The 50,893-nt window shown below is 41.8% G+C and carries 58 protein-coding genes; 36 read left to right on the forward strand and 22 right to left on the reverse strand.

Going from position 1 to position 50,893, the window contains the following annotated elements; translation table 11 throughout:
* Together KNQ11_RS15950 and KNQ11_RS15955 are read left to right on the forward strand one after the other, a co-directional pair.
* Nucleotides 1-429, forward strand: a 429-nt coding sequence (locus KNQ11_RS15950) for a hypothetical protein (RefSeq protein WP_214772589.1), incomplete at its 5' end; no start/stop codon positions are given.
* The gene (locus tag KNQ11_RS15955; protein ID WP_050678822.1) at nucleotides 430-1,269 is read left to right on the forward strand and encodes a hypothetical protein; all 840 of its coding nucleotides are present in this window, start codon (nucleotides 430-432) and stop codon (nucleotides 1,267-1,269) included.
* 221 nt (nucleotides 1,270-1,490) lie between these two features.
* Here the strand turns inward: KNQ11_RS15955 and KNQ11_RS15960 are convergent, their stop codons facing one another.
* A complete protein-coding gene (locus KNQ11_RS15960) occupies nucleotides 1,491-1,637 on the reverse strand; it encodes a hypothetical protein (protein ID WP_156323200.1) in 147 nt (48 codons plus the stop codon).
* A 137-nt stretch (nucleotides 1,638-1,774) separates the two neighbouring features.
* Here KNQ11_RS15960 and KNQ11_RS15965 point away from each other — a divergent pair, with 137 nt between their 5' ends.
* The 7 genes from KNQ11_RS15965 to KNQ11_RS15995 all read left to right on the forward strand — a co-directional run bounded on the left by KNQ11_RS15965 (nucleotide 1,775) and on the right by KNQ11_RS15995 (nucleotide 7,393).
* Nucleotides 1,775-2,026, forward strand: coding sequence for a hypothetical protein (locus KNQ11_RS15965; RefSeq protein WP_050678823.1), 252 nt, complete (start codon nucleotides 1,775-1,777; stop codon nucleotides 2,024-2,026).
* Entirely contained in the window at nucleotides 2,019-3,179 is a 1,161-nt protein-coding gene (mobP2, locus tag KNQ11_RS15970) for a MobP2 family relaxase (protein ID WP_214772591.1), read from the forward strand. The genes KNQ11_RS15965 and mobP2 overlap by 8 nt, the downstream gene beginning before the upstream one ends.
* 11 nt (nucleotides 3,180-3,190) lie before the next feature.
* Nucleotides 3,191-3,646 carry a hypothetical protein gene (locus KNQ11_RS15975; protein ID WP_050678825.1) on the forward strand — a complete coding sequence of 152 codons (456 nt, stop codon included), beginning with the start codon at nucleotides 3,191-3,193 and terminating at the stop codon, nucleotides 3,644-3,646.
* Nucleotides 3,643-3,921, forward strand: a complete 279-nt coding sequence (locus KNQ11_RS15980; protein ID WP_050678826.1) for a hypothetical protein — start codon at nucleotides 3,643-3,645, stop codon at nucleotides 3,919-3,921. Before KNQ11_RS15975 ends, KNQ11_RS15980 begins: the two co-directional genes overlap by 4 nt.
* Before the next feature lie 5 nt (nucleotides 3,922-3,926).
* Complete coding sequence (locus KNQ11_RS15985) at nucleotides 3,927-5,390, forward strand: ArdC-like ssDNA-binding domain-containing protein (RefSeq protein ID WP_214772594.1); 1,464 nt, start codon at nucleotides 3,927-3,929, stop codon at nucleotides 5,388-5,390.
* Nucleotides 5,391-5,523: 133 nt separating this feature from the next.
* Complete coding sequence (locus KNQ11_RS15990; protein WP_050678828.1) at nucleotides 5,524-6,522, forward strand: nucleotidyltransferase family protein; 999 nt, start codon at nucleotides 5,524-5,526, stop codon at nucleotides 6,520-6,522.
* Nucleotides 6,515-7,393, forward strand: a complete 879-nt coding sequence (locus tag KNQ11_RS15995; protein WP_050678829.1) for an S-4TM family putative pore-forming effector — start codon at nucleotides 6,515-6,517, stop codon at nucleotides 7,391-7,393. Before KNQ11_RS15990 ends, KNQ11_RS15995 begins: the two co-directional genes overlap by 8 nt.
* Before the next feature lie 61 nt (nucleotides 7,394-7,454).
* Here the strand turns inward: KNQ11_RS15995 and KNQ11_RS16000 are convergent, their stop codons facing one another.
* The 6 genes from KNQ11_RS16000 to KNQ11_RS16025 all read right to left on the reverse strand — a co-directional run bounded on the left by KNQ11_RS16000 (nucleotide 7,455) and on the right by KNQ11_RS16025 (nucleotide 10,922).
* Complete coding sequence (locus KNQ11_RS16000) at nucleotides 7,455-7,994, reverse strand: superinfection exclusion B family protein (RefSeq protein WP_158583710.1); 540 nt, start codon at nucleotides 7,992-7,994, stop codon at nucleotides 7,455-7,457.
* A 30-nt stretch (nucleotides 7,995-8,024) separates the two neighbouring features.
* On the reverse strand, nucleotides 8,025-8,249 hold the full coding sequence (locus KNQ11_RS16005; protein WP_050678831.1) for a DUF3006 domain-containing protein: 225 nt from the start codon (nucleotides 8,247-8,249) through the stop codon (nucleotides 8,025-8,027).
* Nucleotides 8,246-9,091: a ComEC/Rec2 family competence protein gene (locus KNQ11_RS16010; protein ID WP_050678832.1), complete on the reverse strand. Its 846-nt coding sequence runs from the start codon at nucleotides 9,089-9,091 to the stop codon at nucleotides 8,246-8,248. The genes KNQ11_RS16005 and KNQ11_RS16010 overlap by 4 nt, the downstream gene beginning before the upstream one ends.
* Before the next feature lie 137 nt (nucleotides 9,092-9,228).
* Nucleotides 9,229-9,423 (reverse strand): hypothetical protein, encoded by a 195-nt coding sequence (locus KNQ11_RS16015; protein ID WP_050678833.1) that lies wholly within the window; start codon nucleotides 9,421-9,423, stop codon nucleotides 9,229-9,231.
* A 210-nt stretch (nucleotides 9,424-9,633) separates the two neighbouring features.
* The gene (locus KNQ11_RS16020) at nucleotides 9,634-9,837 is read right to left on the reverse strand and encodes a hypothetical protein (protein ID WP_214772596.1); all 204 of its coding nucleotides are present in this window, start codon (nucleotides 9,835-9,837) and stop codon (nucleotides 9,634-9,636) included.
* A 542-nt stretch (nucleotides 9,838-10,379) separates the two neighbouring features.
* The gene (locus KNQ11_RS16025; protein WP_156323201.1) at nucleotides 10,380-10,922 is read right to left on the reverse strand and encodes a hypothetical protein; all 543 of its coding nucleotides are present in this window, start codon (nucleotides 10,920-10,922) and stop codon (nucleotides 10,380-10,382) included.
* On the opposite strand from KNQ11_RS16025, the gene KNQ11_RS16030 reads away from it, so the two are divergent.
* From KNQ11_RS16030 to KNQ11_RS16040, 3 genes are read left to right on the forward strand one after another with little or no spacing between them, the layout of a single operon-like run.
* Complete coding sequence (locus KNQ11_RS16030) at nucleotides 10,917-11,411, forward strand: zinc metalloprotease (protein ID WP_050678836.1); 495 nt, start codon at nucleotides 10,917-10,919, stop codon at nucleotides 11,409-11,411. The two genes, KNQ11_RS16025 and KNQ11_RS16030, sit on opposite strands and share 6 nt — an antisense overlap.
* Before the next feature lie 12 nt (nucleotides 11,412-11,423).
* Nucleotides 11,424-12,044 (forward strand): hypothetical protein, encoded by a 621-nt coding sequence (locus KNQ11_RS16035; RefSeq protein ID WP_050678837.1) that lies wholly within the window; start codon nucleotides 11,424-11,426, stop codon nucleotides 12,042-12,044.
* Nucleotides 12,045-12,092: 48 nt separating this feature from the next.
* A complete protein-coding gene (locus KNQ11_RS16040; protein ID WP_050678838.1) occupies nucleotides 12,093-12,530 on the forward strand; it encodes a hypothetical protein in 438 nt (145 codons plus the stop codon).
* 619 nt (nucleotides 12,531-13,149) lie between these two features.
* Here the strand turns inward: KNQ11_RS16040 and KNQ11_RS16045 are convergent.
* A complete protein-coding gene (locus KNQ11_RS16045; protein WP_483299366.1) occupies nucleotides 13,150-13,602 on the reverse strand; it encodes a JAB domain-containing protein in 453 nt (150 codons plus the stop codon).
* A gap of 422 nt (nucleotides 13,603-14,024) precedes the next feature.
* Nucleotides 14,025-16,031 (reverse strand): heavy metal translocating P-type ATPase, encoded by a 2,007-nt coding sequence (locus tag KNQ11_RS16050; protein WP_050678840.1) that lies wholly within the window; start codon nucleotides 16,029-16,031, stop codon nucleotides 14,025-14,027.
* A gap of 432 nt (nucleotides 16,032-16,463) precedes the next feature.
* Here KNQ11_RS16050 and KNQ11_RS16055 point away from each other — a divergent pair, with 432 nt between their 5' ends.
* Nucleotides 16,464-16,967 (forward strand): PCYCGC motif-containing (lipo)protein, encoded by a 504-nt coding sequence (locus tag KNQ11_RS16055; RefSeq protein WP_050678841.1) that lies wholly within the window; start codon nucleotides 16,464-16,466, stop codon nucleotides 16,965-16,967.
* Between the two features lie 37 nt (nucleotides 16,968-17,004).
* Here KNQ11_RS16055 and KNQ11_RS16060 read toward each other — a convergent pair whose 3' ends face one another.
* The 3 genes from KNQ11_RS16060 to KNQ11_RS16070 form a co-directional block, all read right to left on the reverse strand.
* The gene (locus tag KNQ11_RS16060) at nucleotides 17,005-17,685 is read right to left on the reverse strand and encodes a response regulator transcription factor (protein ID WP_050678842.1); all 681 of its coding nucleotides are present in this window, start codon (nucleotides 17,683-17,685) and stop codon (nucleotides 17,005-17,007) included.
* A gap of 322 nt (nucleotides 17,686-18,007) precedes the next feature.
* The gene (locus tag KNQ11_RS16065; protein WP_071908772.1) at nucleotides 18,008-18,334 is read right to left on the reverse strand and encodes a four-helix bundle copper-binding protein; all 327 of its coding nucleotides are present in this window, start codon (nucleotides 18,332-18,334) and stop codon (nucleotides 18,008-18,010) included.
* 91 nt (nucleotides 18,335-18,425) lie between these two features.
* Nucleotides 18,426-19,784, reverse strand: a complete 1,359-nt coding sequence (locus KNQ11_RS16070) for a multicopper oxidase family protein (RefSeq protein WP_214772604.1) — start codon at nucleotides 19,782-19,784, stop codon at nucleotides 18,426-18,428.
* A 343-nt stretch (nucleotides 19,785-20,127) separates the two neighbouring features.
* Between KNQ11_RS16070 and KNQ11_RS16075 the strand changes: the two genes are divergently transcribed.
* Nucleotides 20,128-20,700 (forward strand): YdhK family protein, encoded by a 573-nt coding sequence (locus KNQ11_RS16075; protein ID WP_029343434.1) that lies wholly within the window; start codon nucleotides 20,128-20,130, stop codon nucleotides 20,698-20,700.
* A gap of 60 nt (nucleotides 20,701-20,760) precedes the next feature.
* On the opposite strand, the gene KNQ11_RS16080 is transcribed toward KNQ11_RS16075, so the two are convergent.
* Genes KNQ11_RS16080 through KNQ11_RS16095 form a run of 4 tightly spaced genes read right to left on the reverse strand, consistent with a single transcriptional unit; the run spans nucleotide 20,761 to nucleotide 24,340 of the window.
* Nucleotides 20,761-21,432, reverse strand: a complete 672-nt coding sequence (locus tag KNQ11_RS16080) for a response regulator transcription factor (RefSeq protein WP_029343435.1) — start codon at nucleotides 21,430-21,432, stop codon at nucleotides 20,761-20,763.
* The gene (locus tag KNQ11_RS16085) at nucleotides 21,429-22,745 is read right to left on the reverse strand and encodes a sensor histidine kinase (protein WP_050678843.1); all 1,317 of its coding nucleotides are present in this window, start codon (nucleotides 22,743-22,745) and stop codon (nucleotides 21,429-21,431) included. Before KNQ11_RS16085 ends, KNQ11_RS16080 begins: the two co-directional genes overlap by 4 nt.
* Nucleotides 22,746-22,797: 52 nt before the next feature.
* A complete protein-coding gene (locus tag KNQ11_RS16090; RefSeq protein ID WP_050678844.1) occupies nucleotides 22,798-23,604 on the reverse strand; it encodes a hypothetical protein in 807 nt (268 codons plus the stop codon).
* A gap of 37 nt (nucleotides 23,605-23,641) precedes the next feature.
* Complete coding sequence (locus KNQ11_RS16095; protein WP_034786404.1) at nucleotides 23,642-24,340, reverse strand: cytochrome c biogenesis CcdA family protein; 699 nt, start codon at nucleotides 24,338-24,340, stop codon at nucleotides 23,642-23,644.
* A 230-nt stretch (nucleotides 24,341-24,570) separates the two neighbouring features.
* Here KNQ11_RS16095 and KNQ11_RS16100 point away from each other — a divergent pair, with 230 nt between their 5' ends.
* The 4 genes from KNQ11_RS16100 (at nucleotide 24,571) to KNQ11_RS16115 (ending at nucleotide 28,740) form a co-directional block, all read left to right on the forward strand.
* Entirely contained in the window at nucleotides 24,571-25,290 is a 720-nt protein-coding gene (locus KNQ11_RS16100; protein ID WP_029343438.1) for a peptidoglycan DD-metalloendopeptidase family protein, read from the forward strand.
* Between the two features lie 183 nt (nucleotides 25,291-25,473).
* Nucleotides 25,474-26,049 carry a recombinase family protein gene (locus KNQ11_RS16105; RefSeq protein WP_017474137.1) on the forward strand — a complete coding sequence of 192 codons (576 nt, stop codon included), beginning with the start codon at nucleotides 25,474-25,476 and terminating at the stop codon, nucleotides 26,047-26,049.
* A gap of 200 nt (nucleotides 26,050-26,249) precedes the next feature.
* Nucleotides 26,250-26,618, forward strand: coding sequence for an ArsR/SmtB family transcription factor (locus tag KNQ11_RS16110; protein WP_017474136.1), 369 nt, complete (start codon nucleotides 26,250-26,252; stop codon nucleotides 26,616-26,618).
* Nucleotides 26,611-28,740, forward strand: coding sequence for a heavy metal translocating P-type ATPase (locus KNQ11_RS16115; protein WP_214725541.1), 2,130 nt, complete (start codon nucleotides 26,611-26,613; stop codon nucleotides 28,738-28,740). The genes KNQ11_RS16110 and KNQ11_RS16115 overlap by 8 nt, the downstream gene beginning before the upstream one ends.
* A 200-nt stretch (nucleotides 28,741-28,940) precedes the next feature.
* Here KNQ11_RS16115 and KNQ11_RS16120 read toward each other — a convergent pair whose 3' ends face one another.
* The gene (locus KNQ11_RS16120) at nucleotides 28,941-29,924 is read right to left on the reverse strand and encodes a heavy metal translocating P-type ATPase (protein WP_082202610.1); all 984 of its coding nucleotides are present in this window, start codon (nucleotides 29,922-29,924) and stop codon (nucleotides 28,941-28,943) included.
* Between the two features lie 14 nt (nucleotides 29,925-29,938).
* Between KNQ11_RS16120 and KNQ11_RS16125 the strand changes: the two genes are divergently transcribed.
* From KNQ11_RS16125 to KNQ11_RS16140, 4 genes are all read left to right on the forward strand, one after another.
* On the forward strand, nucleotides 29,939-31,081 hold the full coding sequence (locus tag KNQ11_RS16125; protein WP_214772606.1) for a copper resistance D family protein: 1,143 nt from the start codon (nucleotides 29,939-29,941) through the stop codon (nucleotides 31,079-31,081).
* A 197-nt stretch (nucleotides 31,082-31,278) separates the two neighbouring features.
* Nucleotides 31,279-31,503 carry a type II toxin-antitoxin system RelB family antitoxin gene (relB, locus tag KNQ11_RS16130; protein ID WP_026829710.1) on the forward strand — a complete coding sequence of 75 codons (225 nt, stop codon included), beginning with the start codon at nucleotides 31,279-31,281 and terminating at the stop codon, nucleotides 31,501-31,503.
* On the forward strand, nucleotides 31,500-31,769 hold the full coding sequence (locus KNQ11_RS16135; protein WP_047395636.1) for a type II toxin-antitoxin system RelE family toxin: 270 nt from the start codon (nucleotides 31,500-31,502) through the stop codon (nucleotides 31,767-31,769). The genes relB and KNQ11_RS16135 overlap by 4 nt, the downstream gene beginning before the upstream one ends.
* A gap of 217 nt (nucleotides 31,770-31,986) precedes the next feature.
* The gene (locus tag KNQ11_RS16140) at nucleotides 31,987-32,544 is read left to right on the forward strand and encodes a recombinase family protein (RefSeq protein WP_214772608.1); all 558 of its coding nucleotides are present in this window, start codon (nucleotides 31,987-31,989) and stop codon (nucleotides 32,542-32,544) included.
* Between the two features lie 17 nt (nucleotides 32,545-32,561).
* Here the strand turns inward: KNQ11_RS16140 and KNQ11_RS16145 are convergent, their stop codons facing one another.
* The 4 genes from KNQ11_RS16145 to KNQ11_RS16160 all read right to left on the reverse strand — a co-directional run bounded on the left by KNQ11_RS16145 (nucleotide 32,562) and on the right by KNQ11_RS16160 (nucleotide 36,674).
* Nucleotides 32,562-33,386 carry an abortive infection family protein gene (locus tag KNQ11_RS16145; protein WP_214772610.1) on the reverse strand — a complete coding sequence of 275 codons (825 nt, stop codon included), beginning with the start codon at nucleotides 33,384-33,386 and terminating at the stop codon, nucleotides 32,562-32,564.
* 17 nt (nucleotides 33,387-33,403) lie between these two features.
* Nucleotides 33,404-34,738, reverse strand: a complete 1,335-nt coding sequence (locus tag KNQ11_RS16150; protein ID WP_214772612.1) for a primase C-terminal domain-containing protein — start codon at nucleotides 34,736-34,738, stop codon at nucleotides 33,404-33,406.
* Between the two features lie 706 nt (nucleotides 34,739-35,444).
* Complete coding sequence (locus tag KNQ11_RS16155) at nucleotides 35,445-35,816, reverse strand: DUF5388 domain-containing protein (protein ID WP_119924047.1); 372 nt, start codon at nucleotides 35,814-35,816, stop codon at nucleotides 35,445-35,447.
* A 3-nt stretch (nucleotides 35,817-35,819) separates the two neighbouring features.
* Nucleotides 35,820-36,674 carry a ParA family protein gene (locus KNQ11_RS16160; protein ID WP_119924048.1) on the reverse strand — a complete coding sequence of 285 codons (855 nt, stop codon included), beginning with the start codon at nucleotides 36,672-36,674 and terminating at the stop codon, nucleotides 35,820-35,822.
* A gap of 167 nt (nucleotides 36,675-36,841) precedes the next feature.
* Between KNQ11_RS16160 and KNQ11_RS16165 the strand changes: the two genes are divergently transcribed.
* The gene (locus KNQ11_RS16165) at nucleotides 36,842-37,420 is read left to right on the forward strand and encodes a hypothetical protein (RefSeq protein WP_214772614.1); all 579 of its coding nucleotides are present in this window, start codon (nucleotides 36,842-36,844) and stop codon (nucleotides 37,418-37,420) included.
* Between the two features lie 160 nt (nucleotides 37,421-37,580).
* Here KNQ11_RS16165 and KNQ11_RS16170 read toward each other — a convergent pair whose 3' ends face one another.
* Nucleotides 37,581-38,888: an HAD family hydrolase gene (locus KNQ11_RS16170; protein WP_214772615.1), complete on the reverse strand. Its 1,308-nt coding sequence runs from the start codon at nucleotides 38,886-38,888 to the stop codon at nucleotides 37,581-37,583.
* A gap of 290 nt (nucleotides 38,889-39,178) precedes the next feature.
* Between KNQ11_RS16170 and KNQ11_RS16175 the strand changes: the two genes are divergently transcribed.
* The 13 genes from KNQ11_RS16175 to KNQ11_RS16235 all read left to right on the forward strand — a co-directional run.
* The gene (locus KNQ11_RS16175; RefSeq protein WP_214772617.1) at nucleotides 39,179-39,667 is read left to right on the forward strand and encodes a helix-turn-helix domain-containing protein; all 489 of its coding nucleotides are present in this window, start codon (nucleotides 39,179-39,181) and stop codon (nucleotides 39,665-39,667) included.
* Between the two features lie 349 nt (nucleotides 39,668-40,016).
* On the forward strand, nucleotides 40,017-40,205 hold the full coding sequence (locus KNQ11_RS16180; protein ID WP_214749308.1) for a hypothetical protein: 189 nt from the start codon (nucleotides 40,017-40,019) through the stop codon (nucleotides 40,203-40,205).
* Nucleotides 40,206-40,219: 14 nt separating this feature from the next.
* Nucleotides 40,220-40,444: a hypothetical protein gene (locus KNQ11_RS16185; RefSeq protein ID WP_050678812.1), complete on the forward strand. Its 225-nt coding sequence runs from the start codon at nucleotides 40,220-40,222 to the stop codon at nucleotides 40,442-40,444.
* A gap of 93 nt (nucleotides 40,445-40,537) precedes the next feature.
* Nucleotides 40,538-41,626, forward strand: coding sequence for a hypothetical protein (locus KNQ11_RS16190; RefSeq protein ID WP_214772624.1), 1,089 nt, complete (start codon nucleotides 40,538-40,540; stop codon nucleotides 41,624-41,626).
* Between the two features lie 22 nt (nucleotides 41,627-41,648).
* Nucleotides 41,649-44,018 (forward strand): VirD4-like conjugal transfer protein, CD1115 family, encoded by a 2,370-nt coding sequence (locus KNQ11_RS16195; RefSeq protein WP_214772626.1) that lies wholly within the window; start codon nucleotides 41,649-41,651, stop codon nucleotides 44,016-44,018.
* A gap of 12 nt (nucleotides 44,019-44,030) precedes the next feature.
* Nucleotides 44,031-44,282: a hypothetical protein gene (locus tag KNQ11_RS16200; protein ID WP_029343409.1), complete on the forward strand. Its 252-nt coding sequence runs from the start codon at nucleotides 44,031-44,033 to the stop codon at nucleotides 44,280-44,282.
* Nucleotides 44,283-44,301: 19 nt separating this feature from the next.
* Nucleotides 44,302-44,718, forward strand: a complete 417-nt coding sequence (locus KNQ11_RS16205; protein ID WP_050678815.1) for a hypothetical protein — start codon at nucleotides 44,302-44,304, stop codon at nucleotides 44,716-44,718.
* A gap of 26 nt (nucleotides 44,719-44,744) precedes the next feature.
* On the forward strand, nucleotides 44,745-46,649 hold the full coding sequence (locus KNQ11_RS16210; RefSeq protein WP_050678816.1) for a pLS20_p028 family conjugation system transmembrane protein: 1,905 nt from the start codon (nucleotides 44,745-44,747) through the stop codon (nucleotides 46,647-46,649).
* 4 nt (nucleotides 46,650-46,653) lie between these two features.
* Nucleotides 46,654-46,965 carry a DUF5592 family protein gene (locus KNQ11_RS16215; RefSeq protein WP_050678817.1) on the forward strand — a complete coding sequence of 104 codons (312 nt, stop codon included), beginning with the start codon at nucleotides 46,654-46,656 and terminating at the stop codon, nucleotides 46,963-46,965.
* A 4-nt stretch (nucleotides 46,966-46,969) separates the two neighbouring features.
* Nucleotides 46,970-47,605, forward strand: coding sequence for a hypothetical protein (locus KNQ11_RS16220; RefSeq protein ID WP_050678818.1), 636 nt, complete (start codon nucleotides 46,970-46,972; stop codon nucleotides 47,603-47,605).
* A gap of 7 nt (nucleotides 47,606-47,612) precedes the next feature.
* Nucleotides 47,613-49,556 (forward strand): VirB4 family type IV secretion system protein, encoded by a 1,944-nt coding sequence (locus KNQ11_RS16225; protein WP_214772628.1) that lies wholly within the window; start codon nucleotides 47,613-47,615, stop codon nucleotides 49,554-49,556.
* A complete protein-coding gene (locus tag KNQ11_RS16230) occupies nucleotides 49,556-50,662 on the forward strand; it encodes a lysozyme family protein (protein ID WP_050678820.1) in 1,107 nt (368 codons plus the stop codon). The genes KNQ11_RS16225 and KNQ11_RS16230 overlap by 1 nt, the downstream gene beginning before the upstream one ends.
* 13 nt (nucleotides 50,663-50,675) lie before the next feature.
* Nucleotides 50,676-50,893 (forward strand): hypothetical protein (locus tag KNQ11_RS16235; RefSeq protein ID WP_214772630.1); only part of this gene is annotated, 218 nt, incomplete at its 3' end.

Here is a 50,893-nt window from a genome sequence, read left to right on the forward strand (position 1 = left end):
AAAAGTGTGTTACCAAAAACGACGGTGTCAGATCCGTCCATCTCAACTAATGAACAAGAGCAAGAACAAAATTCAATCATTTCGAAGAGCGCGGAACGCTTTATCACGTTCGCCTTCACATGGGAGGATGGGACCTATCCAACACGCAAACGACAAGCCGATCAGTATATGTCGGAGTCCATTAAACGGACGCTGTTTGCGAGTAGCAGAAGCGATAACAAGTTCACCGCCTCCGTCTCGGACATCGAAGTCTTTCCAAATCGGGACGATCCGGAGCATTGTCTCGTCCGCTTCCAACGGACGTTGACGATCGATGCCAATGGTTATGAAGAGACGTCTGAAGAATTAGTTGAACTGACCTTTACGCATCAAAATAAACGGTACGTCGTCGATCAGATGAAGAGCCTTCAAACGTCAGGAGGTGTCTAAATGCATCCAGGAAAACGAAAGACGCTGACCCGTGACTGGTCACGACTGTACCTCGGAACAGGTCTGTTCTTCTTGATTGGTTTTCTGTTTTTCGGTTTCTCTTCCCTCTTCTTTGCTGAGGAACAACCGATCAATGCGACACCCATCGGCGAAGAACAACGGTTGACGAATGGACAGACCGTCACGCTTCTCGATTGGTCCCATGATGTGCAGCGGAAACAAATGCGCGTCCGTCTCCAGTTCGATCAACCTCAAGATTACGCGTCAAAGCTTGTGGCACGAATCGCCTATAAGGAACGACCAACGGATGAGCAACGCGTTCGTGTCGTCTATCAGCAGGACGAGCACTACGTCTTCGAAATCGAAGATGTACCGCGTGACTTTGACCAACTAGCACTACGCTTGTATGTCATGAAGCCTGAACAGTCACTCGATAAGTTGCGTGCTACGAAGCGAGAAGATTCTCTCGTCGAATCACTCTATATGGATCAGCGACGCGTCCTAAAGATGTCACTTTCTATTCAACAAGCAGATGACTATGCACAACTTTTTCTCGCTGACGAGCACCTGCAAAGTCAAAAACGGATCAAGAGAATGAAGCGCGAACAGGCGGAACAAGCTTCTCTCATCCAACAGATTGAACAGGATATCGAGACGAAACAAGCCACCTTACCCGACCTGACACTCGATGAACAAGTCGAACGTGAGGATGAAATCTTCAATCTGAAGCGGGACAAAGAAGACGCACTGTTACGACAAACGGAATTGAAAAAACAACTCACGCAAGAAGAAAAAAGACAGAATCAGCTACTTGTTAAAGCACGTGAACTGAAATGGTAAGGTGGCAAACACCGTGCCAAAATGTCGTTTTTAGTGGCACGCGGTGTGATCTTTTGGCGATTTTGATGATATCAGGGAAACACTAGGCTCCGCCTAGGCTAGCACGCTCCGTGATAGCAGTTTCCCCTTATGCTCTTTTTTACGGTTTTGAACTATTTTTGGTTTTTCTCCTCTAAAAAAATCGACGTACATTTAGTCATTCTATCGACCTTCATCAACGCTTAGATCGATTCTGTTACGTCACTTTTTTCGACTCTTTTCATCTCATGATGCTGTATCTTCGACCAGATATTTTTCCAAAGTTCGACAATCAAGGAGACGCTCACGGCTTCTCCAAGTGCGTAACCGTGTTCGATGATGGATTGCATATGTTTCCTCCGTTCTTTTTCTAAGTAGGATCACCTTTCTCACTTCTAATGACAGGAGGAACGAAGCAATTGTTCGAAAGTCATTTATCTTTTTTAGAACATTGAGACTCACTTTCGTAATGGAAGGAGGAAAGCAGATGGATCTCTTGATTCGTGATATAGATCCTATCCTCGTCAAACAACTCGACGAATTGGCAGAGAAACAGATGTGTTCCCGACAAGAATTATTGAAAGGATTGTTGACGACCTGGTGCGCGGACGGTATCCAGTCGACACAGATCGCACGCCTCGAACGACAGCTCGAAGCGAATACACTACATCTCAAGCGGAGTGCAACCGAACTCGAACTCTTGACTACACTCTTCCGTGAGGTGATGCAGGATGAGTAACATTCCTGGCGTCATCATCAAGTCGAAGTTCAAGTTGCCACAAGCAACACAACGTGCGCGTCGTTATACGACCTACCTCAGCTACATCGATCGTCCGGAGACGAAAGCGCGGTCGCATCAATTTGAAAACTATCACGACTATATGGAAGATGAACTGAAATCAAGCGGCCTGTTCACGGCAACGCAAAACCGATTGAATGCGAAGGAACGAGAGCAGTTACGCAATATCTTCCGACGGGCACAAGAGAACGGCAGCATCCTCTGGCAAGACGTCATCTCGTTCGATGAAGCCTGGTTACAGGAAGTCGGCGTCAAAGAAAATCGTTACATCGATGAACAACGATTGATGCAGGCGACACGGAACGCGACCGCTTTGATGATCGAAAAGGAACAGATGTTGCACGCGGAATGGACCGCTGCCATCCATTACAACACGGACAACATCCATGTCCATGTCGCGACGGTCGAGACGATGCATCCACGCGAACGCGGCAAACGCAAACCGAAAACGATCGAGAAAATGAAGGCACAAATCGTCCATACGCTTGCCGACCGGACACGGGAACAGGAGAAGTTGAATGCCTTCATCCGTGATGAAGTCCTCGCGCACAAACGAAATCATGCAACACTATCCGTTTCAAATCGCATGCTACATCCGGAACTCGTACGCCAGTATAAAGCGATTCAGAAACGACTACCGGATGATAAACGGCAGTGGTACTACAACATGAACGGCATTCAAGAACTGCGTCCTTCACTCAATCAATTGACTGACACATATCTTGCGACGCACTTCGAGAAAGAACACGCCGCGTTCAAGCAACGACTCGATACGGAGGTCGCATTCTACGAGCGAAGTTACGGATCGGCATCTCAAGCATCGACTTACCGGAAGACGAAAGAACAGGATCTCTACACGCGGATGGGAAACGCCATCCTGTCAGAGATGCGTGAATCGTCTAAGTCACCTCAGGAGCTTGCGAAGATGAAGACATCCTCACCTAGACAAAACATCCAAGCAGCGTTTCGACGTGAACGGATCATGCAAGAGACGCTCTATCGAATCGGACGACACATGAATGATGAATGGGACCACATCAAGAATCAGCGTGCGTTTGAACAACTTGAACAGGAAGTCCAACACGAAAGGTAAGGTGACGGGCAGTGGAGGAAACAAAACAAGTCCGAATCAAGATGAGTGCCGTGACCGCTGAATTTTTAGAGGAATACCGGGAGAGAGAACGGTTGTCTGGGATTGGTCCGGCAATCGATCACATCATCCGCGACTATCAGGAGATGATCAAAAAGCAATGGGACTTGAACTATGTCAGTCGTTCCGTCTCGAAACAAATTGAACAAGCGTTGACGTCGTTCTGGGAAGAACAGATCACGAAAAGTCTTTCTCCGTTACAAAAGAGCGTCCAACAAACAGACCTTCAAACACAGGTATTGATCGAATTGCTACAAGCCCTGATGCAGACGGAGAGCATCGAGGACATCATCCCGACGACCGAATACCGTCCCTCGTTTCTTGAGACGGCAGAGACGGCTGTAAGAAAGCGAATCGACCAACGAAAGCAATATAAGCATTCAGACGAAGAAAGGATGATCCACAAATGAGACGACTCGAAGCCTTCACACTCGCCACACTTCTCGAACTGCATCAGACTCATGTCGCCGTCATGATTCATCAAACGCGCTATGACATTCCCCTTTCACATGAGGAACACGAGCTACTGCAACTCTTACAGGAAGAACCCTTGGTATTACTCCCGGTATCACGTGATCGCCGTCATCTACTACTGGATCGACTGGTTAACGACTTGATGGTATTAGAAGAGTTGAACGATTTTGAAGGTGCTGCTGATTCGTACGTTTCGTCGGAAGGAGCGTGAGTGGTATGGCATACAAGAAGAAAACACGTGAGGATTACCAGAAGGAAGTCCAAGCGTTAACCGATAAAATGGAGACGCAGCTCGCCTCCCACTTCGTCAGTCAGGAGAGCATCAAGGAACACCTCGACTTCATGAGCCGGTTCCATCGCTACTCGACGCGGAACATGCTGTTGATCGAAGAACAGTTCCAAGGCGCACGTGCCGTCGGTTCCTATGCCTACTGGGAGAAGCAAGGTGTCCAAGTCCAAAAAGGAGAGAAAGGAATCAAGATTTTCGTCCCCTCCCCTGTTACGTTCATCAAACGAGAAACGGATTGGGTGGCGTGGAAGGATGCGACGAAGACGGAGCAAAAACGCGCCAAGGAAGGTTCTCTTCCGACACGGAAAGCGATGTACTATAAGATTGGTCATGTCTTCGAGTACACACAGACCGATGCTCGGGAGAAGGGACTCGAAGTCTCTGAGCTCTTCGCTTCCTATCATCGAAATGGATCGCTTCGTGAGGTGGAAACGTTTCGCCGCGCGTTGAACGGGATTGCCGAGACACAAGACGTGAAAATACTCGACCAGCCACTGAACGAGCTTGGTACGGCAAAAGGCTGCTTTTATCCAGAACTGAACGCGATCGCCTTGAATCCCCGCAACTCGGACATCGAGAACGTCACTATCTTGATTCATGAACTCGCGCATGCCAATCTGCACAACATAGAACGGAATGAAGAACGCGGAATCGAGTTAAAACCACATGAGAAGGAATTCCAGGCGGAGATGGTCGCTTACACGGTCGCGGCACACTTTGGTTTTTCGACAGACGAATTTTCATTGTCGTATCTCGCTAACTGGACGCAAGGCAGAGACTTGCGCGATAAGGAAGACTTGTTGCACGAAGTCCATCAGACATCCGGTCATTTCATCCGTGATATCCATACTGCGCTCGAGAAAGAGCAAATCTTGGAACGCGAAGCATCACCGATTAAAATGATTGAGTATATCGAACAGACTGCACAGGTCACTGAACACGGATTACCGTTAGCTGAACGTTTAGAACGAATCATGCAACATTCACCGGAGGACGTCGGTGCTTACCTGACGAGCATCGCCAAGCAAGACACGCAGCAAGACCTGTCATCTTTTGACGAACCAATGATGCTGGTCCATGGAGCGACAGACTTCTTCGAACCGTTCGCAAAAGCCAACGACCGTGACTTCGACGAACATGAGACCGTCGCCTATACGCTCGTCATCCCGGGCGAAGGACCGATCAGCCAACACTTCCGTGTCCTCGATGATGCGATAGGACCGTACCATCATATCCTAAACACAGAAGTCGTTAGTAAGAAGACCGAACAAGTACTCGAAAAGGCATGGTACGACGAGATGGTTTCGACGGAAGATCGTGACTTAGAAATAGTCCGACAGATCGTAACGCGTCACTTCAATGTACCGGAGCAAGATTTCCGAAGTCGCTAAAAATAATCTTTAATTGAGAATAATATTATTAAAAAATGATAATATCATTGACTAAAACACAGTAAAACAAGAACGAAAGTTCTTGTTTTACTGTTATAATCTATAGAATATTAACTCGAATGGAGGAATTTACTTGCCAAAAGTTATTAGTACATCTCTTTCACAGTTTTCTAAGGACAAAGTAGATTTAGATGCATCTAGATTATCTATTGCAAGAACAAGTACAAAAGCACTAGTAGACAAAATTGAAAAATTTGAAGACTCTGATGATAGCTTCCCTGCTATTTATAAAGATGAAAACTATGTTCGTATGGGCTCTTTTGCAAGAAGAACAAAAATTAGACCTTTAGACGATATTGATTTTTTAATTGTTTTTCAGGCAAATAGCAGTACTTATCTAGAAAAAAGTAACGGAGTTTGTGAAATAAAGGTTCCTACTACTTCAATCTCACTTTATAACCTAACTAATGATGATGGAACCTTAAATTCAATAAAGCTATTAAACAAACTAATCAAATCTTTGCAGAGCGTTCCAAATCACTCATTAGCAACTATTAAAAGAAATCAAGAAGCTGCCACATTTAAGTTTTCTAGTTATGAATGGAATTTTGATATTGTTCCTGCGTTCATAACTTCTAAAGATATCTATGGAAATAGTTTTTATTTAATACCGGATGGTAACGGAAAATGGAAAAAAACAAATCCTCGTATAGATTCTGCAAGGGCTACGGAAATCAATCAAAAAAGAGACGGGAAAGTTTTGAGAATAATTCGATTAATCAAGAAATGGCACTCACAACAGCATGTACCCAATGTCGGATCATATCTACTGGAAAACATGATTTTAAATCATTATGAATACAACGAGGTTGGTTCTACTGATCAAATAGCATTAAGAGACTTATTTAATGTATTAAGTTCTTCTATATACAGTCCTTGTCTGGATCCTAAAGGAATCCAAGGAGATCTTAATCATCATAGCTTTGAAACACAAAAAAGATTTTCCGCTGCTGCTTATAAAGCGTATGAAAGGTCTTCATTAGCAATTCAATATTTTCTTGAAAACAAACATAAACTTTCTCATCAAGAATGGCAAAAAATATTCGGAAGTGATTTCCCAGATTATGAATAAAAAAACTTTAAGTGAACGTCAAAATTCTTCTGATTCTATTGATTTACTAAAGGCAATGCGACAATCTTATGATAACGGAAAATGTTTTAGATTTACTCGAATAGTAATTACAGCTTCTATTCCGATCTTCAGTATATTCATTATAAATTTCAATTCTGATTTAAAAGCATTTTTCGCTTTGATTTCAGCTATTTGGCTAGCTTTCAGCAGACTTTATTTTATAAATTTTGAAAAAGAATGTATCAAAACAGCAGCAGTTCTCCAAGAAGAATTTGATACTAAATTATTTAAAATCCCTTGGAATAAAATGTTGGTTGGGGAAAAGATTAATGATAAAAAAAGAATGCTTTTAAGTAATAAATTTAAGGGAGACGAGTCAAAACTTCTTAATTGGTATCCCGGGTTAAATAAAATTTCTAATGAAAACTTAACTTGTTTAATATGTCAGAGGACAAGCCTACAATGGGAAATTGAATTAAGAAAATACTATAAAAATAGAATACTTCTTCCAATATTTCTTTTTAGTTTATTCATTGCTTTTGTTACTCTTTTTCAGTTCAATCTCTCTTTTCAGACTATAATATTATCAATCATTATTCCATCTTTGCCTTTATTACTTCATCTAATCGAAACTCTGAATGCTCATAAGAATCAAATTTCTGTTCAAGAAAAAGTTTTATCATCAATTAATAGTTCAATTAATGATTTTGAGACTCATAATTCAAATCAAATAAGAGAATATCAAAATGCAATATTTATGAAGAGAATCGAAACTAATACTGTTCCTAGCAAAATTTATTGGTTAAAACGAGATATTTACGATGATATAGCAAAACGTATTAATCAAAAAACAAACGAAACTGATAATTAGAGCACATAAATCAAAGGTGTTGCATACTTAAATAGCATGCAACACCTTTGATTTATTTATTTTAAACTGTTTGTGAATGAGCAGCTGCAAGATTAGATAATAAATCTGCATTTTTATTAATTTCGTTAACTACCCACGGCTGTAAAAGGTACGGCATTCTTATATCATTAATATCGCTTACCGCAACCGTATCAGATATTCTCCCAATAATTTTTTGGTTGCTTAGAGTTAGTATAGCTCCATCATGTATTGGTAATTCTAAAGTATGATTATCTTGAGAATATAGTTCATAAATAATTGTTTTTTGAAGAATCGTTAATTCAAGTAATCTTCCTTTAGCTTCAGCAAAAAATTTGCGTTTTTTCCTTAAGGTGATCAGGCTTTCAAGTAATGAATTAATCCAGGTCACCAAACATAGAGCAAAAGTAACTAAAAAAATAATACCAATATAAAAACCATATTTATTCATAAAATCAATCATATGCAGCTTTTTTAAAATGTAATTCGATGAAAAAAGTAAAATCCCGCTAGCTAAAGATAAAGAAGCTAAAGTTTTGATTGGCAATGTTAAAAAATCAAAAATCTTTAAATCTAATTTCAAAAAATCTCTCCACCTTTTAATTAATTTAAGTTAGTCTTCCCATAACTCTTCCATCAACTCATCGATTTCATCTGAAAGTCGCTGCCGTTCGCGTTCATCCTTCTCGATATGACCATATTCATCCATCCAGATGACATCGCCCGACTCCACCGTCATTGGGAAGCGGGAAATCAGGATATCACGCATTCCATCATCGAACTCAACGACGACCCACTTCCCCTCAATCCGGTCGATGATCCCTTTTCGCTTTTTCATTTCGACTTCTTGATCGTGTAGGACGATCCGTTTCCTTCGAAGACGATTGTACCGCTCTTATCTGTCCGCAGCATCGTCGCCTTCGCACGCTTCAGGTTCGTCACGACTTCCTTCGTCGGATGTCCATACGCGTTCTTCCCGACACTAATGACGGCGTACTTCGGTTTAACGTACTTGAGGAACGTCGCGCTTGTTGATGTCTTCGCCCCATGATGCCCGACCTTGAGGACGTCCGCACGCAGCGTCTTCTTCTTCGCGATCATGTCTTGCTCCGACTTCAATTCCGCGTCTCCCGTGAACAGAAACGTGTTCTTCTTGTAGGCGACGTGTAAGACCGCGCTCCAGTTGTTCAGATCACTCTTCGCATAGTCTTTGACCGGTCCGACGAACTGCGCCTTCACCCCTTTGACCGGAAGCGAGACGCCAGCCTTTGCCGTCTTGATCGTCAGCTTCTCGCGCTTAACCGCCAACAAGAAATCCTTGTAGGCTTGCGTCGTGTGCTTGACCTTCGGTGCATAGACGCTCTTGACCTTAAATGAGTCGAGGACTTCATCAAGCCCCCCGATATGATCGGCATCCGGATGCGTTGAGATCAACATTTCGATGTCACCGACCTTCTGCTTCTTCAGATAGGCAACGAGTTCATCGCCCTTCCCCTTGTTGCCGCCATCGATGACGATGTCCTCACCACTCGGCATCTTGATGTAGATCGCATCGCCCTGACCAACATCGATATAGTGAACCTTGATTTTTGATGTCGCTGCCTCTGCACCTTGCAGTGGTCCGACGAGTAATCCAATACTTGCGAGCGCTAAGCTGGCACCCATCCATTTTCGTTTCATCTTTCATCGCTCCATTCCTGATTTGTAAGTTATCTTCAGTATACAGTGAATACCAGGAGAAAGTTGGTTATATTTCCCACCCAACTATTTTTATTGATAGGTTAGTTTATATGTAAGTCCATACAAAAAAACAGACCTTAACGGGTCTGCTTGTTAAAGTGTGTCTGCATGAAGTCTGTCAATCGATCGACATCGATGAACCATGTCACATGCTCAATCGATCCTTCTACTTCTCGCACGAATCGAAGCTGGGCATCGATCAATGTTACCTTATCTGGTATCTGTTTCCCCTTCGCTTGCTCCATGACCTCAAACATCTCTACTATATTCATGTACTCCACCCCTAACCGATTTGTTAAGCACAGCATAGAATGATTTAAGCGTCTGTACGAACTACCTTAGATAAGATAAGCGAAGTGATATGTAAGATAACTGAGTCGTTACGAAACAATGCACGATTGATTTTTCACGCATAAAAAAAGAAACGACCTTTTAAGATCGTTTCTGTCATAAAAATGATCATTCTTATTACGCATATCGAATCAATAGATATAAATAAGTACACCTACGATCAGAATGAACGGAACCAAAATCATTTTACCTGTTCGGCTCAAAAAGCTCTTCTTTTCTTTTGTAAAAAAGAAATCGATCAATAAGAAAAGTCCGAATGCAATCGGTACAAGGTAGAGTAGAGGGACATTTGTAAGTGCTGCACCTAATACATTGGTCGATCCATCATAGTTCATATGTAATTTCTCCTTCTTTAGACATCCTCGCATGAGATACTTCATTTACTATCGAAGCGCTAATGACGATCTAACACGTGGATAAGAATCTTTCCTTTAGTATGCCATTCCTTCCACTAAATCCTAACCCTTCATTTTTGTTTTTAAAATTCTATAGAACGGTCTGTGCCTTTAGTCACGAAGAACAGGAACATAGAGGTGCCTCTCACAAGCGAGGCGCAACTCTCGTTATCGGTTCCAGTGGTGCGATGAAGCCGAATGTTCTTTAATCATCTGCGTTACTATAAAACGAGATTATTTCATAATCAATCGACCTAGATCAATCCTCTACCCATAGAACTCCATCTATTTAATCATTTCTTCATTCATCCATACATTGCGAAAGAAACTCTCTCTAGAAGAGACGATATAAATACTTTTTTCCGCAATGAATCCGACTACTTCAGGTTTCTAACTGCTATTGAATTTGAGACAAATCCATTTTTTAAATAAAAAAACGTCCTTTTGAGGGGACGTTTTACTTTAGCTTAGCGATATTCGGTTCAATCATAAAAAGTGAAATAACCACTTTGTTCGACTTTCGCATATCCGATATGCGCAAAGATTTCTGCTTTTTTATTTGTTCCATCAACAAAATTAGATACATCCCAAGTCAATGGATCATTTCCATAGCCATATTTTTTACCAATCAACTGCTTATTGATCTTATCGCCATCCAATTCGTAAAGCCATACAACATAAGTGTTAGTACCACTAATTCCAGAAGGTCTAATTTGAACGTTACCACCACCTGAAGAAATCGTCTGTGTACTTTCAATTTGCTGATTGTGCAAATAAATCGATTCAGTATAGCCAACTTTATCCCACGACCCCGCTGCATATGTAACTACAGTTTTAGCTGATGCTGATGGCGCACTGACTAAAGAAACAGCTGGGATCATACAAGCTAATAACGCAAACTTCTTCAAACCCATTAAAAATTCCCCCTTTTTCCAAATTACAACTATAAATAATTGTAATTTACATAAATATACTATATCATAAAAAGGTAATAAAATGAAATTAAAGGAGAAAATATCATGCATAAAAAAATCACTACATTGCTTTTAGCTAGTGCTTTCATTACTTTAGGGTCTTCAATTCCTGTTAGTGCAGGTACACACTGGACAGGTGATGGTGCAGTGGACGGGAAAGAAATTCGCTGGGGTACTGCTCGCGGAAAAACTGCCTACACTACAGCAAGAAACCATTCCATTACAGTTTGGGACAACATGGGTTCAATCAATATCGCCGGTGACAATGCAGACGTAGTAGAAGATTTATCGTTCAGAGATATTTATGTAGCTACCTCATTATTAGGTCGATATACGCCAATGTCAGGTGCTGACGTTATTGAATACAATACGTATAACTTCACTGATATGACATCAGGGGAACAGAAAAAAACTGCCTTACATGAAATGGGACATGCCTTAGGCTTTAACCACCACGATTCAGGAATTATGAAACAAGGGCTATTTAGTATGACAACTTTAGATTCGCACATTAAAAGTGACTACTACAGTCATTACTGAGGAGGAAAAAAAATGAAAGCAAAGAAAATTACCGCTGTCGTTGGTTTAGCTGGAATTCTAGGATTAGGAACATTTTACCTCGTTGATCAAAACGAAAGTGTTTCAGGAAAACAAGTCTCTTCTATTCAAAAAGCAGATTTAAAGAAAGTTACTATGACAGGTGACTTTGCTATGGACGTTACAAAAACTACTTCTGTCGTCGGAAATTCTGAGAACGTTTTCATTGCTAAAGTAGAGAAGGAAATTAGTCATGATGAAACATTACCAAGCACACAGTTTCAAGTAAAAATAGTCAAAAATGTTAAAGGTGAATTAAGCGAAGATCAGGTCGTAAATCAAAATGCAGGAATTTTTGATGATAATGGCGAAAAAGTATTATTAACGTACGAAGATCAAGAAATGCTCGTACCTGGCAAAACATATTTATTTGCAACAATCCATGATGAGAAAACGGACTGGCACAACCCAGTTCCTGCTTATGGAGAAGTTCTTATTGAAGATGGCGCGGATATTCAAACAGTAGCTGATACGTATGAAACTGCATTTGAGAATCAAACGATCTCACCTATCATGGAGAGACACGATGAACTCGAATTAGAAGAAGGATTTGTTGAGGAAGAAGCCGCTCAATAAGAACACTTAAACTTTATTTAAATTATCCTTATCAAGGGAGGGTGCTTTATGGGTAAATTTAAATGGATTGGTGTTTTAGTAGTATTGGTTGTTCTATTTTTTGTGTTTGATCCTTTTCGCGGGGAACCACCAAACCCCAAAGTAGAAGCACAAGGAAAAGATATTCCAACGGTCCAAGGATCATTTTGTTGGGATGGTCTATTGCGCAACCAATGTGTTGATAAAAAGTATGTCGACGGACTCGATATGACGAAAAAAAGCAAACCAACTGTAGTATCCTCAAATAAAAAAATCGATATTTCTTTTAAAGACGAACCAGAATCTATGGAGATCGTTCGTTGGAAAGATAAGCAAGATTCTGAAAAAGTTACTTTAACTGGCGATGCCGTTACTGCCCCGAAAGAAAAAGGAACGTATGCCTATGAAATCAAAGCAAAGTGGTCCAACGGTGACGGACAATTCGCTTTTTTGGTTAAAGTAGACTAACCCCCTCCCTTTCCCCATACTTCCTCTTCTACCAACAGTCATTTGACTGTTGGTTTTTTTATTAATAACCAAGTATTTGTGATAAGATCTATAGTTGTTTAAATTAATTATTTTTATTCTTTGAACGCTCCGTGCCTTCCGTCGCAAGGAACAGGAACGTAGAGATGCCTCGCGCAGGCGAGTCGCAGCTCTCGTTATCGGTCCGGCAGGAGGGCAGCGGTGCGATGAGGATGTTGCTGCGTGCAGCCTACAGCCTCACGCATGAGCCCGAAAAATTTTCTTGTGCTGTACATCAAGTAGAAAGAGCATCACTACCTATCTACAAGAGGATCGATTCACTTCAATCAGCTATCTCTCCTCGAACCTTCGTACACTCCACTACTGTCTCACTACTGCATCCTCCATAACACCCTTCTACATAGAACAGACCAGATGTACGTTCTCACCCGCAGTGGATCATCCGTCCACTGCGGGTCTCTCATTGCCCTTGGATTCGGGACGAATCCATTCCTTACTCGCTTGCGCTCTCTCAAAAGAAAAACGACGTCGTTTTTCGTCCATGCTCTTGCGCGCGCGGACAGGACGGAGGTATCCCGTCCGTCTACGCTCTATCGTCTCTTTACAGCACACCTTGTGCTTTCAAGCTGACGTATTCGTCTCCGGCACCGACGATGATGTGGTCAAGAAGCTGAATACCGACGATGCGTCCGACCTCGACGAGCCGTTCGGTCACCTCGATATCTTCCCTCGATGGATGCGGGTCACCGCTCGGATGCTGATGGCTGACGATGAGCGACGTCGCATTGTTGAGGATGGCGGACTTGAAAATTTCTCTAGGGTGGACGACGCTCGAGTTGATGCTACCGACGTGTGCCCGATGGACGGCAATGACGCGGTTCTTCGTATTGAGTAGGATGACGAGGAACACCTCACGGTCATCGTCCTGGATGAAGCGTCTCGCGACACAGAACGCGTCCTCTGGGGACGTGATGTGTGTCGTCTCGAGCGCGACGTCCGGTTCACGGACCTCTTGGCAGATACGGGTGATTTCAACGAGTGTAGTCAGTTTCATGGAAAAGCTCCTTTCGCGAGTGGGATGCAGTCCGACACGGTGCCGTCCTGTTGACGGGAACGTAGCGAGCGTCGCGAGACGGCGCAAGGGTGACCGCAGGGAAAGATCAAAAAAAGCGGACAGCGCACCGGGACGAAGGCTTCCGAAGCCCGCGAGCGAAAAGCTTTGCTTTGAGCCAAAACGCGGAGGAAGACAAGGAACGGCAGCGGCTTTTTTTGATGACCCTTGCGCCGACGAGGAGCGAGCTAGAGTACGGAAACAGGACGGCTTGCGGTCTCTTTCCATCAGACAGAGCGGGGCCGCTCTGTTCCATGCTTTTATCTATGGGATCCTATCTGATTGAAAAAAAGAACACACCCTAACTCATGAAGTGAGATAGGGTGTGTTCATACACAAAAAAGAAAAAATATACCAAACTTCTATTAAATTCTTAATGTTTTCGCATTGATAGCTACGATGACCGTACTCAAACTCATCAAAACTGCTCCAATCGCTGGTGAAAGAATAATGCCGTATGGTGCTAAAATACCTGCAGCTAAAGGAATCGTAATGATATTGTAACCAGCTGCCCACCATAGATTCTGAATCATTTTATTATATGTTTTTTGCGATAGTTCGATGACAGATAAGACGTCCTTTGGATTACTTTTGACAAGGACAATATCAGCCGTTTCTACAGCTACATCTGTTCCACTACCAATCGCAATCCCTACATCCGCTTGTGCGAGAGCTGGTGCATCGTTAATTCCATCCCCTACCATCCCTACTTTTTTTCCTTCTGCTTGCACCTGTCTCACTTGACGTGACTTATCATCCGGTAATACTTCTGCGTACACTTGATCGATCTCAAGTTGGGAAGCGACCCACGAAGCGACTTTTTGATTATCCCCAGTCAGCATGATGGATTGAATCCCTTTCTCCTTTAATTCCTGTACAGTCTTCTTAGCTTCCTCGCGAACGAGGTCGGCAAGGGCGATCATACCGATTAATTCTGTGTCCTTTAAGACAAAGACGACCGTTTTCCCTTCTTCAGACAAATCTTCGAATGTCACTTCGTCGATTTCGAGTTGTTTGTCCCGTACGTATCGCGGACTAACGACGCGGACTTGCTTTCCTTCGACTGTTCCTTCCAATCCTATGCCTGTCATCGATCCAAATCCTGCGACCGATGGTAAATCAAGCTTTCGTCTTTGAACTTCAGTCAAGATCCCGCGAGCAAGTGGATGTTGCGACGACTGTTCGATGGCTCCTGCGAGTCGTAATACTTCTTCCTCACTTATACCTGTACTTGCCATCACATCCGTTACTCCAAAATTACCTTGCGTTAAAGTACCAGTCTTATCAAAGATAACCGCATCTAGTTTTCGTGCCTCTTCGAATTGTGTTCGATTTCGAATCAAAAGACCTCTTTTAGCGGAAAGTGCTGTAGAAACGGATACGACAAGAGGGGCTGCTAAACCAAGAGCGTGTGGACAAGAGATAACCATAACCGTTACCATGCGCTCGATTGCTGTACTAACCGAATATCCAAGTACAATCCAAATCACGAAAGTCAGAACACCTGCTCCCACCGCGAGATAAAAAAGAATTTTTGCTGCTCGATCAGCTAAGTTTTGAGTCCGTGATTTGGAAGATTGCGCTTCACTTACTAAGCCGATGACTTTTGAAAGGTAGGTGCCTTCACCAGTACCTGTCGTCTCGACTGTCAGACCACCTTCTTGATTGATAGAGCCAGCAATCACGGTGTCATTCTCCTGTTTATCTACCGGAAGTGATTCACCGGTAAGCATTGATTCGTCAATCGTTGTTGTTCCTTCGACGATTTTTCCGTCTACCGGTACCTGTTCTCCCGGCTTGATCCGAATGAGATCTCCTGCCTCTAATTCATTGACCGGCACCTCTTCAACCTTCCCATCCTTCACTCGATGCGCCACACTCGGAAGTAACTTTACTAATTCCTGCAACGCATTTGAGGCACCCATGATTGATTTCATTTCAATCCAATGCCCTAATAACATGATGTCGATCAAGGTCGCTAACTCCCAAAAGAAATCATGTCCTTGTCCGAAACCGAATATGATAGCGACACTATAGAAATAGGCTACACTAATCGCTAATGCAATCAACATCATCATTCCAGGATTTTTTTGGCGTATTTCATTAATACTACCTTTTAGGAAGGGCCATCCACCGTAGAAGTAGACAATTGTGGATAGCAAAAGCAAAACAACGTCGTCATATGGAAAGCTAATGTTGATACCCGACCATTCTTGAATCATTTTGGAAAGTAGCAGGATTGGAATGGTCAACATTAACGATACGAGAAATCTTTTCTTGAAGTCTCCGATCATTCCTTCATGTTCATGATGTGAAGCACTCATTTGTTGGTCTTCATGATGAGTATGTTCGTGATGGATATGGTGATTCATAAGAAAACCTCCTTTTACGTACTATATACCTGTATGGTGTATATAGAGAGATCATGACTATATAGAGCTACATCTCGTTTTTACTTCCAGTTAAACTTATATATATAAATATAAAATGTATTTTGACACACTAAAAAATAAAAATTATCATACAAGTATAGGATATATTTTAAAAAATGAGACCATTTGTTTGAATAGGACTATTTAGCGCCAAAATCACAAGTACTGAAACTTTAAAAAGAATTAAAGGACAAGTTCGAGGTAGACATCAAATGATTGATGACAATTCATGAATTAACTGAACTGATGAAGACTATGGTCAAATGAACGAATAGGTACTATCGTGAACAGACAAATGAGCTAATACAAAAAACGCAATTAAAAAGCTTTGTTTTATGCACCTACAAAATTATCTCTAAGGAGAATCCAATCGTGAAACTTAACATACTCTTAAAAAGCGTAAGTCTTATTAGCCTATCCCTGATTGCGGTCGGCTGTGCTCAATCCCCGATGAAGTCTTCTACTCCCAATCATTCAAAGGAGGTAGATCATGCGAAACATATGGGCGGTGACAAGATTGAAGAAACATCATCATCGTTGATACTTCCCACGTTTTTAAAAACTCAACCTGAAGATGTACGAAATGTTTATCAAGCTGTAGGGAAAAATCGTAAACTACTAGAGAAAATACCTTGCTATTGCGGTTGCGGTGAAACAGTCAATCATAAAAATAATTATGATTGCTTTATAGAAGAAAACGCGACGAATGGATCGGTGAAATGGACAAGTCACGGAACGACATGCAGCACCTGTCTCGAGATTGCTGTAAAGTCTATTTTGAAGCAACGGGACGGAGAATCGGTTAAAGATATTCGTTCTGCAATCGATTCTTCATATAAAGATGGATACTCGAAGCCGACACCGACTCCCTTATGATTTTTATGATGACACTTTTGCTCCTATAGTAAGAGTGTCATTTCGTTTCATTCTCACTCCAACGATATCCTCTCCCCCAAATTGTTTTCAGATGCCTATCGATCGGGTAATCTAACTCTCTTAACTTTTCTCTAATCATCTTAATATGAGAATCAACTGTCCTCGGATCCGATTCTGACGTATAAGACCAAACGAATTCATAAAGCTCTAGTCTGTTGAACAGCCTTCCAGGATGTTGAAGGAATAGTCGCAGTAATGCATGTGCTTTTGGTGTAAAGTCAATCGACTTGCCATCTAGTAAAATTAAATTGTTGCTCTCATCGAACGTAAGTCCGTGGTAGATAACGGGTTCTTTTGCTTTCCTTCTCATGACAGACCGAACTCTTGCTAAAAGTACGTCCCCGTTAAACGGCTTTGTGACATAATCTGTAGCTCCAGCATCTAGTCCTTTGACGATGGATTCAGCATCATTTAGAGCCGTTATCATGATGATAGGGACTTCCGGGTGAGAATCCGTTATTTTCTTACATACTTCGAATCCATCGTACATTGGCATCATTACATCCAATAAAATCAAATCGAAGGTTTCTTTTTTCACTTTCTCTAAAGCTTCGATCCCATCATTCGCCATACTACATTCATATCCTATTGGTTCTAGATAGAGTCTTAATAATTGCCTCATTCTTATTTCATCATCAACAATTAATATTTTATCCATCCTAGTCACCACCTCTTACATTAAAATTTTTTAATAATAAATGATTGTTAGTCTATTTCCTCATAAATTTCACGAACTTTCTATATAATCAATTCAACCTATAGAATGGAGTTGATTTTCATGAAAGTGTTTATGAAGAGTTTGATCGTTATCCTCTATGTATCCTTATTTTCTCTCACCATACTACTGGTCTATAAGGGTTATGAACTTTTTCATAACTAAGTATCTTAGTGCTTATAAATAATGAAAGAGCATCAGCTTTTTAGCTCATACCTTTTTCGGCATGGCGACATAGATGCTCCTTCATTTTTAACACTTCGCTTTAAGCAATTAATTTACGACAGACTTTTGCACATTCATTACAGGCCTCAGCGCACTTTTTACAATGATCATGATCATGTTTCGAACATTCGTCGGCACATCTTTCACAAATTTCAACACAGCTTCTTGCAAGAACATCAATATTGCTGCTGTTTCGAGAAATAGCTTGTACTAAAAGACTACAAATTTCAGAACAATCTCTGTCTAGACGTATACACTCTGCCATCGAAGAAACATGATGTTCACTCAAACACGCATCAAAGCATTCATTACAAGTCACTATACAGTTGTGTAGGGCACCTAAGATTTCTTGTTGTCCAGTATTCATTCTAAAATACCTCCATTTTCCGTCTTTTTTGACTTACACAAAGCCTATTTCCTTAGTTTGTGAAAAAAAGATGAAAACATTCACCTATTTTTTAGTCCACTTTCAACTGACCCATCATTCCGTTCTCTTCATGTTCAAGGATATGGCAATGGTACATGAATACCCCTTTTTCCTTGAAAGTCATCTGAATCTTAACTCGTTCATCTGGTTTTATAGCGATAGTGTCTTTTAGACCTGCTTCTTGATTATCCAGTTTCTGTCCGTTTCGCTCTAATACTTTGAATTGGACTCCATGAATGTGGAAGGGATGAGTCATTCCACCCATCATGTCTTTTTTATTATAGACCTCCCAAATTTCGGTTTCTCCTTGTTTCGCTTTAATATCGATTCTCTTCTCATCAAACTTTTTCCCATTGATTTCAACATTTTTGCCCATCCCGAAAAGAGTTAACTTTTGATTCACTGTAGACAAGGTCTTTAGCGGCTTTTCATATCCACTTTTCGGCACCAATGCACTTAGGTTCGTCCCTTGTTTATCCTTCAGCTTGAAGTTAACGACCCTTACTCCATTCGTCTCAAATGAAACAGTCTCACCAATTTTTCTTTTTGAAAAGTCTACCAATACCTCTATACGTTCGCCTGGACTTAATTCAATTTTCTTTACGTTTTTCGGTTTTGAGATGTAACCACCATCATCAGCAATTTTTTTAAAGGATGAACCGTCAGATAGCTTCACTACGTAGTTACGTGCATTGGAGCCATTTATCAATCTGACTCTAAGTTGCGAATATTTTACGTTGAAATATGGATTAATCGTACCGTTTACGAGGAGGGTATCGCCTAAAGCCCCATCTGTTTTTTCTACATCAGCATATCCAAGGACATTCCTGTTTTTAACTTTTCGATCTTGAAGAATTAATGGAATATCATTTTCACCATATTTTTGAGGTAGCATCGTCTCTTTAGTTTTTTCATCTTTTACGTACAACAATCCTGCTAACCCCTTGTATACTTGTTCAGCAGTTTTCCCCATTGGATGTGGATGAAACCACAATGTCGATTCATCTTGCTTCACTTTAAACTTTACTACCTTCGTTTCACCAGCTTTCACGACTTGATGTGGTCCGCCATCTACGGATGATGGTACAACAAGACCGTGCCAATGGAATGTAGTCGCTTCTGATAAGCGATTCACCGTACGGATTGTTACCATTTTTCCTTTTTTCAATTCCACTACAGGACCTAAATAATTTCCGTTATATCCTAGAGTTTCAGTTTTTTTACTATCTCGGAAGAACTGTGTCTCCCCTTGTTTAGCGACAATCGTGTATTGAATGGAATTCTTGGTTTCACGATCGGATTTTAGCATCTTAGGGATGTTCAATCGTCGCTCTTTTTCTTCAGTTGATTTTAAATCGACACTCGCGCCATGTCCCATACCTTCCATCATAGTCTGATTTGTAGTAGTGTTCCCTCCATTCATCATAGATTTCATGTGCTGTTTGTTATTTGGCATAGTACCTCGGATAAAAAGTAAATACGAACCGCCCACTATAATCATGAGAGTAAAGATACCGATAGTTGCGATTAACCATCTTTTCTTCACATGGATCATTCCCTTCAATTAATTATTATCTTTAACTTAAAGAATGATTGTGAAAAAAATATGTCTTTCCACCCATGAATTTTATAGTTTTTTTCAATGTGTTACTTTTCTGCTCTCTGCAATGTTTCTGCAAATTTATGTGATAGAGTCTATGGAAAGCATAAAAAAACAATTGGAGGTAATTTTTATGAAATTAAAGAAAAAGATTTTTATGACAACTATGGCTGCTTCGCTTTCTTTAGCACTCGCTGCGTGCGGAAGCAATGGTGATGATTCTAAATCAACAGGAAGCATGGATAAAAATATGGACGGTATGGATCATTCGACGATGGACATGTCTGGATCGAAAGAGGTTCCGAAAGGGCTCCAAGAGGCTAAAAACCCTAAATTTAAAGTAGGCGACATGGCGATGATCAAAGAAGCACATATGGAAGGCATGAAAGGGGCCGAGGCTAAAATTGTAGGAGCTTATGATACTACTGCTTATAGCATTTCTTATGACCCTACAAATGGCGGGAAACGCGTCACGAATCATAAATGGATTATTCAAGAAGAGATTGTAGATGCCAAGTCATCTCCTTATGAAGTAGGCGATGAAGTAAAAGTAGACGCGGATCATATGAAAGGAATGAAGGATGCTACGGCCACTATCGACTCAGCTAAGCAAACAACAGTGTATATGATTGATTTCGAATCGACTACAGGTGAAGAAGTGAAAAATCATAAATGGGTGACTGAAGACGAACTATCTGCAGAATAAACGATAAACAAGAGAGGAACGGTTTTTTAACCGTTCCTCTCTTGTCTTATTTCTCCTTATTTAAGGAACCCACTTGTAACCAATTCCCCATACTGTGCGAAAGTGTTCTTCAATAGGAAACTCGAGTTTCCTAAGTTTTTCTCTTAAGTTTCTTACATGAGAGTCGACCGTTCGTTCATCTGTCCACTCATTTGCTAACCATAAACTTGAGAGCAGTTCCTCTCTTGAATAGACACGTTCTGGATTTTTTAATAACTTAGCAAGTAATGAAAATTCCTTTGGCGTGACTTTGACTAAATGATTATCATAATACAGCTCATGGGCGTCTTCATTTAAGATTAGACCCGACGATTCGATTTTTGATCCTGAAGAAACTGTAGTTCGTCTGAAAATCGATTGAATTCTTGCCTTCAATTCCGCCTCGTCGAACGGTTTCACAATGTAATCATCTGCTCCCAGTTGTAATCCTTTTACGATTTCTTCTTTTCCGTCGAGTGCTGTCAATAAAATGATTGGTACATTCGAAACTTCCCTTATCCTTTGACAGGTCTCAAAACCATCCATTAAAGGCATCATCACATCCAATATGATTAAGTCAGGCTCATCTACATCAATCAAGTTCAATATCTCTCTTCCGCTGTTCAGCTTAATACAGGTATAACTGTCTTGCAGATAGAGTTCAATCAGTTCTAACATTCGATTCTCATCATCTACCAAAGCAATGGTTCTCATCCTGGAATCCCCCTCAAGTCAATGACAACTTTCAGCCCGTTTTCTACATTAATAGCTACGATGGTCCCTTTGTGCGCTTCAACTATTTCTTTCGTGATAGCCAAACCGAGCCCAGTACCTCCTGTTTCACGATTTCGTGAAGAATCTACTCGATAAAAACGATCAAAAAGATACGGGAGTGATTGCTCATCCACACCACCACCTTCATCCGTAACTTCAATAAAGTTTTCATCAAGTTTTAAAAATACGCGTTTGTTCGCATGTGTATATTTTAGCGCGTTATCCAGTAAATTTAAGAGAACCTGATCAAATCTAGCTTGGTCTATCTCTTTGTAGATGGGAGTTTTATTAATTTGAAGAATTAATTTCACTTGTTTCTCCTCAAATTTAAAAATTATTCTTTCACTGATTTTTTTTAAGAAATCATTCATCTCTGTGATCTGAGGATCTATTTGAAAATGTGGCTCTTCCAATCTAGCAAGTTCAAACAAATCCTCAATCAGTTCTTGAAGTCTTTCGGATTCCTCATAGATAATATCTCCAAATCTCGATTCGTCTTTTTTGAGGAGTCCTGCATATCCTTTGATGTAGGTAATCGGCGTACGCAATTCATGTGTGATTGAAGTCAGAAATTGCTTTCTTGTATTTTGAATGTGACGTAAATCAACAGATAACTTAGTGATCGCTCGTGCTAAATCTCCTACTTCGTCGCTTCTCTCAGCTTCTCTGATTTTCAGCACCTCGCCTTTACTTAACTTTACCGTTGCCTCTTTCATTGATAAAAGTGGCTTTATAATGATATAACTCAAAAAATAAACACTTACTAATAGAAAAAGTACTAACAAGAATAGAGAGAACACTACTTGTTGTTTCAATTCCCCCATCAAATGCTGTATATACTTCGTCGGCTCTAACATGATTATTTGACCGCCATCTTCAATATTACTCACCGTCACTAAAAATTTGCCCTCTCTCCAATTACCTTCTACGATTCCATCCTTTTTTTGAATCCAATCCGGGTTCAAAAATTGTTCAGCGTCGTTAGATGAATCGACGACTTGATTATTTTTGTCTAAGATAATCACATCAGTCATCGCCTTTTCCTCCATTAAAACAACGTGTTCAACTGTTTGCTTGTCGAAGTTAGTGGAAAGAACATCTCGATGACTATTGCCTCTCTCTTGAAGGCTCTCCAGTTCACTTTCTACTTGTTGATGCTCAAGAATGTTGTATACAATAGCAGATGAGAGAATGAAAATCATGAGAATCCCGAAAAAATAAAATAACGTTATTTTAAATGAAAGTTTATTCATAAAGTACCTTTCTCATTTAAGATGATTACATATAAAAACAAACTGTTGAGATTTAGAAAAGAAAGTATTCTTCATTTAGGCGATACACAAAAGAGCTTTTATCATTTGATTCTTTTAAAAGGACAATTCCTTGAATATTGCTCCACAAATAATTAGCGAAATCATAATCACTAAAAATAGCCTCACGAGTAGAATGCGTCATGAAACATTCTATTTTTGTAATCGTATACATTCCCTCCGAATCACGTTGATAATCGAAAGAAAAAGAACCCTTTATATTAAGCCTTTGAGCAATTATTGCTACGCACTCCTCTAAAATCGAGTTGGCAAACACCTCGTATGAAAGAACAGTATCTTGGTACCGTTCATACTCTTCTCTCATAAAACAGCAAATCACTTCACTAGATCGATAATCGACATATGCATCAATTTTCCCCACCTTTACACCTTCAGGCGCATTCTTTATCTGGTCAAAAGAATAAGTGAAAGTATTACCTTGAACCGAAAATGAATCATGAAGTACTGTTTTATCCCAGTCAAAGGATGTTATAAACGCTACGTTATTTTTTCTCATTTTCAACTTATGTTTTGATAACGTAGATGCTTCTTGTTCGCTTAAAGGGATAATCCAGCCTATTTCTTGAGAAGTACAATATTCAATCAGATTACTAATATACCCTTCTTCTGATTCTTTTTTTGAAAATGAATCAAAATATTTAAAATCAGGAAATAGCTTTCGAACCCATCCTTCTTTTGAAGAAATATGAATATCTATACTTACAGGTTTAAGTTGTTTTATGTTCTCCATCACTTTCCAGTTTTCCTCTACTCCCATTATCAGGACATTTTCACGAGACATTTACGATGCATCTCCTTTCGAAATAGAAAATAGAGCGTCAGAACCCTCTAAACCCTGTAAAATCAATCAATATTGTAGTTAGTTTCGTCAGACCATCGAAATACAATATGATACCTAATAAAATCATAAACCAGCCACCTATTTTCATAACCTTTGAAGAATAATTCATTAAGTATCTGGATTTCCCGACCAAAAACGACATCAAGAAAAATGGAATAGAAAAACCTAGTACATAAAAGAGCATATATAAAAATCCATTACTAGGATTCGTGGCGATCAAAGCAATAACTCCAGCGAGGATTGGTCCTGTACAAGGAGTCCATCCAGCAGCCGATCCGACTCCGACAATAAACGTTCCGATATAACCACGCTTTCTTTTTCCTAAGTTCATTCTTCGCTCTTTAAGTAAAAATATTGGGGTCCACAGACCAGTTAAAATAACACCGAATATGAATAAAATAAGTGCACCGCTCATCCGTAGAACATCTTTATACACTATAAAAAAATCAGCCAAATATGACGTTGAAAAACCCATCACTAAAAATACGCTCGAAAATCCAAGTAAGAAAACGAATGTATGGGGAACACCATTCCAGTTCCACTTTTTATTTTCTTTTAACTCTGTAACTGAAATTCCTGTAATGTAAGATAGAAAAACAGGATACAAAGCTAGGCAACATGGCGAGATAAAAGATAAAAACCCTGCTCCAAAAGCTAACAAAAAAGATAACTCCATCAAATTCCTCCCGAACTCTAAAAAATAAATCTTTTTTTAAGATGTATAAAAAAGAAATGTGTTTAATTTTAAACATAAAATCTGTTTGTGAAAAAACTATGCATTTTTTGATTAAATCTCGTATCAATTTTTGAAATGAATTTGATACACTTTTTTGTAATATAGTGATGCTATACTCCTTTTAACAAATCGTTTGTCACCGTATCTTTATCTTTAAAGGAGTACAACTAATGAAAAACAAGGTAATACTTATCGCTTCTAGCGTCTTACTCACAACAACTTTTTCAATGCATAGCCCAAAAGTTGAAGCAAGTAGTGCATATAAAGTAAAAGTAAAGACAGACAATCTCCGTGTTCGGACTGGTCCTTCTCTCAATTACAATATAGTCGGCGTGACTAACACTGGTCAGACTTTTTCTTATTTAGGAAAAAAAGGAGCTTGGACAAAAGTACTTTACAAAGGGAACACACGGTATATCTATAGTTCTTACCTAAAAAAATATAAGAGCCACGTTGCAAAAAAAATGACGTATAATGAGTCTCTTTTTGCTTCTCCTACTAAAGGGAGGCTGACCCAAGGATACGGAAAATCTAATGGCGCTTACGGTTATACATTCCATAATGGCGTTGATCTAGCTGCAACAAAAGGCACACCTGTCTATGCTTCTGCGAGTGGAAAAGTCACTACCTCTAAAAACAGCGGTGCATATGGTAAACACGTTATGATTTCACATAGTCTAAAGAATCAAAAATACGTAACCGTTTATGCTCATATGAATAGTCTTTCGGTAAAAAGTGGTCAGACAGTCTCTAAAGGTATGAAGATTGGAACAGTTGGGAATACAGGAAACTCGTTCGGAAATCATTTACACTTTGAGATTCATAAAAACAGTTATAAATACAGCAGTTATTCTGCAGCGAATAGTGTCAACCCATTGAACTATTTGTAACCTAAAAAAAGAAGAGAGGATGTCCTAAGACAGCATCTTTTCAGATCATAGAAAAACCCTCATTTCGACGTCGAAATGAGGGTTTTTCTATGATCTGAAGCGACTTCATCAAGTCATTTATTTTGAAGTGGATTGCTGTGATCTAGCGTCTCATAAGACTTGTCTCAAAAGTGAGGTGATATTTTGCGGAAAATTGGTTATGTACGTGTCAGTTCAACTAGTCAAAACCCTTCAAGACAATTTCAGCAGCTAAGCGAATTCGGAATGGATATTATATACGAAGAAAAAGTTTCTGGGGCAACGAAGGAACGTGAGCAACTTCAAAAAATGTTAGAGGACTTACAAGATGGTGACACCATTTATGTTACAGATTTAACTCGAATTACTCGTAGTACACAAGATTTATTTGAATTGATCGATTACATACGAAGGAAAAAAGCCAGCTTAAAATCACTCAAGGATACATGGCTAGATTTATCAGAGGATAATCCATACAGCCAATTCTTAATTACAGTAATGGCTGGTGTTAACCAGTTAGAGAGAGATCTTATCCGTATGCGTCAACGTGAAGGGATTGAGCTGGCTAAGAAAGAAGGAAAGTTTAAAGGTCGGATAAAGAAATATCATAAAAATCATGCGGGAATGAATTATGCAGTAAAGCTATATAAAGAAGGAAATATGACTGTAAATCAAATTTGTGAAATTACAAATGTGTCTAGGGCTTCATTATATAGAAAGCTATCGGAAGAGAACAAATAGTTCAGTCCTATTCCATTAATTGGCCAGATAATGTTATGTACTTAAAGTCTTATGCAGTTTGGTTATTTTGTTATTAGAATTGGGTACTCCAATTCTTTTTTTATGAATTTTTTTACTCATTCAAATAAACACTTGAATGAATTATTAAAAATGGTTATACTATATTCAAATAAACACTTGAATGATATTGGGGTGAGAATGTGATTAAGAAAGATACTTGTGAAATTTATTGTTATGACGAAGAAAAGGTCAATCGAATACAAGGTAATTTACAGACAGTAGATATTTCTAGTGTTGCCCAAATGTTAAAAGCTATTGCAGATGAAAATAGAGCAAAAATTACCTATGCTTTATGTCAAGATGACGAACTGTGTGTGTGTGATATAGCAAATATTATAGGTGTTACGGTTGCAAATGCCTCTCATCACCTGCGAACGCTCCATAAGCAAGGGATTGTTAAGTTTCGAAAAGAGGGAAAACTTGCATTTTATTCATTAGATGATGAGCATATCAGACAAATTATGATGATTGCATTGGCACATAAGAAAGAGGTGAAGATCAATGTCTAGTGGGAAAGCAAAACTGTCTGAAGAAGAAATGAAAGCCTATCGTGTTCAAGGATTTACTTGTACTAACTGTGCAGCCATTTTTGAAAATAATGTTAAAGAACTTCCCGGTGTTCAGGATGCGAAAGTAAATTTCGGAGCATCTAAAGTTTATGTTAAAGGGACGACAACCATTGAAGAATTAGAAAAAGCAGGAGCATTTGAAAATTTAAAAATTCGAGATGAAAAAGAACAAAGGGTAGAACGAGAACCTTTTTGGAAGCAGAAAGAAAACATTAAGGTATATATATCAGCTCTTTTACTTGTAGTTAGCTGGTTCTTAGGAGAGCAGTATGGTGAAGAGCATGTTCTACCGACAATTGGTTATGCAGCGTCCATTTTAATCGGTGGATATTCGTTATTCATTAAAGGTCTCAAAAATCTAAGCAGATTAAATTTCGATATGAATACGCTTATGACTATTGCAATTATAGGAGCTGCAATCATTGGTGAATGGGGTGAAGGGGCAACCGTTGTTATCCTATTTGCGATTAGTGAAGCATTAGAGCGTTATTCAATGGATAAAGCACGTCAATCTATTGAATCTTTAATGGATATTGCCCCAAAAGAAGCGTTAATTCGACGAAGCAATGAAGAAATGATGATTCATGTTGATGATATTCAAGTTGGAGACATCATGATTGTTAAGCCCGGTCAAAAGTTAGCAATGGATGGAATAGTGGTTAAAGGTACATCGACATTAAATCAGGCTGCGATTACAGGTGAAAGTGTTCCAGTAACGAAAACCACAAATGATGAAGTATTTGCAGGAACCTTGAATGAAGAAGGGTTACTTGAGGTTAAAGTAACAAAACGAGTTGAAGATACTACTCTTTCAAAAATCATTCACTTGGTAGAAGAAGCCCAAGCAGAACGGGCCCCTTCTCAAGCGTTTGTCGATAAATTTGCAAAATACTATACACCAGCTATTGTCATACTAGCTCTTTTAATTGCGGTAGTTCCACCATTATTTGGCGGAGACTGGAGCCAATGGATTTATCAAGGCTTAGCTGTATTAGTGGTTGGTTGTCCTTGTGCCTTAGTAGTCTCAACTCCAGTTGCTGTGGTTACAGCAATAGGAAATGCAGCGAAAAATGGTGTTTTAATTAAAGGTGGTATCCATTTAGAAGAAGCAGGACACTTAAAAGCGATAGCCTTTGATAAAACAGGAACATTAACCAAAGGGATTCCTGCTGTAACAGACATTGTGACATATGGTAGAAATGAAAATGAATTAATGACCATAACAGCAGCCATTGAAAAAGGATCACAGCACCCTCTTGCTTCAGCGATTATGCGAAAAGCAGAAGAAAATGGATTAAAATTCAACGAAGTAACAGTAGAGGATTTTCAATCCATTACAGGTAAAGGCGTTAAAGCCAAAATAAATAATGAAATGTATTATGTGGGAAGTCCAAATCTTTTTGAGGAATTACACGGAAGCATTTCAAGCGATAGGAAAGAAAAAATTGCCGATATGCAAACTCAAGGTAAAACGGTGATGGTGTTAGGAACAGAAAAAGAAATCCTTTCGTTTATTGCCGTAGCCGATGAAATGAGGGAATCGTCTAAAGAAGTTATCGGCAAGTTGAACAATATGGGAATCGAAACAGTGATGCTAACAGGCGATAACCAAAGAACGGCAACAGCCATCGGAAAACAAGTTGGTGTTTCGGATATTAAAGCTGACTTACTTCCAGAAGATAAGCTTAATTTTATTAAAGAACTTCGAGAAAAACATCAAAGTGTGGGGATGGTCGGAGATGGCGTGAATGATGCTCCAGCCCTTGCGGCATCTACCGTTGGTGTAGCAATGGGTGGTGCTGGAACTGATACAGCTTTAGAAACGGCTGACATCGCCTTAATGTCTGATGATTTGAGTAAATTGCCATATACAATAAAATTAAGCCGTAAGGCTTTAGCAATCATCAAGCAAAACATTACCTTCTCTTTGGCGATTAAATTAGTGGCATTACTTTTGGTCATGCCCGGTTGGTTAACACTTTGGATAGCTATATTTGCTGATATGGGAGCAACTTTACTTGTAACATTAAACAGTTTACGCTTATTGAAAATCAAAGAATAGGTTCTAAAATGGGCGTCAACTATCGGGTGCGATCATTGAAAACAATGTTATGCTTCAAAAGGGATATTAACAGGAAATATACAACTAAAGGACGCTTTAACTGAGCAACGGAAAAAGCCAAATTTCTCAATTGATGTTGAGAAATTTGGCTTTTTAGTATGGGAATTTCCTTAGCATTGTAAATCCGCATTTTCCTGACGCTACCCCTTATAGAACCACTCTCCCCAACTACCAAGTTGGAGTAAAGGTGGGACGATCATCAGCAACAATGCACCTAGGAAGACGAACGGTGTATACACTTTCGCGAAACGATCGATGAACGCTTCACTCGGTGCTTTATTATCCTGCGCTTCCTCGACCAGTTCAATGATGTGCGCAAGCGTCGTCTCTTGATACGTCTTCTCGACGATCATGTCGAACGAACGATCCATGTTGAGCGTTCCGGCAAATACGTGATCGCCTTCCTTCTTATCGACAGGAATCGATTCGCCCGTGATCGGTGCTTGATTGATGGTCGTCGTCCCGTTCAGGATCGTGCCGTCCAGTGCAACCTGATCACCTGGTCGAATCCGGAGGATTTCTCCGACTCGCACCGCTTCCACCGGTTTACGTCTAACGTCCCCGTCCGTCAGCACGAAGGCTTCCTTCGGAGACAGTTCGATCAGTTTCTGAATGGAATTGCGCATCCGCGCAAGGGAGCGATTCTGAAGCAAATTGCCGATGGCAAAGAGGAAGACGACGGTCGCTCCCTCGAGCCACTCCCCGATACATGCGGCACCGATGGCTGCTACGCTCATCAATACTTTCATGTCGAGTGAGCGGGCACGGACGGCATAATAGGCACTCCGGAAAACTCTCCCCCCACTGAGGATCAAGGCGATACCGTACAAAACATTCGGAAGATACGCTACTCCGCTCGTTTGGATGAGCAATCCCAGACCAATCAAAATCCCGGACAGGATCAAGGAGATCCCCTCGAACGACCGGACCGGTGCCTCGGACGTTTTCTTTCCCTTGACGTATCCATCGAAACCGATCTTGTTCAGCTCGCTTTGGACTTGTCGAGCATCCAGCTGATGGTCGATTTCCATCTCCCCACGGGCAAACGAAACTGTGACGGTCTGGACATTTTGCATCTTTTGAAAGTGTTGTTCGATCGTCTTAGCACAGCTACTACAGTCCATCCCGGAAACGGTGAATGTTTGGACGAGCTGATCTGATTTATCGGGAAGGGGCGGAAGCGATGACCGCGCTCTATCTGATCGGCGATACGCTCCTCTACGGTTGTCTTGCGCTGTTGATCGGTTTCTTTTCCGTCCAGCTCATCCCTCGTTCTTACCGACCTGACGTATCGCTTTCAATCCGCTGGGTTCGCATGCTCATCGTGCTGATGCTGTTATCCTTTTCCCTGTCCGTCTTACGAATCGTACTGTATTTATATGAAGAGATCGGTTTTTGGATAACACTGCAATCCGTGTTACTTACATTCGAGGCAGGGAACGCTTGGATTCTGATGGCTCTCTGGAGTGTACTCCTTCTCATCGTCATCAATCGTTCATCACTCAGTCCTGGACATATAAAACTAGGGGTATTCCTTGTTATGGCGATGGTCGTTACGTTCGCGTGGTCCGGGCACGCCTCTAGCATCAAAGGGGCAGAAGGCATGCTCGTACATTCTATTCACGCACTCGCCGTCTTCATCTGGACCGGTGGATTGCTCATACTCGGCTTTTGGAGTCCATCAGACCGTAACTGGGGCATCTTCCTCGAATGGTTCAAACCACTCGTGACGCTATGTTTCTTACTGATCGTCGGTTCCGGCATCTATCTGATGTCTGTCGTCGTGCAGGTAGAGGAGTATTCCGATTCCTGGATTTTACCGTATGGACAAGCCTTACTCTGGAAACACGTTCTGATTCTACCCGTGCTGATCATCGGTATCATGAACGGGAAGTGGAGTTACGCGTCTCCTGAACGATCGTTTGAAGTCCGACGGATGCGGATGCGCATGGAAGGCATCTTGATCCTGCTTCTCTTCACAGCGACTGCGTGGCTCGGTCAACAGGAACCCCCTCACTCGATCAAGGATACTCTTCAATCCAGCGGGGCTGGTCCACTGTCAGGGTTTCTTTTCCCTAGCTTGCGTTTCACCTATTCTGATATCCGGTTCGAGCCGACCATGATATCCCTCTTCTTGATGGCAATCAGCCTCCTTTTCGTGGGATTGTTGGTGTACGTCATCCGATCAACCCAAGACTCCATCAAGACCCTCTATCTTGGATTAGGCGTCTCGATCTCATTATTTTTCGCAGCGTTGTATAGTATTTCCGTGTATTTATGATCCTCCACATGAGCATTTCAGCGTGTGCGACGTCTTATACAAAAAGAAAGGCATGCGATACAGCAGTCTTTCTTTTTTCATACTTATTCATCATTTTCATACTAGTTATAACAGGTTCAATCCTATTTTAAATCGGTGCCATTTCTAGACTACTACTGGAATATGTATTACAATGTATTACAAAGGAGCTGATAATCATGAGTACCATTTCCGTACGTCTGGATGACCAGGATACACGACTCATCAAAGAATATGCGAAGGCAAAAAACATCACGATTTCTACACTCGTTCGCGATGCCGTCCTCGACCGCATCGAAGACGAAATCGATTTACAACTCTATCATGATTCGATGGCAGCACACCGTAAAAAATCAGAAGCGATCTCTTTCGACGATATGATGAAGGAACTTGATTTAGAATGACAGCATTTACGGTAGAGTTTGAGCGCGGAGCTCAAAAGTCTCTCAAGAAGATGGATCCTCAACAAGCGCGGATCATCATGTCCTGGATCAAGAAGAATCTGGTCGGGACGGATGATCCGCGTCGTCATGGTAAAGGACTCGTCTCGAATCGCTCGGGTGAATGGCGGTATCGCATCGGTGATTATCGTCTGATTGCTGACATTCAAGATGAAAAAGTCGTGATTTTGATTCTCGAGATCGGGCATCGTCGTGATATCTATAAATAAGACAGGTAGAACTCACATCTGAGGAAATATGTGAGTTTTCTTTTTTTGTTTTTAAAACGACCGTTAAACAGACATATTCACTTTATTACATTGAGTAAAATAAAAAGGGCTTTAAACAGCTCTTTTTATTTTACTCACATTGTTCATTAACCTATCTTTTTATCAATGTCTGTTTTTTGATGGTATAATTGAGTAAAAATACAAACGGAGGATTTTTATGAGTAAAATTGGTTACGCTCGCGTTTCAACGTCGGATCAAAATCTAGATCTGCAATTAGACGAACTAGAAAAAGCCGGTTGTACGAAAATTTTTCAAGAAAAAGCATCTAGTGTAAAAAAACGACCTGAGTTCGAAAAATGCCTCGACTACTTACGCGAAGGTGATACTCTAGTTGTTTGGAAGCTTGATCGATTAGGTAGAACTACGAAAAAACTTCTGGAACTAATTGACGATTTAAGGGATCGCGGAATTAATCTTCAAATACTCACGTTAGGTGTAGATACTTCCACTGCAGCTGGACGGTTATTTTTCACTATGATGGCTGGATTAGCAGAAATGGAGCGAGAGTTGATTCGAGAGCGTACAAAAGCTGGATTGCAAGCAGCTAGAAGTCGTGGGCGTCTAGGCGGACGCAATCCTGTTAATCAAGATATATTAGATCGTGCTTTTATGATGTATGAAGCAAATATGACTGTTGAAGACATCACTCGTACTTTGAATATCTCACGTGCCACATTCTACAAATACAAAAAACAAGCAGAACAACATAAATGAAGTTCTGCTTGTTTTGGTTAATGACTCTGTTCAAGTTTCTTCATCATATACTCAGAAATCATCCCCATTGATTCAATCGCTGCAGTCGCTTCATGATCTGCTATTGACGGAAGAAACGGTCTTCCATGACCAGTCCCTTCTCGATTTCTTAAATTATTTATCGAACAGCCTAATTCATAGAAAGAAGACTCCATTCTTTCCACATGAGAAAATTCTCCTTTATCCGCTGGTGTTGTCATACCCAAACAATTGAAAGCCAGACCTAAAAGGGTAGGAAAATGCTTTTGCTTGTATGTTCCCATCTTTTTAAAAATTACGTGATAAGAGACTGCTTCTAATAAATCTTTACTTGTTCCAACGAGCAAAGCAGCATCCATAGATCCTTTTTTAGCACGACGTATATATTTAAGTAATGCTTCTTCATATTCAGATTCAGTCAAATTATCAAGAATAACTGGAATAATATTGCCTCCATCATCAATGAAAATACCAGAAGACTTTAAAACGTATTTAAAATTCTCGAATGCTTCTTTGCCTACATAATTATCCGAATCCGCTCTAAATCCTCCATAACCACGAAGTAGATCTAATAAACGAAAGAATAAATCCTGTCCTTTAGTACTGTCGATGTCATCAGACGTTAGAGTATACAGAAGAAACTCTACCCGTTTCACTTTATTTAAACTTGGATCTGCAATCTTAGGATCAAGATCAGCAATATTGAGATCTTGCAACACCTTACTAATTTCACTATGACTAGGCTTACGATAAACCAAAGAAGATTGTTCAAAAAGTCGAGCGAAGGACACAATAATACTAGTATCAAGAGAGATAAAACGCATAACAGGACAACTCCTATCTAAGTAGTATTAAAGCAATCAATATTATTTCTAGTACCGTAGTTCTGATAAAGAGACCCGCCCACCACCGTATCTATGAATGTATACGGGTTGAGCCCATTACTTTTGATTACATTGGGGAACTGAATAACGTTTTTATAACTAATTATCTTGATCGTTGTACAGGCTGCACGACCTCTTCCTTCAACCGTCTTTTCGATCAAGTGTTCTTGAATCAAGAGTTCAATTACTCGTTTAAACGTCGCGTATGAAATCGCTTTAGATTTGTCTACTGAAGAATAGATTATCTTGGCAATGTCACGCTGTGCACCGCAAAGAATCCCTCCATTTTCTCTTAAAATAGATAGGACGTCTTCTTTCCACTCTTCTAAATGACTATATGTACGCTCTTCTCGCGGCTTTGCACCTTCCCAAAGTTGATATTTAAACTCCATTCCAGACAATGTCTCAATCCAGTACGCAGAAGGACCTAGTGGTGCGCCTTCTTTAAAGGCACTCTTAACCTTTCGCTTAACATCAAGCTGACGCATAGCCGGTGTATTTCGTTCATTCCAAGCATACAAATAGATTTGCGTATCTTCTTCTGAGTATCCTGTCGCTTTGAAAGCTAATGCCAAGGTATAGCATGTGTTATCACGTCGTCCTTGCTCAACACCTTGAAGGAGGGACTGGATCGCAGGATGTTGCATCATGTCTTGCTTACGTACCATGACTTTTCGTTGATGTAATAGCTCTTCATTGCGCTCCGAATACCAATTACAAAGCGCGTCAAAAGAAACACGCTCTGCAGACCGATGTACAGTGTTTTGAGGCGTCGGTAAACGGAACCACCGTTCAGCACCTACAGCCTGTAGATCACCTGACAGCTCTTCAGCAATCGCTTGTTGAATTCGTTTGTAATGTTCTACGACTTTTGGAAATGCACGACGTGGCTCCGCCAGGTACCAGTACACATGGAAGCCACCTGATGGCGTTTGGACAATCAAAGAAGGAGTCGGAAGACCTGCTGTTGTGACCATTTCCATCACATCCGGATAGATCATGCCAGCGTTCTTGGCAATCTTGACGTCAATATCAATGACAAGTGCATTTAGCCAGCGCAACGTTCCCGCATGACGCTGATCGTTACGATAGAATGTATTCGGTGTGAAGTACGTTGCTGAAGCTTGTGCTTGAAACAATGAGCTGTATGTACGGACTGCTTTTGGCTGCGCGAAGTCGTTGCAAACAAAGACCCAACCTAAATGGTTGCTTGGACCGCTTTGTTCTTTTTGAGACGCGCGCTTTGGTGCTTCCGTTAACTGATCACGATACAACTGACGTAAAGACTCCATTCGTCTTCCTCCTTTCTGATTGATTTATGATTTAGTTTTATGTCGAAAAAGAATTGTCTCTAAAATTGCGTCATGCTACACTGAAGTTAATTTCAGTGCATAAGAAAGAGCCCTCAACGAAGCGTGAATTTTTTCACGTCGTAAAGAGTTATTTTTTGAATCTTTTTTCTGTGCTGCTCGCGATGTTTAATCGATGCACTCCTGACTGGCGGGTCAGTTGCATCAAGGATCTGATAACCTTTGTTATCAGATTTTTTTGCGTGAAGAGATGCTTTCTGTTTACAACTATCTGTATCATTTCATAAAAAAAACGGCTTCACAACAGGTTTTTTTATAAGCTTAGGTTTGAAATCTACATGTAGATTTGTAGATTAGTCTACATGTAAATTTGTAGATTTGTAGATGCGTCTACATGTAGATTTGTAGATTTGTAGATTTGTAGATTTGTAGATGCGTCTACATGTAGATGTCATCGGACATCGTCTAATCCCTTACGTACCAATGGATTCAAAAAATGTCGCGTCTACATGTAGATTTGTAGATTTGTAGATTTGTAGATGCGTCTACATGTAGATTTGTAGATTTGTAGATGCGTCTACATGTAGATTTGTAGATTTGTAGATGCGTCTACATGTAGACGTGTTTGGACTGATCAGTTTTTAGTGTTATTTTTTCCTAAAAAAAGAGACTCTCAGCAGAGTCTCTTTTATGATTTGCGCGTTTTCATCATCATGATGTCTTTCAGAATTTGGTATTCTTTTTTCTGATCACTCGCCATACCTTCGACGTAGTCGTCAATGAACGTCGAAATGACTGCGTCAACTGACTCTCCCATTCCCATCGTAACCAGCGCAGCCAATTGATTTTTAGTGTTTGTGGACACACGAACGGTTGTACTTCCATTTGTCACTGCTCGTTGTGTTGTCTTTTTACGCTTGGATTGAGTTACCTCTTCTTTGGATTCAATTGGATTACTCTCAACTACTACGTCTTCCGGAGAATAAGTCTTCTGTGGTGTAGCCACTGATTTACGCTCAAGTAGACGCTTTCTTTGAGGTTGATTTTGATTATTCACCATTCTTTATTCCACCTCTTGTTCTGCATAAGCTAATTCATACTCAAGTCGTGATAAAAATTCATCAGCCACTGAATCATATGTGCTCATGACACGACGATCGTGCATATCATCTTCTTTAATTCCTTCGACATCATAACGCTTTAAGCGTTCCATGTTTTTAATGACCCCTTCGAACAAGTTGTTCTCTCCGAAGATTTCTTTTGCACTCTCAAGAGTTGCAAGATCCACAGCTGCTCCATTTTTCAGAAGAACCGGTAAGATGCCTAGAACATCAAAGTCCGTGTCATAGTCATTTAATAGATCCTGAAGGTATTGTGTAAAGACTTCAGCCCCTTGTAGACTACGTTCTTGCGTTTGTAAAACCACTACAACGAAGTTCGATGCATAGAGAGCAGCATCAGTATAGATAGAGATCGTGGGCGGAACATCAATAAAGATGAAGTCAAAATCATCTTTTAATGGCTCAAGCAATGTCGAGAGATATGTAATACGATCGACTTCATTCTCAAATTTTTTCTCAAGAAATTTAGGATATTGAGCGAAATCGCTGAAAGAAGGGAGTAGATAAAGATTACTCTTAATCTCAGTAACGATCTTGCTTAAGTCACCTTCTTGCATGGCAGCCATTAAAGTTTGTTCAAACGTAAACACTTCATCTTCAAGCATTGATTTTGTCTTTAAAAACAATGCTGTGGCATTTGCTTGCGGATCCTGATCGCATAGTAGTACACGGTAACCCTTTTTGGCAAGTGCGTAAGCTAGCATTGTACTATTGGTCGTTTTACCAGTACCACCTTTAAAGTTCCCGAACGTGACCGTGATTGCTTTGCGTTGAGACAAATCTAGTTTCGTCGCCATGATCATTGCTCCTTTTACTAGTTGATAGTTAAAGATTATCAATGTTTTCGACTTGAGTCTACATGTAGATTTTAATTAAAAAGGTGAATCTGAAATAGCTGTAGTAGTATAAAAGCAACGATACCCCCTAATAAATAGGGAAAATTACCAATACAAGGAGCTTAAGTATGTCTATTATTTATACCAAAAAATTCGAGCATTTATCTGAAGAGACCAAAGAAGCATCTAGTAATAAAATGAATTTATTAGAAAAACATAATTACACTCCATATCTCATTGATGGCTCACGATCTGACATTGAAAACATTAGCTTTAATAATGAAAATTTGATTTTAAAAGTGTTTACAGCTAAAGGTAAGCAAGATCAAGATATTGAAGCTTTACTTAAGCTTGAAGATTCTTCTTTCTATCCGACTTTGTATGCTTATAAAAAAAACCATTTTCTTTTAATGGAAAAAGTAAACGGTATTTCTTTAGAAGAACTTTTGATTAATAAAAAAATAGACCTTACTCAATTAAAAATTATTAAGGAACAATATTTGCTATCTGTTCATGAGGCTGCATCTAAGTATTTAGACAATGTAGACAAAAAATTAGATCAAATTTTTTGGGATTCTTCTCAAAAAAAATTAAAGGTAATTGATTTAGGATTTTTTGAACAATTTTTTATTCAAGTTCAAACTTTAGAGGATGTTATTCAAGAAAGTTCAAGCTGGTTTGATGAAGAAACTTCTTACTATATCTAACTGACAATCTAAAACTGAAGCTAATTACTAAGGCTGTGTTTCATAAAAAATTTGCTTAAAAATAACACCCCCTCTTTCGATATAGACATGAGGAGGTGTTATTTTTAGAAGTATTGTATTTTATTTATTAACAAATCTTTTTGATACTATAATATTAATTTCAATCCAAATCAAAGGTACGAGCAATTAAATATTTTTTTACTCTTTCAGATATCTTATCTAACCTATAAAAAAGAGCTTCGTATTCTTTATTTGGTAATCTTTTTGCCTGTTCTTTAAATTTAGGAAGAATATTAAACAACAACTGAATATCTTTTAATACTTTGTAAGGTATTAGCTCCTTATTCTTTTGGAGATAATCTATTCTCATTTTTGAAGATAGTGAAGATGCCTCTATATTTTTTTCATTATCATTTAGAGAATCAAAACGCTCTTTTAAGTCTTGATCGATTAATTTTATAATTCTCCATTCAATAACCGTTAATCGCTCCATTAAATCGCTCAGGGACACTAATTCTAACTGTCTTTCAAGTTCAAAGTGATATAAATTATCTACTTCATCAGGAACCAAATGTTTTGAAATTGTTACCTTTTCTTCTTCTGGAATTTTGATTTTATCTAAGTTAAAAATCGCCTCATTTAATTTTTCTTTTACTTTTTCAGTACTCACCAAAAGATTATTGTAATTGTCAATAGATAATGGTTTGTTATGCGCGATTATATTTCTTATTTTACAGATGTCTTCCCATTTACTTTTAATAAACTCTCCCGAAAACTCCACTTTATCTTTAAAAATTCTATCCCAGTTAGATTGTTTTACATACTTTTTTAAATCATTTAAAGAAATATCTTTTATTTCATTAGCGTTTTTGATTTTTATTAACAACTCTTCTGTTTTATTAGGAGAATACTCAACAAATAGTATGTCACTTAGTTGATTTATGTTTAGACTCTGTAAGTACTTTGTTGTATCATTCTCTTTTGGTGATCCACTAGGAATATAATTTTTAGTCCATTCAGTACCCACATTTAATACCATAAATTTATTAATTAACTTCCTCATCAAATTCTCAATTTCGTGAACTTTAGCATAAGCATTTCTAGAATAATAAGCATTTATATCATCTCTTAATAAATATGGACCACCGCTTTCAGAAACTTTACGTAGTAATCCTACAACCTTACTGATAAACTTTTTAAATTTCTCTATTTCTTCTACGTTTTCACATGTGAAATAAATATTAAATACATTTTTAGTATTATCTTTTTGCTCGTTCAAAGGAAGTAAATGAACTTTATATAGAATAGTTAATCCATTATAAAAAATTTTATCGTTTTCCTCATTAAATGTTATATCTGCATATGATGTGATTAAACTATTAAATAAATCTATATTAGAACAAAAATTATTTGCAGAATCTACTATCAATAGATACTCTATCGTGAATTCGGATATTTCATTAGTCATTTTCTCAACTCCAAAGATTTTAATTTGATTTTTCAAATGAAGATTCTATATTTGATTACGTAACTAAATGTTTTTTGATAAATTCATTTTACATTTTCAAGTCAATAATAATAGTTTATATTGATATTTAATCATTTTTTGTTGATAAATAACAACTTTGTCAATTGATAAATCTGTAATGTAAAAGTTATATTAAATACTTGTTGAATTGACAGAATAATCTGCTATATTCTAACTATCACCAGGAATACATTGTCATAACGGGGTTCTCGAAGGAAAGGAGCATGTGTATGTACCGATTCGGAGAGTGGTTACGGCGTGAACGTCTGGAACATGGTTGGAGTCAGGTCGAGTTGGCGGAGAGGACGTACGGGGAAATCTCCCAGGCAGCCATCAGTGCCTATGAACGAAGTCGCTCTATCCCCACGATACTCGATGTCAAAATTCTCGCGACAGCCTGTGAACAGACATTGGGATCCATTCCTTGGGATGAGTTCGACTTGAGGATGGAGAAGAAACGGAATTGGTCGCATCTGAAGCAGGAACGTTTCGATCTAGCAGAACTCCCGTTAGCGGATTCCGTCCGTACGTTCGATGGCAAGACATATCAACTGCACGGGCGAATCGCGATTGAACAAGAAAGCAAAAAGACTCAAGAAATCGCACAACTCTATTATCGGATCCGGACGGTAGTCGGTGAGAATCAAGTCATCGCAAAACGGAAGCATCCGGATGACGAACTGATTTACGTCTCACGTCGCAGACTGGTCCATCACTGAGACATCCGTGTGCATCTATCTACTTATGAAACCTACCAACAATTAAGAAGAGGAATTGATGACCGTAGCAACATATCGCTAAGGACAGTCTTTATAATCATATATCGGCGTGTCCCTCACGAGTGACCGGGTGAGCGGGATATACGCAGAAATGGTTTGGCGAGAGTCGCCTAAAACTCGCTCATAGGTCACGCATTCGTTGAGGGTCATCGAAAAACCCTAGACAGACGCCCGATATCGGATGTCAGAGTTCGTGGGAGAACGCGCTCTAAACCCACCGTCCTGCTTGCCTCCGACTGTCTTTAAGGATGTGCTGCTGCGCATCGACCTCAAGGAAGGAGTGTATGTTATGCCGACACGTGAACAGAAGCAGAACAAGACCTTTGCTGAGAAGTTGCTCCGAATCCAAGGGAAAGACTATGAGGAGTGGCTCGACGCTCAGCATCAGCTCGTCATCCAAGAAAACCAGGAACTGATCTTGGAAGCACTCGACTCGAAACTAAACTTCACATCGCCTGCATCCGCGTCACGGGATTGAGAGGAGGAAAACAGATGGGATTGAATGAGACAGGACTCAGCTTACTCCAGTTCTTTCAAGGACTGGCTGTCATCGCGGCAGCCATCGCTTTCGCAGTTGGTGGCTTCTATTTTATTTTCGGGGGAGATCGTGGACGATCGAAAGCAGTCGGTTGGCTCGTCGGTGGTGCCGTCGGTCTGATAATCGTCATGGGTGCCTTTACGCTGGCTGAGATGGTCAACGACAACATCAAATTCTAAGCTAAAAAAGTGATTGCACAGATGTCATTCCAAAATTGGATGGCTTTTTTTATTGCTTTCGTTGCGATGTCTCGCTTCAAAGGAGGAGAATATATGCTCTTCGTCCGTTTCACGGATATACCGAAAGAAGCCTTTCCGAACTATGAGCGTCTCCCTTATGAGGAGGCGCTTTTATTATCGACACAAGTCCATCAGGAAGCCCAACAAGCGAACGAACGCTTCGCGAGTGAGTTCCGAATCTTTGATGATGCTGACCAACTCGTTTACAAAGGAACGTTCCAGTTCGGTGATTCGACCTATCCGAACCTTTATTTGCAGCTGAAGGACCGAATCCCACGCATCCGGATCCGGAAGGAGGATGCAACAAAGAAGATCCTATTGCTCGAGAATTTGGAACGTTTGACACCAGAATCCTATAAGACGATGATAGCGGTAACTCAGCAACATCAGGATACGACACATATCTCCCGCTTGCGTCGCGGACAACGTCGTCTCGTTTACGGCGTCAGTGGTGTGAGTCTGTTACTCCTCGGTGCGTTGTCCGTTGTCCAACTCGTTCAGCCGGATCCACCAAGCGGTGTCCAAGCGGAAACATCCGATTGGCAACCGCTCTATGAAGCAGCATTAACGGGAGAAACGGATTCACTCGTCGAACGCCTAGAAAAACAAAAGTCGCTGAATAACGAACAACAGCAATTCCTGATTACGCAGTATGTCGAAGAACAGGACTACGACCAAGCAGTCTCCGTGACGAAGGATCCAATCGATGTCGAGACGATCATCATGCAGTCGAAACGATTCGTGACCAATCGTCAGGATACGCTACAAGCCTTCCAAGCCGTTTATCCGACGGACGAAGGAACGTTCGATCTTGCTATCTTGCAGAAAGACTATAAACGCGCCGTCTCGCTTACGGACGTCGAGATGACGACAGCACGTCAGGAAGCTAAAACACGCGCCTACATCGCATTGAAAGATGTAACGAAAGCACAAGAAAGTATCAAGATGGTACACAACGAAGAATTGAAGGAGCAAGTAGCAACACTCGTCCAGTTGGATGAAGAGATTCAAGCACTCGAGGATCAAAAGCAACAGTTATCCAAGAAGACGGACAAAAAAGAGCTCGAAAAGCTCAATGCGTCGCTCGAAGCGAAGCAAAGACAAGCCTCTTCTCTTCTTTAATGAAAGTGTGGTGACTGAAATAATGATTAACTTCTCACTTCGTTCTCTCGTTACATCCGCTTGGCTGTGGCGATGTCTTGCCTTTTTGATTGCTTTACCGACTGTGTTGTTCTTAGTACTCAACGTAGCATTTCAGTTCTTACAACAAACAATCCAAAATCTCTTTCAAGACGGGAAGTTAACGACCGGTTCCCCGCTACAGTACGAATCGAGTTGGTGGACGACGCTCGCCTGGTCGACCTCCTTCGCTTTCGCTTTGTTCGGTGTCTGCTTCCTCCTAGGTGGTGTTCTCTTATTAAAGTATTGGCTCAACTTCCGCGATCTCAAGGCAGCACAGAAAGGTAGTGCCCGCTTCACGACGTTCCAAGAGCTGAAACAGCAGTATCGCGATGTTCCAGATTGTAAAGAGGCATACAGTGGATCCGGGGGTGTCCCGGTCGGGCGCTATCGTGATCGCCTCTACATTGATGACAGTGCTGTCAACAATCTCGTCATCGGGACGACCCGATCCGGGAAGGGTGAGACGTTCGTCTTCTCGACGATCGATCTCTACAGTCGTGCCGAACGCCAAGCGAGCCTGATCATCAATGATCCGAAGGGTGAACTATTCGCCGCCTCCAAAGAGACACTCGAAGCACGCGGCTATCAGGTCGAGGTCCTGAACCTGATGAATCCATCGCAATCTATGTCCTACAATCTGTTACAGCTGACGATCGACGCCTATTTGGACGAAAACTACTCCCTCGCCCAACAGTATGCCCGTTCGGTCGCCTATATGCTTTACCATGATCCGAAGGCAAAGGATCCGTTCTGGAGTAACTCCTCGACAGACCTCTGTACCGCCCTGATTCTCGGGTTATGTGAGCAAGCGAAACACGAACCGGAGAAGATCACGATGTATAACGTCGCTTTGATGTTGTCCGATCTCGGCTCACGGACGATCATCGATGAATTAGGACAGGAACAATCGGCACTCGATGCCTTCTTCGCATCGTTTCCGGAGAATCATCCGGCACGTATGCAGTACGCGACACTTCATTTCTCCGGTGGGCAGACGCGCGCGAGCATCCTCGCCAATACGAATGCTAAGCTCGGAATTTTCACTCTTGATGCGACGGCACGCTTAACGGCACAAAACTCCCTTAATATGAAACTGATCGGTTTCAACCGTTGGATTCGCGGACGCGCCCTTCCCTTGTCACGGTTGACGTTCTACTTTCCAAGCGGGAAACAACTCGCCTTGACGACGGACGACGACGGGAGTTTTGTACTCCATCACGAAGAAACCCTCGAAGTGGATACCGATATCACCGTAGAAAGTGAAGGACAGCAGTACACCGTGTCACTCTCAGGTTGGAGAGACGAGACGGACGGTGTCTTCGACTGGACAACGGATGCACCAATCGACATATGGGAGATTCGGCAGCATCCGTGCCCCGTCGCCGTGTTCCTGATCGTTCCGGATTACGATCCGACGCTAAACGTCATCGCCTCGCTGTACGTCAAACAAGTCTATACCTCGCTCGCTCGCGTCGCCTCACAATCGACGAGTGGACGTTGTGAACGCCAGGTCATCTTCCTACTCGACGAATTTGGGAACATGCCAGCGATCGAAGGGATGGCGAACATCATCACCGTCTGTCTCGGCCGGAACATCCGCTTCAACCTCGTCATCCAATCTTATGCCCAACTCGAGAACCTCTACGGGGAGGATTGGAAGACGATCGACGGGAACTGCGGGAACACGCACTACCTATTGACAGCAGATGAGTCGACGGCAGAATTGATTTCGAAGAAACTCGGGGAGCAGACGATTGTCACGAAGTCTCGTTCCGGACAGACGTTCTCGCTCTCAAAGTCGAAGACGGAGAGTGTCGATGGTCGCCGCTTATTGACGGCAACCGAGGTGATGGGATTAAGGGAAGGTGAGATGTTGATCATCCGCGTCATCAAACGGCAAGACAAACAACAGAAACGGATCCAGTCCTATCCCCTTTTCCTGACCGGACGGACGGAGATGAAATACCGCTATGAATACTTGGCGGATGACTTTAACACGGACCGTTCCATCAACGATCTCGTCATTGCCTGCGCGCATGCCCATCTTGACCTGAATACACTTCGTGTCCCGTTCCATTTCGGCGTCTCAGTTGCACCGAAAACGGTTGAGACGGATGAGGAGACAACGGATGCAACAGAATGGCGCGTCTGCGATGTCCTGCAGCCGAAAATTCTCCGCTCGATCTTCGAGACGACAGAATACGATACGTTACCGATTGATCTGTTCGAGCAAGGCATCCTGGATAAAACAATACCTGTGACCGACAACCAGCGTCACTTTTTGAAGACAATCATCAGTAAACGACTCGAGAAACTCGGTCATGGCGTCTAAGGAGGGCATCATATGACAGAACTGACACGCACCGAACGCGTCCAGCGTGAGCTCCGCGTCATCGCGACCATCATCAAAGAGAACAAGAAACGCCTCCGTCGTGGTGAAGTCTTGAATATCCAGACTCGGGACGGATTCCTCGTCGTATTTGAGGAAGAAGACCCAGACTCAGGCGACCGAAAAACTGTTACGCTTATAGACACATTCGATTTCCGGGTTCACGTCAGTAATGGCGATTTAACGGATCCGGAACAGGTGTTATAAACGGAAAAGGGGTGGAGGCATGCAAGCGAAACGAGTACTCTCCGGACTATTGATTTCCTCTGCGTTACTTTTGGTCGGTTGTAGTGAAAATAGTGAAGCAAAGTCTCTTAAACAAGTTTCTGTAAAAGAAATTGATCAACTAAAAGATAGTGATCAAAGCAATTTCTTACTTGTTGATAGCGACAGTAAAGCAGAATTTGAGCCTTATGTAGATAAAGTGAAGGACATCGCTGAGAAAGAAGATGTACAAGTAAACTTATTTAATCCTTTTCAACCTAACGGAAAAGATTTAGAAAATCGTGCTACAGATGAACATGGAGAATTAAAAGGTGGTCGTCTGTACAAACTAGAGAATGGTAAATTAGTTCGTTCTCTCGACCTTACTACGTTAGATGACAAGGCAATCGAAGATGAAGTAACCTCTTTTATTAATTAAAAGCAGACAGAGAAGGGAGGACCATCATGGCTAATGGAGATCTAGCATCCAAACTGGAGGAATTTCAAGACTTACTGAGCATCAGTGATTTGGTGAGAGATGCGCTTCGTTCTATTGGTTGGCTTCTCGTTAGAGGTCTCTCCTTCATCATCGATGGTCTTGAACAGATTACAAACGACATACTCCTCATAAAATCATTCTTTAATAATCCTCAAGTGGTTGAATTCGTTCAGACGATTCAACCTTTTTTATATGTCATTTTAGCCGGGAGCTTTTTATTCACCGGTTACTTGATGATTTTTCAGAAAAAATTTGATCGAGAAGGGTTTCTCATCAATCTGTTTATCAGTTTGTTAGTTTTAGGGTTGTTATCTCCGACAATGATAAAGACAAGTGAGTTCACAGACAAAGCCATTACAAGCATCAATCAAGATGGAGTATATGAAAATCGGGATCATACTCTATCGCAATCAGTGCTCCAAAAAAATGTACATGATTTAGTCGAATACGATAAAACTGCTTTCAAAGATACAAAAATTAAAATCCCAAACTCTATTCCAGCAAGCCAAATCAAGAATATAGACATCAATGATGTATTTGATAGCGATGAGTATCGATTGAGTAAAGAAGGTGAAGATATTTCTCAGAACAAGCTCGCTTGGAACGGGAAAGAAATGACCAAAGCCGAGTTAGACCAGAGCGGTGTTGAATGGAACAACCAATACTACTATCGCTATCATCCGAACTGGCTGACGATTCTTGTCACCCTTGGCGTGATGGGCTTCACCCTCTTCTCGATTGCCTACAAGCTGGCTCGACTTTCGTTCGAGTTGGCTTTTAATTATGTTTTAGCGATTTTAGTCGCCCCTGCTGACTTACACAGCGGACAAAAGACGAAGAAGGTCATTCAAAGCATCCTGAATACGTTCCTCGTCATTATCTTGATTTTCGTCTCGATTAAGCTCTACACGATTGGGACGGCTTATCTTGCTGATACACTCGACGGTCTTGCCTATTTGATCGCATTGATTGCTTTCTCTGCTGCCTTGATTGATGGACCAAACATGGTCGAACGCCTCTTCGGGATTGATGCAGGTCTGAAACGTGGATGGGGTGTCGCACTTGGTGCGTATGCTGTCGGGAAAGGTACGGCAAAAATCGGGGCTCGTGTCGCTGGACAGACGATGAAGAGAACATCACAACCAACTACTTCATCTGCCTCAGAAGCTGCTAGTACAAAGTTACCACCGAATCCGCCATCAGGTGGTGGTACACCGACGGGTCGTCCTGATCGTTCGTCCGATAGTGTGCCAGTTCGTTCGCAAGTACAAGAGCGCACTTCACGATCAACCGGACAAGAGAACCAGCGCATTGAATCCACTGATTTATCGACGCACGACACGAATTCGGAGAGTCCGACTGCAACAACATCAAAAGAGTCCATGCCAAGCCGTTCGAACTCCATCTCACCACAATCACCTGCGACTACTCCGTCATCATCGCAAACACCTGTTTCACAACCGAAGATGCCCGATGGATCGATGAAGGAACAACCAACTACTTCACCTGATGCGTTCAATACCTCTGAAACAACTGTCGCATCGCAACCTACTTCACCGTCGGAACAACCGATTGGAACACGTGCACCTAATCCATCTTCTATTCACTCAGGATCAACATCTAACACGACACCTAAAGAGACATCACATACTCTACCCTCTTCAGGCGCGAGCAATTCTTCACCTTCTATCACTGAGTCGCAAGAGATATCATCCGGAACACAGCGGCAACGAAAGTCGATCTATCAGACACTGGAGACGACGACACAAAAAGAACTCAAGCACATCGAACAAACGCAGACACGTGTGACGTCAGAATCGTCCCGGATGTACTCGACCGATGTCCCGCGTCTAGACCCGAAAAAGGAGTGAGACCATGCAACAGCGCAAGTACCGGATTCCGAACGAAGTCACGACCGAGCTGAAGATCAATAAGATGCTCTATCTCTATGATTTACTGTTTCTCGTCGCTTTGATCATCGTCCGGTTGATTGCCCTGCCGTTCATCCCGGACGCCTTACATCTGCCATTCACATTCTTCCTCGTCGCGTTCGGACTCTTCCTCGTCATCCGCCCAACGACGAATCCAGAGAAACGGATGATTCACGTGCTCTATTACGCGCTGATGAAGAAGAAAGACACGTATATCGCATTGACAGACGGTAAGGACGGATCGAAAGGAGCGTGATGGCATGAGTTTATCGGAAGAGAAACGATCTAAAACAATTCCGACGACAGACATTACTTGGCTCGATGAGATGCAATTGACGACACCTCCAACACGGAAGGAAAAACGCATCCGGATCCCGCCTTCTGTCGCCTCTCTGCTACCAATCATTGATGCCACGGCGCTCGATGGGTTCGAGATGCAGGACGGGACATTCTGCGACATCATTCAGCTGACTTCAAAGGATATCTACGGGTTGTCCGAGACGGAGAAGGACCATGATATCTTCTCCCTCGCCTATCTGTTGCAGGCATATATTCATCCGTTGAAGGTGATTCCGCTCAATACACCGCTTAATTTGGAGAAACAGAAACAGCGCATCGAACGACAGCTTCGGCAAAATCAAAACGCCGCCTATCATCCGTTTTTGCAAAAGAAGAAACAGGAACTGATCTACCTCGAGGAGCATCGCACGAATCGCGATTATCTCCTCTTTTTTTATGCACCGGATGAGGCGATGCTCCGGGAACGAAAGCATCAATTGACGAAACTGCTTCGACGCAGCAATCCGATGGTCGAACTGACACTAGAACAAAAAATGCATGTGTTGTTCCAGCTGCACAACCCGAATACGAAACCGACTCAGGACGGAAAGGAGTGATGGCGTCATGTGGCGTACGCGTTTTCTACGGAAGCAGGACCCGGAGACAATCAAACAACAAGACGGCTATAATCCGACATTCGTTCAAGCGATCCAGCCGCAAGGCGGACTCCGCTTCGAGCCGAACTATGTCCGGACCGGTGACGGGTATCTCGCCTGTCTCCATGTCTATAAGTATCAATCGACCGTCTACGACTTCTGGCTCGAACCGATCCTCAATCTCCCTGGCGTCCTGACGACGCTCGACATCGGGACGGCAGACAAACGGGAGATGATCCGGACGATCAACAAGTCGATGGCCGAGCAGAATACGCGCTTCGAGAATGCGAAGGATAACGTCGACCGGATTGATGCGCGGGAAACGTATAAGGAATTGAATGAACTCTACGAACAGATCACGCAAGGCGAAACGATGAAGTACCTGCATCTCCGTCTCTACGTTAAAGCGAAGACACTCGACGTACTCGAACACCAAGTTCAGGACGTAATGGAAGAACTCGAAGCACGGAATTTCCGTGCAACCGTCTTCCTGAACGAACAGGAATGGGAATGGCAAAGCCTGTTCCTTAGCTATGAGCAACAGCAAAAGCTACCGAACCGTCGTCGCGGGAAAGAGATTCCGTCGCTCTCAATCGCAGGAGGTTATCCGTTTCATTTCACGTCGCTACAGGATCCGACTGGGACCTATTACGGGACGACCGATACGAACGGAAGCGTCATCTTCGACTTATTCCACAAGGACAAGCAGCGGAAGTTCTACAACGCCTTGATGATCGGTAAGATGGGCTCCGGGAAGTCGACTTTGCTCAAGAAGACGGTCCTCGATCAAGCGATCAAAGGGAATCACGTTCGCATCTTAGACGTGACGGGCGAGTTCTCCGACCTCGTACGACAGCTCGGTGGAAAGGAGATCGCACTTGACGGTTCTGCCGGACGGATCAATCCGCTCCATGTCTATAAGACGGTCACACATGCCGACGGCTCGTCGGATGAGGCACTCTCGTTCATGCAACATCTATCGAAGATTGCGGTCTTCTATCACTACATCAATCCAGCAGCTACACAAGAAGAAGCGAACGAGTTCGAAATCCTGCTCCGGCAACTCTACCTTGAGAAAGGGCTCTGGAATGAGGACGGTGACGCGCCAATCACGACGCACCCTGCAAACACCTATCCGGTCTTCTCTGACTTCTTAGCGCTCGTCCGCTCTGAATTGTATGCGGACGATTCGCGGACGACGATCCGCGAGACGATCAGTACGAACCGTGTCCGCCGTCTTGAGAATATCGAGCTCGCGATTACGAACCTCGTTCACAACTACGGCAACATCTTCGACGGGCATTCCTCGATCGAGCGATTTGACGAGGAAGCGATTGTCTCGTTCCCGCTACGCAACCTGACCAATCTGAAAGACGAAATCTTTCAGGCACAGGTCTTCAACCTGATGAACATGCTGTGGGACGGGATGATCCTCAACGGTGCCGGACAACTCCGTAGCTACAACCAGGGTGAGCTATTGATTGAGGATGCTTTCAAATATCTGATTGTCATCGATGAGGCACATCACCTAATCAATACGCGTGACATCGCCCAACCGGCGATCCTTTATCTACAACAGTTCATGCGGGAAGCACGGAAATACTTCGGTGGCATCTTCTTCGCCTCCCACTTGATCACGGACTTCGTCCCGACCGGTTCGAAGTCGGAGAACGCAGAGAACGTCAAGACGTTGTTCCAGCTGACGCAGTATAAGTTCATCGGCGAGCAGGATGCCGAGAGCATCCCGACGATCCAGACCGTCTTCGACGGACAGTTGACGGAGAGTGAGACGCGGTTGATCCCGTCGCTCGAGACGGGACGGATCGTCCTCAGTATCTCCGGTGTGAAGACGCTGATCTTTGATGTTGATGTCTCACCTGAGGAGCTGACCTTGTTCGGAGGTGGTGCCTGATGTGGAGTACGGTCCGGCAGTCGGCACGCGTCGCCGTCCGGATGAAATGGCGGCTCCTGACCTTAAAGTATCGTCTGATCGCTCTCGGAATCGCGCTTCTTATTCTCCTACTGATCATCATCGTCGCAGGGATTCTCGATACGTTGACCGGGATCGAGAACGAACAAGCAACGGAGACACCGATCGCTTACTCGGACGCAAGCCTACAAGTCAGTGATGATGTTCTACAATACCGGGAAGCGATTTCGCGTGAATTGAAGAAGGAGCAACTCGAGGGACAGACGAACGTCGTCCTTGCGTTGATGATGCAAGAAAGCGGTGGACGCGGGAACGATCCGATGCAAGCGAGTGAATCGAAGTGCGGACGGATTGGTTGCATCACCTCTCCTGACGAGAGCATTCGTTACGGCGTGAAGCACTTCGCATCTGTCTTCCGGCAAGCGAACGAGGACGTCAAGCTGACGCTCCAGAGTTACAACTTCGGGGGTGGCTTCATCGATTACGTCAAAGAAAATGGAGGACGCTATACGAAACAACTCGCGATTTCTTTTTCACAGATGATGTACCAACGCGTCAAGAAGAGCGGCATCTATCAGTGTCATCGTCCGAGCGCGATCGAGCATCAAGCCTGCTACGGTGACATCGAATATGTCGATGCTGTCCTCCGTTATCTGACACCGACCGTACTAGCGGAAGGCAAGACAGGACCGATTAAAGGGAAACTTCATGCTCCGCTCGACATCCCACTGCAGATGACATCGGGTTTCGGGTCACGGATCGTTTTCGGAAAGACGGATATCCATACGGGCATCGATTTCAGTTGCCACGATACGGATACCGTCCACGCCGTTCGCTCCGGTACCGTCACCTATAGCGGTTTACGCGGACCGTATGGGCAACTGATTCAGATCAAACAAGGCGACTGGATCACCGCTTACGCCCACCTTTCTGCACGCCAGGTTAAGACGGGGCAAAAGATCGAAGCTGGACAAGCGATCGGGATGTGTGGGTCGACCGGACGTTCGACCGGGAATCATCTCCACATCGAATTTAAGACGAGTGATTGGTCCGGTCACATTGATCCGGCACCACTGTTTTCGCTATAGGGAGGGATGAACTATGGCATTGACGAGTCGTCATCTCCTATGGCTCGTGTTGTTCTGTCTGTTGCTGTCGATCAGTGCCAATGTCTATCAATATCGTTCGATGGCAGCAGATGAATCGCATCGAATCGTCGAGAAAGACGAGAAAAGTGTGTTACCAAAAACGACGGTGTCAGATCCGTCCATCTCAACTAATGAACAAGAGCAAGAACAAAATTCAATCATTTCGAAGAG

This window comes from Exiguobacterium sp. s39, assembly GCF_018618925.1.
Classification (GTDB): domain Bacteria; phylum Bacillota; class Bacilli; order Exiguobacteriales; family Exiguobacteriaceae; genus Exiguobacterium_A; species Exiguobacterium_A abrahamii.

Excerpts from the sequence above, each read along its gene's own strand:
- KNQ11_RS15955 (WP_050678822.1), top strand. The coding sequence starts at position 430 with ATGCATCCAGGAAAACGAAAGACGCTGACCCGTGACTGGTCACGACTG.
- KNQ11_RS15960 (WP_156323200.1), bottom strand. The coding sequence starts at position 1,637 with ATGCAATCCATCATCGAACACGGTTACGCACTTGGAGAAGCCGTGAGC.
- KNQ11_RS15965 (WP_050678823.1), top strand. The coding sequence starts at position 1,775 with ATGGATCTCTTGATTCGTGATATAGATCCTATCCTCGTCAAACAACTC.
- mobP2 (WP_214772591.1), top strand. The coding sequence starts at position 2,019 with ATGAGTAACATTCCTGGCGTCATCATCAAGTCGAAGTTCAAGTTGCCA.
- KNQ11_RS15980 (WP_050678826.1), top strand. The coding sequence starts at position 3,643 with ATGAGACGACTCGAAGCCTTCACACTCGCCACACTTCTCGAACTGCAT.
- KNQ11_RS15985 (WP_214772594.1), top strand. The coding sequence starts at position 3,927 with ATGGCATACAAGAAGAAAACACGTGAGGATTACCAGAAGGAAGTCCAA.
- KNQ11_RS15995 (WP_050678829.1), top strand. The coding sequence starts at position 6,515 with ATGAATAAAAAAACTTTAAGTGAACGTCAAAATTCTTCTGATTCTATT.
- KNQ11_RS16005 (WP_050678831.1), bottom strand. The coding sequence starts at position 8,249 with ATGAAAAAGCGAAAAGGGATCATCGACCGGATTGAGGGGAAGTGGGTC.
- KNQ11_RS16010 (WP_050678832.1), bottom strand. The coding sequence starts at position 9,091 with ATGAAACGAAAATGGATGGGTGCCAGCTTAGCGCTCGCAAGTATTGGA.
- KNQ11_RS16015 (WP_050678833.1), bottom strand. The coding sequence starts at position 9,423 with ATGAATATAGTAGAGATGTTTGAGGTCATGGAGCAAGCGAAGGGGAAA.
- KNQ11_RS16020 (WP_214772596.1), bottom strand. The coding sequence starts at position 9,837 with ATGAACTATGATGGATCGACCAATGTATTAGGTGCAGCACTTACAAAT.
- KNQ11_RS16030 (WP_050678836.1), top strand. The coding sequence starts at position 10,917 with ATGCATAAAAAAATCACTACATTGCTTTTAGCTAGTGCTTTCATTACT.
- KNQ11_RS16025 (WP_156323201.1), bottom strand. The coding sequence starts at position 10,922 with ATGCATGATATTTTCTCCTTTAATTTCATTTTATTACCTTTTTATGAT.
- KNQ11_RS16035 (WP_050678837.1), top strand. The coding sequence starts at position 11,424 with ATGAAAGCAAAGAAAATTACCGCTGTCGTTGGTTTAGCTGGAATTCTA.
- KNQ11_RS16040 (WP_050678838.1), top strand. The coding sequence starts at position 12,093 with ATGGGTAAATTTAAATGGATTGGTGTTTTAGTAGTATTGGTTGTTCTA.
- KNQ11_RS16045 (WP_483299366.1), bottom strand. The coding sequence starts at position 13,602 with ATGAAACTGACTACACTCGTTGAAATCACCCGTATCTGCCAAGAGGTC.
- KNQ11_RS16050 (WP_050678840.1), bottom strand. The coding sequence starts at position 16,031 with ATGAATCACCATATCCATCACGAACATACTCATCATGAAGACCAACAA.
- KNQ11_RS16060 (WP_050678842.1), bottom strand. The coding sequence starts at position 17,685 with ATGGATAAAATATTAATTGTTGATGATGAAATAAGAATGAGGCAATTA.
- KNQ11_RS16065 (WP_071908772.1), bottom strand. The coding sequence starts at position 18,334 with ATGAATACTGGACAACAAGAAATCTTAGGTGCCCTACACAACTGTATA.
- KNQ11_RS16070 (WP_214772604.1), bottom strand. The coding sequence starts at position 19,784 with ATGATGGAAGGTATGGGACATGGCGCGAGTGTCGATTTAAAATCAACT.
- KNQ11_RS16075 (WP_029343434.1), top strand. The coding sequence starts at position 20,128 with ATGAAATTAAAGAAAAAGATTTTTATGACAACTATGGCTGCTTCGCTT.
- KNQ11_RS16080 (WP_029343435.1), bottom strand. The coding sequence starts at position 21,432 with ATGAGAACCATTGCTTTGGTAGATGATGAGAATCGAATGTTAGAACTG.
- KNQ11_RS16085 (WP_050678843.1), bottom strand. The coding sequence starts at position 22,745 with ATGAATAAACTTTCATTTAAAATAACGTTATTTTATTTTTTCGGGATT.
- KNQ11_RS16090 (WP_050678844.1), bottom strand. The coding sequence starts at position 23,604 with ATGTCTCGTGAAAATGTCCTGATAATGGGAGTAGAGGAAAACTGGAAA.
- KNQ11_RS16095 (WP_034786404.1), bottom strand. The coding sequence starts at position 24,340 with ATGGAGTTATCTTTTTTGTTAGCTTTTGGAGCAGGGTTTTTATCTTTT.
- KNQ11_RS16100 (WP_029343438.1), top strand. The coding sequence starts at position 24,571 with ATGAAAAACAAGGTAATACTTATCGCTTCTAGCGTCTTACTCACAACA.
- KNQ11_RS16115 (WP_214725541.1), top strand. The coding sequence starts at position 26,611 with ATGTCTAGTGGGAAAGCAAAACTGTCTGAAGAAGAAATGAAAGCCTAT.
- KNQ11_RS16120 (WP_082202610.1), bottom strand. The coding sequence starts at position 29,924 with ATGGACTGTAGTAGCTGTGCTAAGACGATCGAACAACACTTTCAAAAG.
- KNQ11_RS16125 (WP_214772606.1), top strand. The coding sequence starts at position 29,939 with ATGTTTGGACGAGCTGATCTGATTTATCGGGAAGGGGCGGAAGCGATG.
- relB (WP_026829710.1), top strand. The coding sequence starts at position 31,279 with ATGAGTACCATTTCCGTACGTCTGGATGACCAGGATACACGACTCATC.
- KNQ11_RS16135 (WP_047395636.1), top strand. The coding sequence starts at position 31,500 with ATGACAGCATTTACGGTAGAGTTTGAGCGCGGAGCTCAAAAGTCTCTC.
- KNQ11_RS16140 (WP_214772608.1), top strand. The coding sequence starts at position 31,987 with ATGAGTAAAATTGGTTACGCTCGCGTTTCAACGTCGGATCAAAATCTA.
- KNQ11_RS16145 (WP_214772610.1), bottom strand. The coding sequence starts at position 33,386 with ATGCGTTTTATCTCTCTTGATACTAGTATTATTGTGTCCTTCGCTCGA.
- KNQ11_RS16150 (WP_214772612.1), bottom strand. The coding sequence starts at position 34,738 with ATGGAGTCTTTACGTCAGTTGTATCGTGATCAGTTAACGGAAGCACCA.
- KNQ11_RS16155 (WP_119924047.1), bottom strand. The coding sequence starts at position 35,816 with ATGGTGAATAATCAAAATCAACCTCAAAGAAAGCGTCTACTTGAGCGT.
- KNQ11_RS16160 (WP_119924048.1), bottom strand. The coding sequence starts at position 36,674 with ATGGCGACGAAACTAGATTTGTCTCAACGCAAAGCAATCACGGTCACG.
- KNQ11_RS16165 (WP_214772614.1), top strand. The coding sequence starts at position 36,842 with ATGTCTATTATTTATACCAAAAAATTCGAGCATTTATCTGAAGAGACC.
- KNQ11_RS16170 (WP_214772615.1), bottom strand. The coding sequence starts at position 38,888 with ATGACTAATGAAATATCCGAATTCACGATAGAGTATCTATTGATAGTA.
- KNQ11_RS16175 (WP_214772617.1), top strand. The coding sequence starts at position 39,179 with ATGTACCGATTCGGAGAGTGGTTACGGCGTGAACGTCTGGAACATGGT.
- KNQ11_RS16180 (WP_214749308.1), top strand. The coding sequence starts at position 40,017 with ATGCCGACACGTGAACAGAAGCAGAACAAGACCTTTGCTGAGAAGTTG.
- KNQ11_RS16185 (WP_050678812.1), top strand. The coding sequence starts at position 40,220 with ATGGGATTGAATGAGACAGGACTCAGCTTACTCCAGTTCTTTCAAGGA.
- KNQ11_RS16190 (WP_214772624.1), top strand. The coding sequence starts at position 40,538 with ATGCTCTTCGTCCGTTTCACGGATATACCGAAAGAAGCCTTTCCGAAC.
- KNQ11_RS16195 (WP_214772626.1), top strand. The coding sequence starts at position 41,649 with ATGATTAACTTCTCACTTCGTTCTCTCGTTACATCCGCTTGGCTGTGG.
- KNQ11_RS16200 (WP_029343409.1), top strand. The coding sequence starts at position 44,031 with ATGACAGAACTGACACGCACCGAACGCGTCCAGCGTGAGCTCCGCGTC.
- KNQ11_RS16205 (WP_050678815.1), top strand. The coding sequence starts at position 44,302 with ATGCAAGCGAAACGAGTACTCTCCGGACTATTGATTTCCTCTGCGTTA.
- KNQ11_RS16210 (WP_050678816.1), top strand. The coding sequence starts at position 44,745 with ATGGCTAATGGAGATCTAGCATCCAAACTGGAGGAATTTCAAGACTTA.
- KNQ11_RS16215 (WP_050678817.1), top strand. The coding sequence starts at position 46,654 with ATGCAACAGCGCAAGTACCGGATTCCGAACGAAGTCACGACCGAGCTG.
- KNQ11_RS16220 (WP_050678818.1), top strand. The coding sequence starts at position 46,970 with ATGAGTTTATCGGAAGAGAAACGATCTAAAACAATTCCGACGACAGAC.
- KNQ11_RS16225 (WP_214772628.1), top strand. The coding sequence starts at position 47,613 with ATGTGGCGTACGCGTTTTCTACGGAAGCAGGACCCGGAGACAATCAAA.
- KNQ11_RS16230 (WP_050678820.1), top strand. The coding sequence starts at position 49,556 with ATGTGGAGTACGGTCCGGCAGTCGGCACGCGTCGCCGTCCGGATGAAA.